Source organism: Acidimicrobiia bacterium, from assembly GCA_009694375.1.
GTDB lineage: Bacteria > Actinomycetota > Acidimicrobiia > Acidimicrobiales > VFJN01 > VFJN01.
Genome location: SHVB01000017.1, coordinates 1 through 57,671, shown reverse-complemented (window position 1 = coordinate 57,671; position 57,671 = coordinate 1). Strand labels below are relative to the sequence as shown.

Genomic DNA, 57,671 nt, shown 5'->3' with positions numbered 1-57,671 from the left:
CTTCACCAATTCGCTCCATCCCTCCGGGGCCCACCCCACTCGAAAGGCCCGCACTTCCTCGCCGCTCAAGCCCCGTTCCCGAAGGTACTTACGGGCCACGGCGGCATCGGGGGCGGAGAGCAAACGCTGGTGGTACCACTCGACTGCTTGTTCCACGGCCGCCACGAGTTGATGGCGGCGTTGGCGCGACTCTCCTTCACTCTGGTCGGAATAGCGCAGGGTGATGCCGGCCCAACCGGCCAGAAGCTCCACCGCCCCCACGAAGTCCAGGTGCTCTACCTCTCGCACAAAAGTGATCACATCGCCTCGCACCTGACAGCCCCAGCAGCGGTAGAGGCCGAGTTCCTGATTTACATTGAACGATGGCGTCTTCTCGCCGTGGAAGGGACAGAGGCCAACCCATCGCTGACCGGAGCGCCGCAACTGGGTGTACTTGGTGATGACCGCCACGATGTCAGTGGCCGCCCGGAGTGCTTGGATGTCGTCATCAACGATGCCCATTGAGCCCGAACGGTAGCGGGGTCGCGTCCGGCGGCATTTGCTCCGGGTCGAATCGCCCCAGGATTTGGGCCATCGTCACGATTTCATCGGGGCCCGCCAAGCCGAGGCTGGCCGCCAAGCGCGACCGGACACGGCCGACACCGATGCCCTCCGCGTCCAGATCGGCCAGCGTGACGGCTCCGTGGCGCTTGGCCAGGCGCTCGCCGTCGGGTCCGCGCACCAGGGGCACATGGGCCCACTGGGGCCGGGGTCGGGCCAGAAGATCGAGGAGCAACGCCTGGCTCGAGGTGGCCGCTAGGAGATCATCGCCGCGCACCACCTCGGCCACCTGCTGATCATCGTCATCCACCACCACGGCGAGGTGATAGGCCGCCACCCCGTCGTTGCGCCGCAGCACGATGTCATCGGCACGTTGAGTCACCACGCCACGCCAACGATCAACGATGGTTATCACCTCTCCTTCGGACCGCAGACGCCAGGCCGCGGGGGTGCCCGCGTGCACCCGGTGGGCCGCTTCGTCGGCGCTGAGGGTGCGGCAGGTGCCGGGGTAGGTGCCCGGCATTCCGTGCGGCGCCACCGTGGCTTCCCTCACCTCGCGGCGACTGCAGAAGCAGGGGTAGGTGAGATCGCGCCGGGCTAGGTCCTGAAGCACCGCCTGGTGCTCACCGGCGCGCTGCGATTGCCGCACCACCGGTCCATCCCAGTCCAGGCCGAGGGCAGCGAGGTCGGCGAGTTGGGTCACCTCATGCTCTCGCCGACTGGTGATCGGGTCGAGATCCTCGATGCGCAGGATGAACTGACTCTGGTCGCTGCGGGCGCACAGCCAAGCCAGCATGGCCGTGCGAAGGTTCCCGAGGTGCAGTGGTCCCGACGGACTCGGGGCAAAGCGACCGGTAGGCACCGAGGGCTAGACCTCAGGGGTGGGTTCGCCACCGACGAGGCCTTGCCCTTCGCCTAGTTGGTCGTCGAGCGCATCGCCGGGCCCGTCCCCGTCGGGGCGGTCGAACGTTATCGACGCAATCATGGACACTGTCAGCACCAACACGATCGCCCCCAACGACACCCCTATGGGCACGTGATACCACGGTGACACCAGCATCTTCATGCCCACCAGAGCCAGGATGACGGCCAAACCGGGCTGGAGGTAGCGGAACTTCTCCCGGGCCCCGGCGAGAACGAAGTACAGCGCCCGCAACCCAAGGATGGCAAAGGCGTTGGAAGAAAAGATGATGAAGGCGCTTTCGCTTACGCCCAACACGGCGGGAATCGAGTCGAGGGCAAAGATCAAATCGGTCGTCTCAATCACGACGAGCACGGAGAAAAGTGGCGTGGCCAACCTCTTCCCGTTGACCACGGTGAACAACGACTGACCGTGATATTCGGTGGTGGAGGGCACTCGGCGCTGAATGAACTTCAACATCGGATTGTTCTCGGGATGTGCCTCTTCCTCGCTGTGTTGCATAAGGCGAACGGCCGTGAAAATAAGGAATCCTCCGAAAAGCAAGAGGACCCACTCGAAGCGCTCTACTAACTCCACGCCCACCAAAATGAAGAAGAAGCGCATCACCAAGGCCCCGAAGACGCCCCAGAACAGCACCCGAAACTGATAAGCGGCCGGCACCGCGAAGTACTGCAGAATCACTGCCCAAACGAACACGTTGTCTACCGAGAGGCTCTTCTCGATGAGGTAGGCCGAGATGTACTCCCCCGCCGCCTCCCCGCCCCAGGCCCCCCACACCACGAACGTGAAAGACACCCCGATGGAGATCCACACGGCCGATTCGATCGCGGCCTCCTTCACGCTGATCACGTGCTCTTCGCGGTGCAGTAGGAGCAGGTCGGCGAGGAGCAACACTGAGATCGTGGCCAGAAAGGCAACCCAGGCCCAGAGCGGCACCGAGAAACTGCTGAAGTCGCTGGTACTGGTCTCGGCGACGAAACGTACGGCGGCGATCATGGGAGGGCTGCGGAATCCTGGCGGCTAGTGGAGTGGGACTGGGCCATAATCGCCTGCGCCACCACCAAACGCACAATTGGCAACCGGAACGGCGAGCACGACACGTAGTCCACCCCTGTCGCTACGAAAAAGTCGATCGATTCCGGATCGCCACCGTGCTCGCCGCACACCCCCACCTGCAGGGCCGGATGGGCCGCTCGCCCCCGTTCGGTGGCCATCGCCACCAACTCGCCCACCCCGTCGACATCGATTGTCTTGAAGGGGTTACCCGGGAGCAGGCCCTGGGCCAGATAGGCCGGCATCAGGCGAGCCTCCACGTCGTCACGACTGAAGCCGAAGGTCATCTGGGTCAAGTCATTGGTGCCGAGTGAGAAGAAATCGCATTGCTCGGCCAGGTCACCAGCGCGCAGCGCGGCTCGGGGCGTTTCGATCATCGTGCCCACGCTGATCTCGGGGGCTGCCCCCTGGGGGCCAACCGACGCCGCGATGGCTTCCCGCACCCAACCCCGGGCCAGGAGCAACTCTTCTACCGTGGCGGTCAGTGGAATCATGATCTCCACCACCGGGGAGAACCCACCGGCCTGTCGCTCCAGGGCCGCCTCCACCAGAGCCCGCACCTGCATGGCATAGAGCCCGGGGTGGAGTACCCCGAGGCGCACCCCCCGGGTGCCCAGCATGGGGTTCTGCTCGTGCCATTCCTCCACCGCCTCGAGCAGATCCGCCTCCTTAGGGGTGAGTCCTTCGGCGGCTTGCTTTACGAGCAGATCAGTCCTCGGGGGGAGGAACTCGTGCAGTGGCGGGTCCAGGAGTCGTACCGTGATCGGGAGCCCATCCATGGCAGTGAGGATCTCCAGAAAGTCGGCCTTCTGGGCCAATCGCAGGCGTTCGAGAGCCTCGAACTCCCCTTCGGGGGACGCCGCCAAAATGATCGCTCTCAGGATCGGCAGACGATCCTCGGCCAGGAACATGTGTTCCGTCCGGCAGAGCCCGATGCCCTCGGCACCAAAGGATCGGGCCAGCGCCGCATCGGTCGCCGTATCAGCATTGGCACGTACGCTCAGCCGACCCCGGCGCAGATCATCGGCCCACCCCAACAGCGTGGCGAAGGCTTCGGGGGGCTCGGTGATCTCGACGGTCATCTCCCCGAGCACAATCTCGCCGCTGGCCCCATCGAGCGAGATGACATCGCCCTCTCCCACAGTGATCGCTCCGACGGTAAAACCGTTCTCCGTGATGGTGAGGGAACTCGCCCCTACCACCGCCGGGATGCCCCACCCCCGCGCCACGACCGCCGCATGGCTCACCATCCCACCACGCGCAGTGAGTACCCCCTCAGCCACCTGCATCCCGTGAACGTCCTCCGGTGAGGTCTCTTTGCGCACCAGAATCACCGGCTCACCCCGATCGGCGGCGTCAACCGCGGCATCAGCACTGAAGTAGGCACGCCCCACCGCGGCGCCCGGCGAGGCCCCGAGACCGGTGGCGATCACCGGCTGATCACACACGGCGAAGTGCGCGTGCAACACCCCATCGAGGTGGTCAGGGGTGATGCGCTTGACCGCCTCGGCCCGCGTGATTGTCCATCCCTTCCCCGCTTGGGTAGTCATCTCCACGGCCATGCGGAGTGCCGCCGCTCCCGTGCGTTTCCCCACCCGAGTTTGGAGGATCCAAAGTTTCCCCTGCTCGATGGTGAACTCCACATCACACATGTCGCGGTAGTGCCCTTCGAGGCGGGCAAACACCTGGCGCAGTTCGGCATAGGCATCGGGAAAGGCGCGCGCCAGCGCCTCGAGATCATCGGTGGTGCGAACCCCGGCCACCACGTCTTCTCCCTGCGCGTTTAGAAGAAAGTCGCCGTAGGGTTCATCGGCTCCCGTAGCGGCGTTGCGGGTGAAACCCACCCCGGTACCGGACCGGTCGCTTCTATTGCCAAACACCATCGCCTGCACGTTTACCGCCGTACCGAGATCATGGGGAATGTGCTCGCGATCGCGGTAGGTCACTGCGCGCGCGCCACCCCAGGAACGAAACACCGCTTCGATCGATTCCCGCAGTTGTCGCTCCGGCTCTTGGGGGAAGGGCCGACCCGTTTTCTCCTCTATCCACCCATGATAACGGGCACACTGGCCCTTTAGCGCCTCCACCCCCGCGCCGGGGGCGTCATCAGCCAAGAGCCCTACCTCGCTCTCTTTCTCCTCAAGATTGAGCACGATGCGCGCGTAGATGGAGAGGAACCGGCGATAGGTGTCATAGGCAAAAACGGCATCGCCGGTGCGGGCCGCGAGACCCTCAACGGCGGCATCGTTGAGACCAAGATTCAGGACCGTGTCCATCATCCCGGGCATGGAAAACTTTCCGCCTGATCGAACACTGACGAGTAGCGGATCGTACGGGTCGCCCAGGCGCTGACCCACCCGCTCCTCGATCTGCGCCACCGCCGCGGTTACCTCGGCGTCAAGGCCGTCGGGCCATCCGTTCTCGAGGTAGTCGGCGCAGGTAGTAGTGGTGATCGTGAACCCCGGTGGCACGGGAAGTTCCAGGACTGATGTCATTTCCGCCAGGTTGGCGCCCTTGCCGCCGAGCAGCTCCTGCATGTGCATCGGTGCCGCAGAATGTGGATGGGCAAACGGGAAGAGAAGCGGCATTTCCTCAGTGTATTTGGCTACGACAAGCCGCCTCAGAACCGGATCGCCTTGTCAATACGCGCAACGATCGCCTCACCCACGGGAGGGCTTCCGGCGATCGCTGCTGGCGAGGGCTGGGCGGGCGGGAACAGCCCTCGTTGACCCAACACTACGAAGGAGAACGGGGCCCCGCAAGGATACTCTGGCTCAGGTCAGCAACCCATGAATCCGTGCCACGAGATCTGCGATCGGCACCCGTGTCTGCAACATCGTGTCACGGTCACGCACAGTAACGGAACGGTCATCGAGGCTTTCGAAATCCACGGTGATGCAGAAGGGGGTGCCCACCTCGTCCTGGCGGCGATAGCGGCGGCCGATGGCCTGGGTCTCGTCGTAGTCACACATGAAATGAGGGGCGAGCAACTGGAACACCTCTCTGGCTACCGGGGTGAGGGTGTCTTTCTTCGATAGCGGGAGCACCGCCACCTGGTACGGGGCGATGCGGTGATGGAGGCGCAACACCGTGCGAGCCTCACCGTTGACCTCCTCCTCGGCGTAGGCGGCCATGAGAAAAGCCATCATGGTGCGGGTGGCCCCCGCCGCCGGCTCGATGACGTGCGGCACGTAATGCTCGTTGGTGGTCTGATCGAAAAACTCCAGCCGCGCCCCGGAGGCCTCGGCATGGGCTTTGAGGTCGAAGTCGCCTCGATGGGCGATGCCCTCGAGTTCGTCGAAACCCCATGGGAAAAGGAACTCCACGTCGGAGGTGGCGGAGCTGTAATGGGAGAGCTCAGTGGCGTCATGGGGACGCAGACGCAACTGCTCGGCGGGGATGCCGTGCTCGAGGTACCAGTCGTAGCGCTGCTGGCACCAATACTCGTACCACTGCTGGCTCTCCGCGGGCGGTACGAAGAACTCCATTTCCATCTGCTCGAACTCCCGCGTGCGGAATACGAAGTTTCCTGGGGTGATCTCGTTTCGGAACGATTTACCCACCTGGGCAATGCCAAAGGGCGGCTTCTTGCGTGATGTTTCGAGCACGTTCTTGAAATTGAGGAACATCCCCTGCGCCGTCTCCGGTCGCAGGAATACCTCATGACCCGCACCCTCCACCGGGCCGGCGTGGGTCTTGAACATCAGGTTGAACTGCCGGGCTTCGGTGAAGGAGTCCTTCGTGCCGCAACTGGGGCAGTTGGAGGGGTCGTCGAGTTTGTCGAGCCGAAACCGTTCCTGGCAGTTCTTACAATCCACCAGGGGATCGGTAAAGTTGGCCAGATGGCCCGACGCTTCCCAAACCGCGGGGGGACTGAGGATGGCAGCATCGAGTCCCACAATGTCGTCGCGCAGTTGTACCATCGACCGCCACCAGGCGTTTTTTACGTTGCGTAACATCAGCACCCCGAGGGGGCCGTAGTCGTAGGTGCTGCGAAACCCGCCGTAGATCTCGGCGCTGGGGAACACGAACCCGCGCCGCTTGCACAGGTTCACAATCTTGTCGAAGAGTTCAGGATCAGGCGCCAAGGACATGAGTGACGACACTACCGGCCCGGCCCGCCGGGTCGTTGAACAGCACCCCATAGCCGCCCAGTGTTAGAACCAACCGGTGACCTTCCCGACCGACGCCCCTGACCCCACCGCTGTGATGGGCCGGCGAGTAGTGGCGGCCCTCATCGACGTAACCCTCGTGGTAGGACTGCTGCTCGTGGTGTGGTTCGGCCAGGCTGTGAACGAACCCCTGCCCGCCGGGGCTGCCTACGGCGCCACCTGCACGGACCTCACGGAAGACCTCCGCGCCAACACCCAATGCGTCGAACTCGGCTCCCGGGTGTATTACGTCAGCGACCCCGACCGCGCCGCCACCATCTCATTGGGGTTTCTCGTCACCACTTTTCTGATCTTTGGGGTGATCCAGGGCCTCACGGGCCGCACCGTGGGCAAAGTCATCATGGGCCTGCGCACAGTGGGCGAGGACGGCCACGTGCCCGGTATCGGTCGGGGAATCCTCCGGGGGCTGTTCTGGCTGGTGGACGGACCCTTTGTCCTCTTCTTGCCGATTGGCATCGTGGGCTTCATCTGCGCTCTCACCACCCCGGGTCACCGTCGAGTGGGCGACATGGCCAGCCACACCTTCGTGATCACCAAGGCGGCCGCCGGAGTCCCGGTTGTGGTGCCTGGTCTGACGGTCCCCTCGCCGGTGGGTGCCTTCGTGCACCAACCGGGGCCGCAGTGGGACGAGGCCCGGGGGGCATACATCCAGTGGGACCCAGACCAACAGGCATGGTTGGTGTGGGAGGAACCGACCCGTCGCTGGGTCGTCATTCCCGAGAGGAAGCAGCCCTAGCCGCGGTCCAAGATAGCCACGGACCGCAATCGACGCTCTAGGTGATGCTCCATCGAACGGGTGGCGAGGTGTTCTACCTCAATGGTGGCGGGCGATGCAGGGGTGTTGAGGGCCTGGCCCAGTCGTCCTCCGAGGATGTCGACGAGTAGTTCGCGCGCCTCGGGCGACACGGCTATGCCGCTGCGGTGCGCTTCGCACCTGGTCCCACCGCTGTCGAGGTCGAAGGCCACGAGGGTTTCGGTCTGCCCGCACTCCACACACTGATCAACGACGGCCCGAAATCCTTCCAGGGCCAGCACCTTCAAGAAGAACGACGGCAGGACCAACGGGCCGCAATGGTCCGCCAGCGCCCGCAGGGCCCCCAGCAGCATCGAATACAGGTTGGGATTGGGTTCGCCCTCCAAGCCGAGTTGATCCGCCGCTTCGAGCATCGAGACCGCCCGAGTCAGGCGATCAAGGTCTTCACGAATCGCCCGAAAGTGATCGATCGTCTCAGCCTGATCCACGATCTGGAGATCGCCGCGTCCCTCGTAAAACTGCAACTGCAGATGGGTAGGCGGCTCGAGACGGGCTCCGAAGCGACTCTTGGTCTTGCGTACCCCTTTGGCCACCGCCCGCACCTTGCCGTGCCGCCGGGTGAGGATGCTTACGATGCGGTCAGCCTCGCCGAGTTTATGGGTACGCAGCACGATGCCTTCGTCCCGGTATAAGCCCACCTGTCCACCGTACCGACTGGAGCGCCTCTACTGGTCGACTCCCCCATAGCGTCGGTCGCGGCGCTGGAACTCTCGTACCGCCTCGAAGAGGTGCTCCCGACGGAAGTCGGGCCAGAGCGTCTCGGTGAAGATCAGTTCGCTGTAGGCCATTTCCCAAAGCAGAAAGTTGGAGATGCGGTGCTCACCGGAGGTGCGCACGACGAGGTCAGGATCAGGCATGTCGGGCGCGTAAAGGCGCCGACGAATGGCCTTCTCCGTGATCTTGTCGGCCGGGGTACCCTCGGCCACCAGTGCCCGCACGGCGTCAACGATCTCGGCCCGGCCGCCGTAGTTGAAGGCGAAGGTGAGGGTCATGCGTCGGTTATGGGCCGTCATGGCTTCGGTGTCATCGATGTGGCCTTGCACCCGTTTAGGCACTCGCCACCCTTTGCGTCCGATGAAGCGCACTCGCACGCCGGCTTCGTTCAACTCGTCTCGCCGGTCGAGCAGTAGCCGCTCGTTGAACTGCATGAGGTAGCGCACCTCGTCGGCTGGTCGGCGCCAGTTTTCCGTGGAGAAGGCGTAGACGGTGAGCCAACCGATACCGAGATCAAGGGCTCCCTCGACCGTGTCGAACAGCGCTTCCTCTCCCGCCGCGTGGCCGTCGGTGCGCTTCAGGCCCTGCCGGGTAGCCCAGCGGCCGTTACCGTCCATCACGCAGGCCACATGAGTCGGGATACGGGTGAGATCGAGATCGGGGGGCGGCACCCCGCTGAATCTAGTGGCGCGTCCCGCGGTTCTCCGGGTTCACACTCGCCCCATCGGCTCGATCATCTCTCCATCGCCCCCACCCCCGGAAAGGGTCAGCCGAGGCGCAGCGTCTCCAGCGGTTCCAGCCGGGCCGCTTTCAGCGCCGGAACGATCCCGGCCAGCATCGACACGATGATGGCCCCCAGCAGTCCGGCCCAGGGCAGCCACGGTTGGAGGACAAACACCCAGTCGGCGAGATTTGTCCCCACCCACATCGCCGCCAACCCGACCACCACGCCGAGCAGTCCGCCGAGAATTCCCACGCCGAGAGCCTCGAGGAGAAATTGCAGTCCCACCGTTGATCGACTGTGACCAAGAGCTCGGCGAATGCCGATCTCCGAGGATCGCTGGATCACCGAGATCGACATGACGTTGGCGATCCCCACGGCTCCGACCACCAGTGCCAGCAACCCCATGCCCGCCACGATGAACTGCAAGGTGGTGTCGGTCTCCGACTGCGCCTCGAGGAGATCGGTGGGAATCTTGGCTGCCACTTCGGTGGATCCACCCAGGGTGATGGCAATGGGCAGGATCGAGGAAGTGTCCCGCTCCGTGCCCGGATCCGCTCGCACATAGAGTTTGTTGGGCTCTTGGTCCTCGTCGTTGAAGTCTTCCTCGGCGGAGCCAAACGTGATGAACACGGCATTGTTCAGGGCCGGGTCGAGCTCTACCCGCTCGAGGATGCCCACCACGGCGTAGGCCTTGCCGCCCACATCGATCGAGCGCGATTCCCCCGCCAGCACATCGATCTCGTCGGCTAGGCCCTCGCCGATGACCGCGCTCCGAACGAGTTCCTGCTGATCGAAGTCATTGAGCCAGCGACCGGTCACCATCGTCACATCGAGTACCGAGGGCAGTTGGGAATCGGCCGCCAGTACCGGGATCGGGACCGTCTCGTACACGCTGGCGGCCTCGGCGTAGGGGGTAACCACCACCCCACTGAGTTCCGACACCGCCGCCACGCGATCCACCGTGGGCACGCTCAACGCCCGGGGCACGGCATCGGCGGGCATCTTGGGGGTATCGGTGCCAAACGATGAGGAGGCCTCCGCCACGATGAGATCCGTGCCGAGTTCGCGCAGTTTCAACTTCAGGTCGCCCTTGGCGGAGTCGGTCAACCCCACCGCTGCGATGATCGCCGCCACCCCCAGGGTGGGACCGAGCATGATCAGCAACGTTCGCGACTTCCGGGCGGCGAGGCCGGCAAAGGCCACGCCGAGCAACTCGCGGTAACGACTCACGCCGGCAGCCTGAGCTCGTCGGCCACGATCTGGCCATCGAGCATCGACACCCGGCGCTCTGCGTGATCCGCCACCGCGAGGTCGTGGGTAACCATCACAATCGCTCGCTCGGTCGACCGCAGCGACTCAAAGATCTCCATCACATTGGCGGCGTTGGTGGTATCGAGGGCGCCGGTGGGTTCATCGGCCAGGATAAGCAACGGGTCGGTGACGATGGCCCGTGCGATGGCCACCCGTTGCTGTTCACCACCCGACATCTGCACCGGCCGGTGATCAGTGCGGGCCCCGAGGCCCACCCGGTCCAGCGCTGATCGAGCCCGATCGGTCCGCTCCTTGCGGGACAGGTTGCGGTAGAGCAACGCCGTCTCGACGTTGCCTTGCGCACTCAGGTGCGGGATGAGGTGAAACTGTTGAAATACAAACCCGATGCTTTCGCCCCGCATTTTGGAGCGTCCGGCATCGTCGAGCTTCCCCACATCCACCCCATCGATGCGGATCACGCCGTCCGAAGGGAGGTCGAGCACCCCGAGCAGCCCGAGCATGGTGGATTTGCCCGAGCCCGATGGTCCGATGATGGCCATAAAGTCCCCGGCCCGAATGGTGAGGGATACCTCGCGCAGGGCGTAGACCACCACCTCTTCCCCGTAGGCCCGTGACACCCGGTCCAGTTCCAACAGCGGCTGACCCTGAACCGGACTCACTCTGGATTGGGTCCCTCGTCGATGCTCACCACAACGATTTCGTCGCCCTTGAGACCGGAGGTGATCTCGATGTACTCGTCGTCAACGAGACCGACCTCGACGGTGACACGGTCGATCTTGCCGGCGTCGTTGATGACCCGCACCTCCCGCTTACCACCTTTTTGGAGTACCGCCGCCACTGGTACCGCTAGCGCGTCCACCCTCTCGGCCAGGATCACATCGATGGTCACACTGGCTCCGTCCACACCCTCGAGGGGGGCGGCAATCTCCACCACCCCGCCGTAAGTTTCCTTACCGGCCTCGTCGGTCGTGGCGGAGGCGTCGAGTTCACTGATTATCCCCTCGGAGGTCTGCCCGCCCGCCGCGATATCTACGGTGACGGCCTGCCCCACCTTGAGTTCGGCACGATCCGCCGCGCTCACCGAGAGATTCACGGTGAACACGGGCTCGGTGAGGGTAAGCACCGGGCTCCCCTGCAAGACGAACTCGCCGTCGTCCACCGCCACCGTGCCCACCTGGGCGGGCCAGTCGGCCACCAGCATGTCACTAGGCAGGAAAATGACGTCGTCATCGATGGTGCGGATCGGCACCAAAACTTCGGTGGATCCCGCCGGCATCACCACCGTTCCGCTCAAGGTCTGGAAGTCGTCGCCCGAGTTGGCGCCTCCGCTAATCTGATAATTCACCGACGTAGCCTGCACGAACGGCTGGTCGGCCACGATTCTAAACGTCGCTTCCCCTCCCTCGGGCACGGTCCCACCGCCCACCAACTGGAGCTCGGGCAGGTCCTCGCTCTCGATCACAAAGGCCCCTGTCGATGGCGATGACCGCACAAAATCTTGACCAGTTCCGATCGTCACGGCGACCCACTCATCACTCTCGACGCGATCGTCTTGGCGCGTGGAGACGGTGACATTGACGGTGGTGGACCCTGCGGTCATCGTCACTGTGTCGTCGACATCGACGTAGTCCGCACCGACTGTGGCCGAGCCAATCACAGCCAGGGGAATTTCGTAGTCCTCGTTGCTCTCTACATCGGCTTCAATGGTGAGGCTGGCCTGATCACCTTCAGCCAGGAGGTCGCTCCCGCTGGTGATGGTGAGCGTAGGGAGCGCTTCGGATCCATTGGCCAGAATGAAGCCCGTGGCTTCGTTGATGGGCCCTCGGGTGTAAAACCCGCTGTCGTTGAACTGCTGCGTAAGGGAAATACCGATGTCTTCATTCGATTCCACCACGTCGTCGCGAAATGTCTGGACCACGATCTGGTGGGTGGTTGTGCCGGCAGCGAATACGAAGGTGGCAGGCGCCTCGGCGTAGTCGGCGTCGTCGCGCTCGAAGCCTCCGGTGGCGTCTCCGGCGATCGTCAAGTCGATCGTGAGATCAGTGGTGGGGGCAGGGTTGGCGGTGAAGGTGAAGGTCATCCTCCCGCCCTCGGTGACATCCTTGGGCGTTACGGCCACGGTGATAACCGGCTTCTGTTCCAGCGTCGCCAGCGACGCCATCCGGGCCGAACCGGCTGATTGGCTTGTGACCGAAGAGGATCCGTTGGGCACGTTGGGGCCGATGATAACGGCGATCGTGTTCTCTGGACCCACCTTGTAGCCGGCGCTGTTGGCGCTCAAAGAGATACCCACCGCCTCGTCCGGCTCGGGCGTAAACCCGCCGTACCCCTCGTCGAATTGGTATTGGGCCAAGCCACGGCGAGTGGCCTCGGTGAAGAGGCGGTCGATAGGGCCCACGGAATAACCCTGGTTGGAGAGAATGCGCTCGAGTTGCTCCACATCGGGCCCATCGCTGCCGGGGCCGAGTTGCCGAAAGAAGGCAAACTCGCCGTCCACTGCCACCGACGAGCGCCCGTCGAGATCAAACAGCGTGTCCCCTACGTCCACTGTGTCGCCGTCGGCCACGAGAATCGAACTGACCTTGCCGTCCACCGCTGAGTTGATCGTCTGAAGTTCGTCGCGCCGCAACTCACCCGAGATGGTGAGAAGGTCCTGGAGTGTGAGGCGTTCCACGGGACGGGGAACGACGACCTGGCCGGCGGCCTGGCCATCGCCACTGGAGTCGGAGTTGCCGAGCATGAACGCGGCCACGAGGGCCACCACGATCACCGCTCCGATCCCCGCCTTCTGGAGCTTCTTCCGGCGCGCCGCTTCCTCAACCGTCGGTTCTGATCCCTCTTCATTCATCGGTTCTGAGCTCACTTCACTCATCGGTTCAGATCCCTCTTCATTCATCGGTTCTGATCTCACTTCACTCATCGGTTCTGATCTCACTTCCACATTGGCGAAGGTCCCGTTCGTTCAGGCTGCCTTCGGAACTCTCGAATACCGATGGAGTAAGCAGCCCTTTCGGATTCGGGGCGGCCTCGACGGTCCATCCCCGTTCCTCCAGACATTTCTGAAACGCCAAGAACTGCTTATTGCGATCCTTTACTTCCTCGGGGGTGAGGCCATCGTTGAACTCTTGGAACGCGGTGAGCGCGCCGATGATGTCGCTGCGCGCCGCGCAACGTTGAATGACCTCCATATAGGCGGTGTCGGCTAGGAGGTCGGGGTTCGAACGCGGGTCGCCTCGAAACGGCTGGCCACCGTCTTTCATACAGCCGCTGAACTCGCTGAAGGCCGAGAACAGGCGCTCGGTCGGGTCCACGTCCTCGAGGGGGATGGTGTCGCCGGTGGCCCCGCCGGCGGCAGTGGCGCGGTCGTTACCGCTCTTCGTGTCGCTGCGAAGATCTTTGATCTCGGCCGGAGTGAGCACCTGGAGATCATCGGGGTCGCGGATCACTACCGCCGCCGCCTTGTCGTTGGCACCGGAACACCCGCTGGCCGCCAGCCCGGCGGTTACGGCCAGGGCCACGATCAGTAGAGGAAACTGCTTGGGTAAGCGCACGTGGATGTCTCAGCCTTCGGGAAAGACCACGGGGGGCCCTGGCGAGAGATGAGTCCAGCAGCCTCAATGGGACTAAGCAAGTCACCATGACCGAACCGGATTGGACTGCGATCACCAGCCGCAACGCCCGATCGGTGCAAACCACCATCGGGTGGATCTTTTGGGATCCAGGCGCACTGGCACGATTTGAAGCCTTGGGGCTTCCCGGACCGTTGGGCTACATCGCCGCTCGCTCCGCTCCCCTCGCCCCCGCCGGACCCGATGCGGTCATCGCTTCCTTCGGTTCCATCTCCCCGACGGGTATCCGGTGGGCCCTGGAGGCGGTAGCGACCTCCACCACTTTGGATGCCGTCTGGCGGGCTCGCGACGATGCTGTCCTCGAGGGTCTTGGGGCGTATGCCCCCGACCTGCGGGCGCCCCTCACCCGCCTCGGTCCGCTCCTGTGGCCGGTGGTGGACGAACTGCCCACCGCCGGGCGTGTTCTGGCCGCGTCCCACCTCCGAATGCCCCGGCCCACCGATCCAGTGCTGTCGGGATGGCACGCCCTGAACTGCCTGCGAGAGTGGCGCGGCGATACCCATTGGGCGCTCGTGGTGGCGGCCGGGCTTACCGGGGTCGAGGTATCGGTGCTCCATAACGCCTGGCTTGGCTACGAGCTCGACTGGCTACCCATCAGTCGAGGCACCACGGGGGCCGACCTGGCGTCGGCATGGGCCACCCTGGAGACCAAAGGACTCGCCGTCGATGGTGCCGTCGCCCCGGCCGGCCTTGCCCTGCGGCAACAACTCGAGGACGACACCGACCACCTCACCACACTGCCGTGGCAGCTGCTCGGGGAGGAGGAATCTGAGCGCTTCGCGAGCGACTTCGAAGGCCCCTGCACGCGGCTGCTGGCGAGGGTTGATCTCACGGCCGGTCCGAACTACCAACCCGCTTCCCGGCTCCGCCCCTAGTCAGACCAGAGGCCTGATGTGATGCGGATGAAGGCGGCGAGGGCCACCATGGCCACCAGCGTTTCACTGCGGGCCCCTCGTGGGACGCCCACCGGCTTGTAGCCTTAGCCATCATGCCTATCGCCGTGTCACCCGCCGACGGAAACGTCCGCCGGCTGGCCACGCTGGCCGCCGGCCTACCGTTGATTTCGGTGGGGGTGGCCTGCACCATCCGGGCCGACATTGGCGTAGCCCCCTACGACGTGCTCCTCACCGGCACGGTGGCCTTCACCGGCATCGGCATCGGGCTAGCCGCCATGCTTCTTCCCCTGCTGTTCATCCTCACCGGGGTAGCCCTCGGTGCCAGCACCCGCCCGGGCACCTACATCAGCGCGTTGACCATCGGCCCGGTGCTGGGTCTTGTGCTCCCCGCGCTGCCCTTCCCCCCGTCAATCTCGGCCCAACTGGCCTACTTCATGGCCGGCTTTTTCAGCGTGGTCGCTGGGATCACCTTGGTGGTGGCGGCCGATATCGGGCCGGGGCCGCTCGAAATCGTCATGCTGGCCCTTGATGCCAAGGGCTACCCGTTGGCCCGCTCCCGTACCGGGATCGAAGTGGTCTGCGTGGTGCTCGGCTGGGCGATGGGCGGCCAGGTGGGGGCGGGCACCATTGTCTTCGCCCTCCTCACGGGAGTGACCCTGCGTCACACCCTGACCCTGGTGGGCTTCCGTGCCGCAGTCGCCGAGAAGGCCAGCAACTTGGCCAGCACTGGCGCGTGAGTGGCACAGACACACCCCGTCAAGGGCGCGTTGTCGGCCCAGGCCTGCTTGTCGCCGTCCTGTTCGCTCTCGGCGCTTGCGGCAGCGATGATGCCCCGCTGGTGCAGGGAGTAGTTGTCAGCGTCACCGCAGTGGACAACACGTTTCGCCCGGCCGACGAGGAGGTAGCCAACGGAACGGTCATCGAATGGAAAAACAGGGGCCGTACCACGCACAACATCCGGCCCGTGGACGGCGGAGGTTGGGGTGTTGAGGAGAGCCAGTTCGGTCCTGGCGCCACCTACCAACACCGTTTCATCACGCCCGGCACGTATGGCTACTACTGCTCGTTGCACGGCACACCCACCAACGGCATGGTAGGCACCATTGTGGTAAATCGCTGAACGCGTCTATTGAGGAGCATCCCATGCACCACGCCACCCGCCTCGCCACCGTGTCATTCACGGCTCTGGCTCTGTTCGGTACGGCCTGCGGTGGTGGCGACACGAGCCCTTCCAACGAGGCCGCCGGCGGCAGCGGCGCAACGATTCAGGTGCCCGAGGATCAGCCCACCATCCAGGCGGCGGTGGATGCCGCCGAGTCGGGAGACCTCATCCTGATCGAGCCCGGCACGTACGCCGAATCGGTGGATGTGGAAACCGAGAACCTCACCATCCGTGGCCGCGACCGCAACGAGGTCATCCTCGACGGCGGATTCACACTGGAGAATGGCATTCGCGTGTTTGCCGATGGCGTCGCCATCGAGAACATGACCGTCCAGAACTACACCACCAACGGGTTCTTCTGGACCGGCGTGAATGGCTACCGGGGCTCGTACCTCACGTCCTACCGCAACGGCGACTACGGCGTGTACGGATTCGATTCCACCAAGGGCCAACTTGAACACATCTGGACTTCCGGCAGCGCCGATGCGGGGGTCTACATCGGCCAGTGCTACCCGTGCGACACCGTCCTCGACGACATCGTCTCGGAGTACAACGGCTTGGGCTACTCGGGCACCAACTCGGGCGGCGACCTCCTCATCGTGAACTCCACGTTCCGTCACAACCGAGCCGGCATCGTTCCCAACAGCGGTTCGTACGAACTCTGCTACCCCGGTCGGGACAACACCATCGTGGGCAACACCGTCTACTCGAACCAGCAGGCCGACACCCCGGCCATCGACGTCGCCCTCTTGGCTATGGGGAACGGAATTCTGGTGGCCGGGAGCAACCGAAACCTGGTGGCCCGCAACCTCGTCTACGACCACGACCGGGCGGGAATCGCCCTCGTTCCCTTCCCCGAGGAAGGGGCCAACGACGTGGCCCCGGCCGAATCCACCTGGGACACCCCCTGTGCCGAGGTGCGGGACCGGCCCCCTACCGTGACCGACCCGGCCCTCCTCGCCGCCGTGCTCTGGGACCCCCAGCAGAACCGAATCGTGGACAACGTCGTGAGCGATTCGCGCATCGCTGATATCGGCTTGGGCAGCCTGCAACCGGACTTGGCGGCCTTGGGCAACTGTTTCTCCGGTAACACCGTCACGTCGACCGCACCGCTCGATCTGCAGAAACTGGCACCCTGCCAAGGCGAACCCAGCGCCACTGATTGGTCGGCCGGAGGCCTGGACCTCATCGCCCTCATCGCCGCCGTGCACCCACCGTCGGTCGACTACGAGACCGCGCCCACCCCGAAACCGCCCCCCCAGCCGACTATGCCCAAGGCCGGCACCGCGGCCGCCCAACCCGCCACCAACGTGCCCTTTGCGGTGGACCTCGATGCCATCGAGTTGCCGGAGCGACCGAGCCCCGAGTGAGTCGCTCGTCTGTTCGACGTGCCCTTCCCGCGTTAGGGATTCTCGGCATCACCGTCGCGCTGGCGGGAGCGCTCACCGGGGGAATGCTCCTGCTCATCCAGAATTCCCCCGCCGTGCCCGAATCCGCGCCCCGTGCCCCCGCCACCAGCGGAGCCACCACGGGCCGAATCGCCGGTGCTGGATCGCAAGGGCGGGAACCGCAGTTCAAGGTGGAGTGCGGGTGGAGCCACGCCGCCGCCAACGACCCGATCGTGTACCCGGGCGACCCTGGTGCCTCTCACCAACACGACTTCTTTGGCAACGTTGCCACCGATGCCCACTCCACTGCCGAGAGCCTGCGCGGCGGTGACACCACCTGTGCGAACAAACTGGACACGGCGGCCTACTGGGCACCGAGGCTCCGCCGGGGTGACACCGCGATCCAACCCATCGGCAGCGTGGCCTACTACCGGCCTGGCCAGAAGGCGCGCCTTGGTTCACTGGTGGCTTACCCCCCGGGGCTGATGATGGTGGCTGGAAATCCGAACGCCACCTCCCCCCAGGCCCTGGAAGTGGCGGCGTGGCATTGCGGGGCATCGCCGTTATTCCATGCCGCACCCCCGACCTGTCCTGAGGCGGCGCCCCTCGCCGCCCGCATCGCCTTCCCCGATTGTTGGGACGGCGAGCACACCGATAGCGACGACCACCGTTCCCATGTGGCCTACAGCACCCAGGGCCGCTGCCCGCCGGGCCGGTGGGTGCCCACACCACAACTGATTTTTGAGGTGCAGTACCCGGTGACGGGCGATCCGTCTGGGCTCAGCCTCACCTCGGGCGATGTAATGGCGATCCACGCCGATTTCCTCAATGCCTGGGACCAGAAGGCACTGGAGCGTGAGGTGCGGGCGTGTCTCAACCGCAACCACATCTGCGGCGTCATCTCCAACCGCGCCACCGGGTGAGGCGAGCGGGTGGCGGCCGGTAACGTCGCGGGATGCCCGATGCCGTCGTCGACACCCTCGCTCGGGTAGTGGCGCACTTGCCGGGCGGCGGCGAGGCGCGGGAGGGGCAGCAGGCCATGGCCGCCGCCATCGCGCACGGCATCGCCGCCCGTCAGCATGTTGCGGTCCAGGCGGGCACCGGCACGGGCAAGACACTGGCGTACCTCATACCGGCGATCCTTTCGGGTCGACGCACCGTGGTGGCCACCGCCACCAAGACGTTGCAGGATCAACTGGCTGGCCACGACCTGCCGTTTCTTGAGCAGCACCTGACCCCGTCGTTTGCCTGGGCCGTCCTCAAGGGCCGCTCGAACTACATCTGTCGTCAGCGCCTCGCCGAGTTGGCCGCTGCCCGCCAGGACGGGGCCGAACAGTTGGCCCTCGATGGCGTGGCTGCTCGCGTGCCCGACGTTGACCTCCTGGGTCTGGCCCACTGGGCCGACACCAGCGCCAGCGGCGATCGCGGCGAACTCCCGGTGGAACCGTCCGACGCGGCCTGGGCGGCGGTGAGCGTCAGTGCTCGCGAGTGCCCCGGCGCCGCCAAATGCCCCAATGGCGGCGCGTGTTTCGCCGAAGCCGCCCGAAACCGGGCCCTGGAGGCCGATGTGGTGGTGGTCAATCTCCATCTCTATGGGTTGGACCTCGCCTCCGACGGCGTCATCCTCCCCGAACATGAGTTGGTGATCATCGACGAGGCCCACCAGCTCGAAGACATCGTCTCGACCACCTGCGGAGTGGAACTCACCGCCCACCGGTTTTCCGATTTGGCCCGCCGCACCCGAGGGTTGATCGCCGACGACCAGATCGCCGCCGCCCTCGACGATGCCGGGAGATTGCTCAGTAGCGCCTTGCGCACCCAGCCCAGTCGCCGGTTCTCGAATGGACTACCCGACGACATCGCCGGGGTGATCACGGTGGCCGGAGGCCGGGTGCAGTTGGTGCTCAACGCGGCCAAGGCCGTGCCGGGTGATGTCCCCGAGGAAAGTCGGGCACGCGCGTTACGCGTGGTGCAGGGGGCCACTGCCCTACTCGAGGATCTCCGCCTCATCGAGGCCGTCAACGACAGCCAGGTGGTGTGGGTGGACGGCGGGGAGGCCAACCCCACTCTCCGGGTGGCACCACTCGATGTGGCTCCGCTGTTGCGGACGGCGCTGTGGGATAAACGAACCGCCGTGCTCACCAGCGCCACCCTCCCCGCCCGGCTGCCCGAGCGCCTCGGGGTAGATGCGGTTCAGATTCATGAGTTGGATGTAGGTAGTCCCTTCGATTACGAGACCAGCGCGCTGCTCTATTGCGCCGCCCATCTTCCCGACCCGCGCCAGCCCGCCTATCTCGCCGCCATGGTGGCCGAGCTCGGGGATCTCATCGAAGCGGCCGGCGGTCGCACCCTCGCCCTGTTCACCAGTTTTCGGGTGCTGGAGGAAGCCGTCGCCGCCCTGCGGACCCGCCTGAGCGTGCCGATTCTGTCGCAACGCGATCTACCCAAGGCCCGACTACTCGAAGCCTTTGCGGCGTCGGAGGAAACCTGCCTCTTCGCCACGATGGGCTTCTGGCAGGGGGTAGACGTGCCCGGGGCGTCGCTCAGCCTGGTGGCGATCGACAAGATCCCCTTCCCCCGTCCCGACGAGCCGCTCCTGCAGGCTCGGCGGGAACGGGCCGGCTCCGCCGCTTTCGGAATGATCGACCTCCCGCGTGCCGCCACCTTGCTGGCCCAAGGCACCGGGCGTCTGATCCGTACCGCCACCGACACGGGGGTGGTGGCCGTGCTCGATTCGCGCCTGGCCAAGGCGGGGTACCGGTGGGCGCTGGTGCAGGCCCTCCCTCCCATGCGGCGCACCAAGGACCCCGCCGAAGCCCGGGCGGCACTTCTAGCAATCCGTGACCGCTCTCGGGGCTAACCCCTCGCCGTTATTGGCGAGTCCAGCCTAGTAGCCGAAGCGCTCCATGGCCTTGGGCCGAGACTGCCAGTCCTTGTCCACCTTCACCAGCAACTCGAGGTAGGTGCCCTCGGGGAGTTGCTGGCGCACGGCGATGCCAACCTCCTTGAGCACCTGGCCTTTATGGCCGATCACGATCCCCTTCTGGCTGTTGCGCTCCACCAGGATCTCGCAGCGAATCAGCGGCCAGTCCCATTCCGTGACACGCGCGGCGATGGAGTGCGGGAGTTCATCGTGGGTGCGACGCAGCAACTGCTCTCGCACCAACTCTGCCACCATGAACGCCTCGGGTACGTCCGTCACCATGTCGTCGGGGAAGTATTGGGGTCCGACGGGAAGCCGGGATATGAGGTGATCCACTAGCGCTGTCACCCCATCGCCGGTCTTGGCCGACAGGGGGAAATATTCACTTAGCTTCAGTCCAGCCGCCGCCACTAGCTGATCGGCCACTTCCTTGGGTTTCGCCTTGTCCGCCTTGTTGACGATGCACACCGAGTTCGGGGGGATGAGGTTCGCTACCCATTGGTCGCCGCGCCCGAAGGGCTGGGTGGCGTCGAGCACGAAGCACACCACGTCCACGTCGTTGATCGTTCCTTGCGCGGTGGCGTTGAGGCGAGTGCCGAGTTGGGTGCGGGGTTTGTGGATGCCCGGGGTGTCCACGAACACCACTTGCGCGTCGGGGCGGTTGAGGACTCCGGTGATGCGGGTACGGGTGGTCTGGGGTTTGTCGGACGTGATGGCCACCTTGGTCTTCAGAATCTTGTTGAGCAGCGTGGACTTCCCGACGTTGGGGCGACCCACCAAGGTCACGAATCCGGTGCGCATCACAACTCCGCGGCGGGCGGGGAGGACGAACCATCGACGGGAAGTCGATGGAGGCGCACGCCCCCAATGCGCCGGCCCTGCATTCCCTGCGCGATCAACTGCCATCCCACGACTTCAACCCACTCCCCCTCGTCGGGCACGTGCCCGAGTTTGGACAGGAACAGTCCTCCGAGGGTGTCCCAGTCGCCTTCCGGGAGATGCGCATGGATCAGTTGGTTCACCTCATCGATGGGCATCCGGGCGTTCACTCGAAAGTCACCGCCGGGCAGCGGTTCACTCATGGCGCGTTCCACGTCGAACTCATCCACGATCTCACCCAGGAGTTCTTCGATGATGTCCTCCAGGGTCACCAGCCCTGCCGTGCCGCCGTACTCATCGATCACAATGGCTAGGTGGTAGCGGTCGCGTTGCATTTCGCGCAACAGATCAGCCACACCCTTGGTCTCGGGCACAAAGCGGGCCGGGCGGGCCAACGTGGAGACGGCATTGTGCTCTTTCCCGGCGCGTTCGGCCCGCATCAGATCCTTGGCGTGGGCCACGCCCACTACGTCGTCGATTCCCTCGCCGCAAACCGGGATGCGGCTGTACCCGTTGAGGATCACCACCTCCATCGCGTCGGCCACTCGTACCTCGGCGCTCACCGTGACCATGTCGGTGCGGGGCAACATCACCTCGCGTACCACGGTGTCTCCCAGTGCGATGACCGACTGGATGAAGTCGCGCTCCTCCGCCGCGATCACCAGGCCCTCCACCGCCAGATCCGCCACCGCCAGCAACTCCTCTTCGGAGGTGTACGGCCCAGCTTTGAGACCCTTGCCGGGGAGCAGCACGTTGGTGGCGCCAATAAGCCCGCGCGATAAGAGCCGGAGCGGGGGCCACCCGGCCAAGGCTTTGATGGGGCGGGCGAAGGACAACGCGGCCCGGTCAGTGTGTTGGATGGCCCACGTCTTGGGGGCAACTTCGGCAATCACGAAGAACAGCGTCACGTTCAAGATGGTGGCCAGCAGCACCCCCCATCCGCCGAAGAGCCGACTGGCCAACACCCCCAGCAGGGTGGACTGCACGAGTTGCGTCGAGAGCACCAGTAGCAATGTGGGGTTGAGCCACTCTTGGTTCTCCACCAACGACAGCAGTACCTCTCCACGACGGCCACTGGTCTCGGCCAGGGCGTGGGCGCGGGCCTTCGAGATACGGGTGAGCGCGGTCTCCGCTACCGCCAGCACAATGGAGAACAGAAACAGGGCCACGATCGTCAAGGCGATTGCGGTGTTAGTGGTGTTCATGATGGCTTTCGCGCCCGGCGGCCAACGGATTCATCAAGCCCCTCATCGTCGGTGGTGGAATCGTTCCAGGAGATCTTGCTCGCGGACCTGCATCACGGTGGCTTCCTCGGGGTCGGCGTGGTCCATTCCCAGCACGTGCAAGACGCCGTGCACCACCAGGAGCGCGATCTCGTCGTCGTAGGTGCTGGCGTGCGACGGTGCCTGTCGAGCCGCCACGGCAGGGCACACGATCACGTCGCCGAGCAGCATGGGTAGTTCGCTGACCGGCGGCGGATCGCGATCGGGGCCGGTGCTGCCGGCGTCGGGCCAGCGGCCGGCATCAGTGGGGTCATCGAGCGGGAAGGCCAATACATCAGTGGGGCCTGCGACGTCCATGAACCGTTTGTTGAGATCCCCCATCACCTCCTCGGAGACAAAGGCGAGAGAGAGTTCGGCCTCGCCCCGCACCCCAGCATCAGCCAACACATCGGCGGCGAGGTCGACCCAGCGGGCGAGTTCCACGGGCTGGTCGGTCTGCTCGTCCACGCCGAATACCTCCACTTCCCCATCTTGGGGCGGGCGGGGTTTGCGGGCCATCAGCGGCAAGGGCGGGAGTTCGTCGGCCTCCACACCATCGGGGAGGTCGCGGGGATCGGGGCGGTCGGGCCCATCGGGGTCAGGGGCAGGCATGTCAGGGCCTCGTCGGCGGAGTGGCGCGCTCGTAGGCGTTCACGATGTCCTGCACGATGCGATGGCGCACCACATCGGCGCTGGTGAGGTGCACCCAACCAAGACCGTCGATGCCGGTGAGTATCTTCTCCAGGCCCCCCAGCCCGCTGCGTCCGCTGTCCACATCAACCTGGGTGGTGTCGCCAGTGATCACGGCTTTCGATCCGAAGCCGATGCGGGTGAGAAACATCTTCATCTGTTCCGGGGTGGTGTTCTGCGCTTCATCCAGGATGATGAAAGATCCGTTGAGGGTGCGGCCGCGCATGAAGGCGAGCGGGGCCACTTCCACCGCACCGCGCTCGAGGAGTTTGCCGGCTGTCTCCAAGCCCACCATGTCGTGCAGGGCATCCCAGAGGGGCCGCAGGTATGGATCGACCTTGGCCATCAAGTCGCCGGGGAGAAAGCCCAGCCGCTCTCCCGCTTCCACGGCCGGCCGGGTGAGAATGATGCGTTCCACTTCCTTTGCCTGCAGTGCTTGCACCGCCATGGCCACGGCCAGCCAACTCTTTCCCGTACCAGCCGGGCCCAGACCGAAGGTGATCACGTTTTGCGCGATGGCGTCTACGTATCGCTTCTGCCCGCTCGACTTCGGCCGCACCGGTCGCCCCCGGGGCGGCCGGAGCACCTCGGTGCTGAGCACCTCGGCGGGGCGTTGGTTTTGCCGCACCATGTCCACGCTACGGCGCACCAGGCCGGGGTCGAGGCGCTGGCCCTGTTCCACCAGCACGATGAGGTCTTCGAGTAGCCGACCCACCTGCTCCACGGTGTCGTCTCCTTCGAGGGCGATCTCGTTTCCCCGCACATGGATGATGACGGCCGGGAAGGCAGCCTCCACCGATCGCAACACTTCGTCGCGCTCTCCAAGCAGAAGGGGCATGAGATGGTTGCTGGGAACGGAGATCTTGATCTGGGTGCTGGACACGACATCTCCCAGGCTAGTGCTCTCGGCGCCATCCGCCTTCGGGGGTGCTTACGATCATGCCGTGGATCAAGACGGCGACGATCTTCCTCCCGGGGGTAACGGGGGGGACAACGGGGTGCCCTTTGCCCAGCGGCTGGAGGCCTGGGTGGCCGATGCCCGCATCGATGGGGCCGCCGAGCAGCGATCCCGGGAACGTTGGTTGCGTTCGGCGGCGGAGCAGGACGCCACGTTCGGGGGCGTGCTGGCTGATCTGGCCGAGCGGGGCGAATCGGTCACGGTGCAGGTGGAAACCGGGCGACGTCATCATGGTGTCATCGGGGTGATTGGGGTCGACTTTTTTGCCCTCCGCACGATGGCGGGGCGCGAGTTGCTCATGGCGCGGCGCGCCGTATCGGGGTTGCGGGCCAACCCCCGCGAGGTGGCGATCGGGGCGCGCCCGTTGACCACCGACCTACGCCTGGCTGATGTGCTGAGCCAGTTGGCCGCCGATCGGGCTCGCGTGGTCATCGTGACCTCCGGGGCCGAGGGCATCACCGCCGGGGAACTGCGAGGCGTCGGTATCGATGTGGCGACCGTGCGCACCGAGGGAGATCCTCCGGGCCTGGTCTATGTGCCGCTCGATTCCATCAGCGAGGTGGGCCTGGGCTGAACCCGGCGGCGGCTTAGGACGATGCGGGACGGGTATCGGGATAGAGGTGATCGAGGGTCCCGGGCTCAATGCGGGATCCGTCGATGAAAGCGTCGACATCGGTGGCTTTGAGGCGGATCACCCGTCCCATGCGATAGGCGGGCAGGTCGCCCTGATCGACGAAGCGGTAGAGGGTTCGGGTGGTGATCCCCAGACGCCGTGCCGCTTCCTGGGTGGATAGCCAGTGGATCTCGCTGGGGGATACCATCTTCCCAGGTTAGCCCCGTCTGCTTCATGTAGTCTGATGGTTCTTCAAGTCGGCCTGGGCGCAGCGTCGATGGGAAGGGCGGAATCATGGAGCAGCAGATTGACCGGCGACGCCGCCTCCCGGGCGGTCGGGCGGTGGTGGGGGGCCTCCTGATGGCGGTAGCGGCCCTGGGGGTGTTCGTGGCCTATTCACACGCCTCCGCACGCCCCACCGAGCCCGTCGTGGTGGCGAGCACCCAACTCCTGGTGGGTGAGACAATCACGGCGGAGGATGTTCACCTCGTGGAGGCCGATCTCCCCGCCGAGGTAGCCACCAGCACCTTCGGTACGGCCGAGGATGTGATCGGACGGATAGCCCTCGGACCCGTCGGCGAGGGCGAAATCGTGCAAGCGGGCCTGGTCACCAACGATGTGAGCGGCGGGGCCCGCCATGAGGTGGCCGTTACCTTGCCGCGGGCCCAGATGGCGGTGGGACGCCTGAAACAGGGCGAACGAGTGGATCTGTTCGTCACCTACAACGACGCCACCGAGTTGGTGGTGCGTTCCGCCGAGGTGGTCCAAATCGGCTCGTCCGCGGATGGGTCGATCACGAGTGACCGGGAGGTGGAACTGGTGGTAGCGGTGCCCTCCGGTGATGCCGTGACGGCCCTGGTGGATGCGCTGCGCACCGGCGATGTGACGGTGGTGCGATCCACCTTTGGGGCCGACGGCCCTAGTGCGAGCGAACCCGCCGGCCCCTGATGAACGCCGAGCGATTCGTGGTCCTCGGGACCGCTCAGGTCCGTAGCCCCTGGTTCCGAGAGGTTGCTCGGTGGGCCAACTCGGCGATGCTCCCGGTGGAGTTCGTGAAGACCATGTCGATCGAGGAGGCCCGGGTTCGCCTTCGATCGGGTCGTGGCTTCTCTGCGTTGCTCATCGACGACTCCCTCGCCGGTCTCGACCGTGATTTGGTACAGATCGCTCGCGACGCCGGTTGCGCGGTCATTGTGATCGACAACGGTCGAGCGGCGCGACAGTGGGCCGAGTTGGGGGTAGCGGCGGTGCTGCCCGCAGGGTTCAGTCGCTCCGACCTCCAGCAGATCCTCACCCAGGTAGCCACTCCTGTCCCGCTCGGCCAGGCCACCGACCTTCCCACCCCGGGGGCGGGGGAAGTACCGGGCTATCGCGGGGCGCTGGTGGCGGTCACCGGGGCGGGCGGGGTGGGGCGTTCCACCGTGGCGATGGCCGTGGCGCAGGGATTGGCGGCCGACCCCCGCTACCTCGACAACGTGTGCCTGGCTGATCTGGCCCTCACCGCCGAGTTGGCCATGCTGCATGGGACCCACGACGTGGTGCCCGGGGTGGTGGAACTGGCCGAAGCCCACCGCAGCGGAACCCCATCGATCGACGCCGTCCGAGCCCTCACCTGGAGGGTGAACGAACGCGGCTATCACCTGCTCCTCGGCCTGCGTCAGCACCGGGATTGGACAGCGGTGCGCCCCCGGGCGTTCTCGGCGGGTCTTGACGGCCTTCGTCGTAGTTTCCGTGTTGTGGTGGCTGATGTGGATGCCGACGTGGAGGGCGAAAGAGCGTCGGGCTCGCTGGATGTGGAGGAACGCAACACCATGGCGCGGACCTCCAGCGCGGCCGCCGGGTTGATCATCGTGGTGGGCCAGCCGGGCATGAAGGGGATGCATGGTCTACTGCGGACCGTCCGGGATCTCCTCGCCTACGGCATCGAGGGAAGCCGGCTGCTCCCCCTGGTGAACCGATCCCCGCGCGGGGGACGGGCCCGGGCTGCCCTCACCGCCACCTTCGGCGAACTGTTGGGCCCTCAGGCCGACCACGGCGTCCCCAGCCCGGTATTTCTCCCCGAGCGCCGCTACCTCGATGATCTCCTGCGCGACGGCGCCCGTCTCCCTGATGGATGGGTGCATCCCCTCGCCACCACGGTGGGCCGGTTGCTCGATGCCCACGACCACGGTGCTCGGATCCCCCTCGAGGTGCCGGAGATGGTCCCGGTCCGCCCGGGTTCGCTCGGCTCCTGGACCCCCGATGAACCCGACGACAACGAGCCCTATCAGTGATGCCTGGGCCCCATGTCAGAGGGCGTCGAGAATGAGGCGCCATGAGGCCAGGCCATGGGCACACCATCCGTGGGGGACGACCTGACATTCGTCGGGGGCTCGGCACATCCCGTCGGCTAGCCATTCCTGCAGGGTGCCCTCGTCGGGGGGTGCCCACCCGCTGTGGTGCTCGAACCATTGGTGGGCATTCGCCACGGCCTCGGCAGGGGTCACAGCCCGATCATGGCCGATTCGGCGTGCTCAGGGCGGGGTGGGCGGCAGGATGAGCACCTGACCGGCGTAGATGAGATCAGCGTTCGAGGGGTCCACGAGGCGAGTGCGGTTCAGCGCCACCAGGCGATCCCAGTAGGCGAGCACTGTCTGATCGCTGGGAGGCGGGCCGTTCACCTCGGTCAGTCGCTGGGCGGCTATCGACCAGAAGCTCTCACCGCGCACCACGGTGTGGGCAACCGGCGATGGGATCGTGGGTTCAGTGCGGGCGGGAACGGCGGAGGCGGAGGGTGCCAACGGAGGGGGGTCCGGGGTCAGCGTGGTGGTCGTCGTTGTTGCCGCCAGTGACGACGGGTGCATCGTGGCGGTTCCGGGGGCATCGCCGGCCCCGGCCAGCATGGGGGTGGTGGCCAGTACGGCCGCCGAGAGCGACACACTAGCGATGCCGCGGAGGACGGCCGGGGTGATGCGATCGGCCAGGGGGCGCAGGCCCGTGGCCCCCGGGAGCGAGGCGATGAGTTGAAGGACGCAGGCCGCCAACAGCCATCCCGCGACCGCCATGGCCACCCAACGCAACGCCGTCACCGTCGCCACGGTGGTGCCCACGGTCTCGTACCAGCGGTCTACGTCGGGCCAAGACCCCGAAGCGGGCAAGGGGCCGGCCGGATCGAGCCACCCCAGCGCCACGAGTGAGCCTGTCGCCACGGGGACGCCCCGGCAGGCCGGGCGCATCATGAGTGGGCCCGCACGATCTCCACCACTGAATCGGCGGTGCGCACCGACAGTCCGCTACACGCCCCCGCCGGAGCATCCGCCACCAACCGCTGCGCACCCACCACCGTGGCGTTGGGCCCGATCACCACATCGGCAGCCAGATTCCACCTAGTAAAGACGAAGACCTCTCCGGTACGTGGTCGCAAGAGGGCGGGGGTGGGTTGACCATCGCAGTCCCAGTCTCGGACCACGATCTCGTCACCGGGCTGGCCCACCTCGAACCGCTCGTCGCCCACCGTGATGATCTGGCCGTTGACCGCCGCCGCTTGTTGGCATCCATCGCCCTTGAGGTCCACGCCACCGACGGCCTCGCAGGGGTTGGAGGCGGTGACGGATGGGGGCAGCGGGGTCGTGGCGGTGATCACCGGCGGGGGGTCGGCCTCCACTCCGGTACGGCTGATGGCGACGGCGAGGGCCACGGCCCCCACCGCTGCGAGTGCGACCGATACCACTCCGGTGGCAGGTCGCCCCTTCGACGGCGGCCGGCGGTGCTGGCCGACGCGCTCGGAACGGGGCCGGTCGGCCCCGAGTGATGCCGATGGGATGGCTTCGCTGATGGCGGCGGCGAGGCGACGGGCACTCGGGCGGCGGGTGGCTGGTTCAGTGCCTGCCTGATCGGCCAGGGTGAGCAGGGCGCGGCGTTCCCAGCCGGTCCAGCGGTGGTCGCGTCCCCATCGTCGGAGAGGAAAGGGCTCTGCCTCGGTTTCCGTGCCCAGCAGCGATGTCATGATGCGGCCGATGGCGGCGACGTCGTCGGCGGCCGGGCCCGGATCCGCGGTTGCATCAGCGGCGAAGCCACAGAGCACCGGTCGGCATTGTGTCCCCACCAGCACATGGGATGCATCGATCCGGCCGTGGGTGATTCCGGCGGCGTGGAGGTCGGCGATGGTGGTAGCCAACCCCACGGCCAATGCGGCCACCTGCCCCACCGAAAGGGCCCCCACCAACTCGAGGGGACGTCCAGCATGAACCGTCTGCTGCTCCCACCCCGTGGGCGTCGGCCGCGATGAGAGCAGTTGCACCACTCCGGGATGGCTGGCCTGTTGGAGTCGGACGCCCTCGGCTCGTAGACGGTCCACCTCGGCGCCCTCGGCTCGTTTCACCACCACCGGGGGGCCGGCCCCACTCACCACTTCCACGGAAATCTGCATCACTTGTAATATAACCAGTTATACTGAAACGTGTCGAAAAACACTGACGGATCGGCGGCACCACCCCCCACCCCACCCCCATCACCCTTGCGTGGGCCCCGAAGGCATGCTTGCATCGGACCCGAGGAGCGCTGGCGGAGCACTCCAAGGCGGCGGCCAACGGTGGAATCTGACCCCGGCCCCCTCGAAGCAATCGAGCGGGCCGTCCAGGAACAAGCCAAAGACATCTCCCTCGAGATGACCACCCCCACTGGCCACACCAAACTCCAAGACCTCATCGATAGCGAAATCACCCGCTGGTCCCTCGACCACCGACGCGGCCTCCGCCCCTACGACCTCAACAACCCCCTCGCCATCGCCGACCGCGCCTTCCGGAATCTCGCTGGCTACGGCCCCCTCGGCCCCCTTCTCGACGACGACGACGTCTGGGAAATCATGGTCAACGCCCCCGATTCAATTTTCGTGAAACGCCACCGAGGCCCCTCCGGCTACCACGACGAGGCGTTCCACGACGACGACCACGTCATCCGCACACTCACCAAAATCCTCGACGACGCCTCCACCTCCCACCGCAAACTCGACCCCGCCGAAGGCCTCCAAGACGCCCAACTCGACGACGGCGCCCGCCTCCACATCGTGCACGGCGACATCAGCCGAGGCGGCCACATCATGGTCAACATCCGCAAATTCACCGGCGTCGCCTACCGCCAACTCCACCAACTCGTCGAACGCTCCATGCTCACCACCCAAGCAGCCAACTTCCTCACCGCCTGCGTAAACGCACAACTCACCATCGTGATCGCCGGCGCCCCCGGATCAGGCAAAACCACCCTCATGTCATGCTGCGCCGCCGAACTAGACCCCTCCCTACGCGTCGTTATCGCCGAAGAAGTCTTCGAAGCCGACGTCCCGCTGCCGAACGTGGCCAGCATGCAAACCCGGGCCGGTCGACCCGACCGACCGGCCGTTGACCTGCGCCGTCTGGTGGCCGGGTTTCTGCGCATGGCCCCCGATGTGGCCATCGTGGGCGAGGTTCGAGACCGCGAAGCGCTGCCGCTTCTGCTCACGTTGTCGTCGGGGGTGAAGGGCTTCACCACCATCCATGCCGGTTCGGCCCGCCAGGCCCTCACCCGGCTCCGATTCATTTGCCAGTTGTCGGACTCCTCCAGCGAACTCCCCCTCACCGCTCTCAACACCCTGGTCAGCGAGAGCATCGATGTTGTCGTGCATTGTGGACGGGGCGCCGACGGACCCCGAGTGACCGAAATCATCGCTGTAGAGGACCTCGCCGGCGGACCGGAAGCGGCCCAGTTCACCGTGACCCAGGTGTTTGATCGGCCCGGCACGGGCCAGGAACTCCACTGGTCAGGCAATGTTCCCGTCCGTATCGCACGGGCCCTGGCCGAAAGCGGCGCCGACCTCCATTCCCTTCTGCAGGGACGCCCCGGAGTGTCCCCATGATCGCGGTGGTGCTGGCTACCGCGGCGGCGGCTGGCACCTATTTCCTCTTCACGGCGGCGGTGCTGGGCTGGCGCGACCTGCGCTGGCCGCGCCCTTCGGCAACCTCCCGGCACCAGGCCCGCCGCCGAGACTGGCTCGTGCAAGCCGGCCTCGCCGACATCCCGATGCGAGAACTGGCGGCGGTGATGGCGACCCTGGGTGCGCTCGGGGCCTTCGGCGCCTTCGTCGTGTTTGGGGGCATTCTCCCGGCCCTGGTAACCGGCGCGTTCGCGGCGTCTTTCCCGATTGCGTCCTACCGGGCGCGCCGCGTGAATCGACGGGCCGCCGCCATGGACGCCTGGCCGCGGCTCCTGGAGGAACTTCGGATCATGACCTCGGCCCTCGGTCGTTCCATCCCGCAATCCCTTTTCGAAGTGGGGCGACGCGCACCCCCGGACATGCAGCCCGCCTTCGCCGCCGCCCAACGCGAATGGCTCCTCTCCACCGACTTCCCCCGCACGCTGGTGGTGCTCAAGGCTGGCCTAGCTGATCCCACCGCCGACGCCGTATGCGAAACCCTCCTGGTGGCCCATGAGGTTGGCGGCACCGACCTCGACCGCCGCCTCGACGCGCTGATCGATGACCGCATCCAGGATTCTCAGGGCCGGAAGGACGCGGCCGCCAAGCAAGCCGGGGCGCGCTTCGCCCGGTTCTTCGTCTTGATCGTGCCGGCCGGAATGGCCCTCGCGGGCATGTCCGTGGGCACCGGCCGCCAGGCGTACGAAACCCCCACCGGGCAAGTCCTCGTGGTCGTGTCCCTGGTTCTCGTGGTGGCGTGTTGGATCTGGGCCGGCCGCATCATGATGCTCCCCCAAGAGGAACGGGTCTTCGATGTCTAGGACCCTGGCCCTCTCGGCGCTCCTCCTAGCTGTCGGCACCACCCTCGTGCTCTCCGAAATTCGGTGGTTCAGCCGCGAACCCCTCGCGGCGAGGCTTCGCCCCTACGGCCCCACCCGAGCCGGTAGTAACAACAGCAGTGGCGGCATCCTTTCGGTGGAGTCCTTCCGAGAGGTGATCGGCCCATTGGCCCGCCATCTCGGGGAGCGGATGGCCCGGCTTTTGGGTATCCGAGAGGAAGTGGCGGTGCGCCTCCAACGCATCCACTCCCCCGTCGACCCAACCGACTTTCGCGTCCATCAACTGGGACGGGCGGCCAGTGGCCTGGCGCTCGGCCTCCTACTCGCCGCCGCCACCCGCCCCCCTTTGGCCGTGGCCATGCTGTTGGTGCTCGGTGGGCCCGCCCTGGGCTTCCTGCTGGTTGAACAGCAACTCGCCCACCAATCCGAACAGTGGAAGCGACGGATCTTCCTCGAGCTGCCCGTGGTGAGCGAACAACTCGGCATGCTGTTGGGGGCCGGATTCTCCCTCACCGCTGCCCTCAACCGGATCGCCCAGCGGGGCACCGGTGCCTGCATGCAAGACCTCGCTATCGCGTGTGGACGGATCCGCCAGGGCCTCTCCGAAGTGGAAGCACTCAAGGAATGGGCGACTCTCGCCGATGTCGACGCCCTCGATCGGCTCGTGGCGGTGCTGGCCCTCAACCGCGAGGCCGGCGACTTGGGCCGCCTGGTCGGCAACGAAGCCCGCGCCATCCGTCGCGATGGGCAACGGGAACTCATGGAGCAGATCGAACGCCGATCACAACAGGTCTGGATCCCCGTCACCGTCGCCACGCTGGTGCCCGGTGCAGTGCTCCTCGCCGTCCCCTTCATCGAGGCGCTGCGCCTCTTTTCAACCACATGACCACTAAGGCATCCAACCAAGGAGATCCATGTCCGTGACCCCGTACGACCGCTATGTCCGCCTCATCACCTGGTGGGCCGACACCGCTCCGCCACCGCGCGACGACCGGGGGGAAGGAGTGATCTCAGCGGCGATCGCCGTGCTGATTATGGCGGGCATCGGCGCGTTGATGTGGGTTGGCTTCAAGACGATTTGGGAAGACACCGAGTCCAATACCCGAGACAAGGTCACTGAGATCGGTCAGTGAGTTGAGTACCCACCGCCCCGGGGACGACGGTGGCGCGGGCCTACTGTCCACCGCCGCCGGCGTGGTGGTGTTCCTGGTCTTCTTGCTCTTCGCGGTGCAGTTGCTCTTCGGCCTCTACGCCTCCTCCACCGTCACAGCGGTGACCAACGACGCCGCTCACCGAGCGGCCGAGGGCGGAGCCCCGTCTTGGTCGCTGATCGAGGCCGATGCCCGTCGCAACCTCGGTGAGATCGGCGATGCCGCCGAGTTCGAATGGAGTGAACACGACAGCGACGGAGACGGTGCGGTCGACACCGTTGTGCTGCTCGTGGTGGCCTCTCCTCCCCGCTTCATTCCCCCCTCCATCGGCGGTGCTCTCGGCCTTGACGAAGTTCGTCGAACCGTCCGCGTGCGCATAGAGGCGTTCCAGCCGTGAGGCCGTCTCCCCTCCGGGGTGATGCCGGCCAGGTGGGGGGCATCGAGGCCCTCTCGTTCGGCCTACTGATCTTCGTGATCGGCACCCTGCTGATCGCCAATGCCTGGGCGGTTGTCGACGCCAAGTTCGCCACCGATGCTGCCGCTCGGGAGGCCACCCGGACCTTCGTGGAATCCGACGACCCTGCCACGGCCACCGGTGCCGCCATCGCCGCTGGAAACGCCGTGATCGAGGGCCACGGACGCGATCCTCACCGGGCCCTCATCGCGCCGGTGGGCCCCGCCCAACTCCAACGATGCGCCCGCGTCGCCTTCGAAGCGGTGTACGAAGTGCCGGCGCTCTCCTTGCCGTTCATCGGCGGGTACGGCAAGGCCCCGTTCCGGGTGCGTTCCACCCACCGGGAACTCGTAGACCCCTTCCGATCCGGGCTCACCGGCGACGCCGAGGACTGTCTGTGAGGCGTCACGACCGCGCGTCGGTGCTCATGCTCATGCCCGCCGGAGTGCTCATCGTGATTCTCCTCGGGGCCATCGCTTTCGACTTGTCCGTGGTCTTTCTCCGTCAACGCCAGACCAGTTCCGCCGCCGGCGACGCCGCTAATGACCTGGCCGCACTGGCGGTGGACGAAGCCGAGTTCCGAGCCACGGGCACCTTTCAACTGAACCCCCGCCGGGCCGAGGAGATCGGCCGTCGCCTACTGGCCGAAAGCGACGTTGCCAAACAGATCATCCGTGTCGATGTGCGAGTCCCCTACCCCGACACCGTGCAAGTAACCGTGGCGGTGCGGGTGGACTACATCTTCGCCAAGGCCATCCCTGGCGCCCACCACCACACCGAGGTGCACGCCACCGCCACCGCGATCACCACCAGTGGCTAAGCACCACGGTTCACACCACCAAACGAAGCGCCACCTCGTTGGCCAACAGGCGCCCCGGCACCGTCAACACCACCCGCTCAGGCTCACTGGGGTGAGGTTCCACTAGGCCCGCGAGTTCTTCTGGCACCAACCCGAGCGCTCCTGCCGGAACGCCGTGGCGCGTCCGCAACGACAACTGCAACGCCTCCAGAGCCCGATCGGGCGGATCCAGGCGCTCATCGGCGGCTTCCACCGTTGCTCCATCGCGCACCGCTTCGAGGTAGCGGTCTGGTGTGCGAAGGTTCCAGAAGCGACGGCCCTGGCGGTGGGAGTGCGAGGCGCACCCGATCCCCTGATACTCGCCCATCGTCCAGTACAACAGGTTGTGGCGACACTCATGCCCCGGCCGGGCCCAGTTACTGATCTCGTACCAATCCAGCCCGGCCGCCCCCAGTTGTTCGGTGGCCGCCAAGTACTTGTCGGCCTGATCGTCGTCGTCGGGGTGCCGGGCCGGATCGGCGGCAAGGGCGGTCCCCGCTTCCACAGTGAGCGCATAGGCGGAAACATGCGGCGGCTCCAGCGCCACCACATCGGCCAAGGTCTGGCACCAGTCGGCCATGGTCTCCCCCGCCCCGCCGTAGATCACATCCAGGTTGAAGGTTTCGAAGCCCGACGCTCGCGCCAAGGCCACTGATCGCTCCACGTTGGCCCGGTCGTGGGTGCGGCCAAGCGCCGCCAGTACGTGCGGCGAAGTGGATTGGACACCAAACGACAGTCGGTTCACCCCACCCGCCCGGTAGGTGTCGAGCAATTCGGCGGTCACCGTGTCGGGATTGCACTCCACGGTCACCTCGGCCTCGGCGGTACGCGGCACACGCTTGAGCACGGCAACGAGGTCGGCGGCGGGAACCATCGACGGTGTGCCACCGCCCACAAAGATAGATGTGGCCGCCGGCATACCCGCCGCCACCAGTTGGTCGGCATCCAAGCGACAGGCCTCCAAGTAGGCCTCGGTGAGGTGGTGTCGGTCGGTCCAGGTGGCAAAAGAGCAGTAGTCGCAGCGTGCCGCGCAAAACGGAATGTGGAGGTACACACCGAACGGCGTCGGAGGGATCGCCGTCACCGGCCCATCATGGCCACTACCGGAATCAGGCCGGTGCAGGGGCGGAGACCACGCCGAGACCCTCGAGGCGAGAGACTACGGCGTCGGGAATCACGTCCAGGATGCAGGCGACGGCGCGAAGATCATCACGGCGCACCGTGATGACCCGACCGTTGTAATCGCCTCGCTGTACCTGGATCATCCGCAGGAATCGAATCAGCATGGCGGCATCGGGCCCCTCGATACCCGCAATGGCGCCGAGATCAATCTTCGCCACCCGTTCCACCGCGGGCACTACCTCGGCGGTGAGATCGATAAAAACAGGCGCATCACCGGGTCGGCTACCGAAGTCGGGGCCGGCATCGCCGGGGAGCAGCTGATCTACCGGCACGTGGTAGTAGCGCGCCAGCCGCTGAAGCCGGATCACCGAAATAGCCCGCTCGCCGCGCTCGTAGGCCCCGAGCACCGAAGCCTTGAATTCATGACCCGATGCCGTGTCCACTTCCTGGAGCGACAGGCTCTTCTGACGCCGGATACTCCGCAGACGCTCCCCCACCAGTGCAGCGTAGGCCCCCGCTTCGGAAGTCTCGCTCAATGCCTCACTCATTTGATCCCTACCTCCCACAAATTCCCGCCACGGAGCACCTCCGCACCCGCCACATTACCACCCAGAGCACTAAGACCAAGCCATGCTCCCCACCCAAGGTGACCTTATCCTACTGGTGGGACGATAACAACACTTAGGGTGAACTCCCCGCTACGGATTGCGGAAAGGGGCGACGGTTCCGTCGCGCAAGGACGCCAGCAGCACCGCCGCGGTCCATGCGGCGGTCTCCGCCCGCAACACATGAGGGCCCAGACCCACTCGATCCCCCGCCACCGCGCCCTCCGACACGGACCATCCCCCCTCGGGGCCCACCAGCACAAAAGGCACCTGCAGGCTCAGTGGCGCCCCGCCGCGCTCGGCCATGGTGGCCCCCGCCGCCACCAATGAAGCCACCTCGGCCACATCGGCAACCTCCGGCAGACGGGGCCGGTGACATTGTCGGGCCGCGGCTCGGGCCACCAGGCGTAGCCGGTCCACCGCCTTGGCGGCTTTGGCCGCATCCCACCGCACCACGGACCGTTCGGCACGAAACGGCACGATCCGGTCGATACCCAACTCGGTGAGCTTCTGCACGATCAGTTCGGGCTTGTCGCCCTTCACCAACGCAAACCCCACCGCCAGCGGCGGGTTGGCCAGCGGCAGTTCACACACCGGACCAAACTCGCGCAGCGCCCCCGCCTCTGCCGGATCAAGCCGCGCCGTTCGCCATCTACCTTCCCCGTCGGCCACCGTCAGCTGATCCCCGGCCCGCTGGCGAAGCACTCGAAGGAGGTGATGGAGGTCTTCCTCGGAGAGCGCCGGCCCGTGGAGATCCGCCACAAAAGCCATCGGCCCAGGGTGATCGGCAGGGTGGCCGATGGCGAGGGTCACCGAAAGGCGGAACGAATGCGCGATAGCAAGCCCGCGTCGGCGGGCGCCACCTCGTCGCCGCGTTGCTCGGCATAGGCACGCAGCAAGTCTTCCTGCTCCGGGGTGAGGTCGGTGGGGACTGACACGCTCGTCTTCACGATGAGATCGCCGCGTTGTCGCCGATCAAGGTGCGGCACACCGCGACCACGCAGGCGAAACTCGCGTCCGTTGGCGGTGCCTCGAGGCACCACGAGATCCTCGGCGCCATCAAGGGTGGCGAACTCGATATGCACACCGAGTGCGGCCTGCGTGAAGGTAATGGGTAGTTCGACGTGAAGATCAAAGCCCTCCCGCTGGAAACGCTCATGGGCGGCGGCGCGCACATGCACATAAAGATCACCAGCACCGCCGCCGCGCTGACCCACCGCACCCCGTCCGGTGAGGCGAAGGGTGCTGCCGGTATCCACCCCGGCCGGAATGTCCACCGTGTAGGTGCGCTCCTCGATGGTGCGCCCCTCACCACGGCACGCGCTGCAGGGGTCGCTGATCACCTGGCCCTGCCCACTGCAACGAGGGCACACCGAGTTGGTAACCATCTGACCGAGAAAACTCTGCCGCACGCGCTGTACCTGCCCCACCCCGGCGCACTCGAGACAGGTGATCGGTGAAGTGCCGGGCTTGGCGCCAGTGGCCCCACACGGCTCGCAGGCGATGGCCGTGCGCACATCAACCGGGTGCTGGGTGCCAAACACCGCTTCGACGAAGGTGAGCTCGGCTACCACCTCGAGGTCGGTACCCCGGGGCGGGCCGCTCGGGCCGCGGGCACGGCCACCCCCACCGAAGGGACTGTTCCCCCCGAAGAACGCATCAAAGATGTCGTTGACACCACCACCCGCGGACCCACCGCCGGGCCCGCTGTCGGGGCCGTACCGGTCGTAGTGCTGGCGCTTCTGCGGGTCCGACAGCACCTCATAGGCCAGGGCCACTTCCTTGAAGCGAGTCTCAGCACTCGGATCGGAGTTGGTGTCGGGGTGGAGTTCACGGGCCCGTCGGCGATAGGCGCGCTTGATCTCCTCGACGCTGGCATCAGCACCTACCCCAAGCAGGGCGTAGTAATCCTCGGCCACGTCAGCCCTCCGTGAGGCGTTGCGATAGACGATGGCTCACCACGGCAACCGCCGCCATGGCCTGGGGATAATCCATACGGGTGGGGCCGAGCACCCCAATAGTGCCGGCCTCTTCGCCATCCATCCGATACGGCGCCACGATCAGTGCACACTCGGCCAACGGCGCCATCCCCGTCTCCGTTCCAATGGCCACCTGCAGGCCGCGGTCGAGCACATCCCGAAGGAGGGTAACCACCACATACTGCTGCTCCAGGATGCCCAGCACTTCCCGCACTGTCTCGATGGCATCAAAAGCATGCGCGACCTGGGAGGTGCCGCCCACAAAGACCTGGTCGAGTTCGTCGCCACTGTCGCGGCGCAGTGAACCCAGGGCCAGTGTGCACAACGCATCGGTGGCGGCATCGCCGGTGGCCGGTGGCGCGCTGAGAGCATGGCGTCCCATACCGGTGAGGTGAGCGGCGAGGTGCACCGTGGCCGCCCCAATCCGCTCCTCCCCGATCGGCTCCGCTAGTTCGACAGTGTGTTTCTCCACCGCCCCGTTCGACATCACCGCCACCACCAGGGCCGTGGTGGTGGTGATGCTCACCACCTGCACCGAACGCACTGTGGTCTCGGTGGGCGTGGGGGCCACCACCACGCCGGCATAGTTCGTAAGATCACTCAGCAGACGCGATGTGTCTTGGAGCATCTGCTCGAGTTCACCGTGGGCGTGGTCGAAGAACGACCGCACCTGCACCGCCTCGGAACCGCGCAGGGGGGCCGGTTGTCCGAGATGGTCCACAAAGAAGCGATAGCCCTTTTCGGTGGGGACCCGCCCGGCGCTGGTGTGTGGCTGACGGAGGTAGCCCTCTTGCTCCAACGTGGCCATGTCGTGGCGAACCGTGGCCGATGACACCTGCACGCCAGAGGACTTCACGACATGCGCGGACCCCACCGGCAGAGCGGTGTCAATGTACTCCTCCACTACGGCCCGGAGGATGGCGGCCTTGCGTTCGTCGAGCATCGGGTTACCTGGCAGTCGATGCTACCGAGTGCCAGCCCCCCTGAGCAGGTCTTGGCCGTGCGCCCGCGTCTGACAGGGTGGTGCCATGCGGTTCATCGTGGTGGGAGCAGGGGCCATCGGGGGTGTGGTCGGTGGGCGGTTGGCTCAGCACGGACACGACGTCGTCCTCGTGGTGCGGGGGGCTCACCACGACGCCATCGCAGCCAACGGCCTCCTGATCCGGTCGCCTGACGATGAGGTGCGGGTGGGGGTACCGGTCGTGGCCCATCCCCACCAGGTCGTCTTCGGTCCGGACGATGTCGTGCTCCTCGCCGTGAAAGGCCAAGACACCGCCGCCGCCCTAGCGTCATTGGACCGCGCCCCCCACGACGTGGCTATCGCCTGCCTGCAGAACGGCGTGGACAACGAGCGCCAGGCCCTCCGGCGCACCGCCAACACCTACGCGGTGCCCGTGATGCTGCCGGCCACCCACCTAGAGCCGGGGGTGGTCGATGCCTCCTCGGCCCCCACCACGGGCATCCTCGATGTGGGCCGCTATCCGTTCGGGGTTGACGATCGGGCCGAGGCCATGGCGAGGGCGTTTGCGGCATCCACCTTCAGTGCCAGGACGAACGAAGCCGTCATGCGCTTCAAGTGGTCGAAGCTACTCATGAACCTGGGCAACGCCATCGAAGCGGCCATCGGTCCGAGCGGCCGGGTGAGCGAGCTCTACACCGCCGCCCGGGCCGAGGCCGAGGCCGTCCTCGCCGCCGCCGGGATCGACTGCGCATCCGGCGAGGAAGACGCGGCCCGGCGCGGGGACCTCCTCCGGATTCGCCCGATTGGGGCACAACGCTGGGGCGGTGGGTCCTCCTGGCAGAGCCTCGCCCGCGGTACGGGGAGCATCGAGGCCAACCAGCTCAACGGTGAGATCGTGCTCCTGGGGCGCCTCCACGGCGTGGCCACACCGGTCAACGCGGGGTTGCAGCGCGTGGCCAACGACCTCGCGGGCGCCATGGCCCCGCCGGGATCGCTCACCGAGGCGGAGCTGCTCGCCCAGTTGGGATGACCCTCAGCGACCCCGCACAACGGCGTAGCGCCGCAGTGCCTCGACGCGCTCCTCGGCGTGATCCACCATCGGCGCTGGATACCCCGGGGGCGCTCCGGCAGGGTCGTCCCAGGGGTGGTGCACATACCGGTCTCCTACCGCCGCCAACTCCGGCACCCAGCGGCGCACGTACACGCCTCTCGGGTCGAAACGTTCGCCCTGGGTCACCGGGTTGAAGATCCGGAAGTAGGGGGAAGCATCGGTGCCGGTGCCCGCCACCCACTGCCATCCGTGCTGGTTCGAAGCCACGTCGCCATCGGCGAGATGTTCCATGAAGAAACGCGCGCCCCTCGTCCAGTCAAGGTGTAGGTCCTTCACCAGGAAACTGGCCACCAGCATCCGCACCCGATTGTGCATGAAACCCTCGGCCACCAATTGCCGCATCCCCGCGTCAACGATGGGGAAGCCCGTACGCCCTTCACACCAGGCCTGAAACAGACCATCGGTATCAGCTACGTCTACCTCCATACCCGCCATCGCCGGGTTGAAGGCGCTACGCACGGTGTCGGGACGGTGGTGGAGCACATCGGCGTAGAACTCCCGCCACCCCAGTTCCGAACGGAACACTGCCTCGGCCCGACTACTGCCCAGTTCCGCCAAGAGTTGCCGCGGGTGCAGGCAGCCCCACTTCAAGTACGGCGCCAACCCGGAGGTAGCCGCCGCGCCAGGGTCGTTGCGCTGCTCGTCATAGGCGGCGAGGTGCTCGCCGTAGAAGCGATTTGCCCTCGCCCAGGCCGCTACCTCCCCCGGCTCGGGCAGGTGACCGGCACTCGCTGCGGCGGCTGGCCACTGCTCACTCGACAACGCCGCCCACTGCAGTGCGCCCGGTGCCGGGAGCGCCCCGGCCCAGCCGTGGATCATCCACGCCTTGAAAAACGGCGTGAACACCTTGTAGGGCAGCCCGGATCCATTCAGTACCGAACCCGGTGCCACGGCGTAGGGCGACCCCACCCGCACGAGGGTTCGGTCGGCCTCCCGCAACACCGCCGCCACGCGCTCGTCGCGGAGAGCACCATAGGGCGCGAAATCACCGGTGACGAAGACCTCGCGGGCGTCAACTTCCGCCGCCACCGCCGCCACCACTGCAGCCGGATCGCCCCACCGCACCACCAAACGGCCACCAATCGACTCGTCCAAAGCCCGCAGACACCCCACCAGAAACGCCCGGCGGTTCGCCCCGGCCGGGCCCCAGAGGCGGTCGTCCATGCAAAACAGGGCCACCACCTCACCGCCCGGTCCCGCCGCCTGCACCGCCTCGGTGAGGGCCGGGTGATCCACGAGGCGCAGGTCTCGGCGGAACCAGATGATGGTGGTGGTCACATGCTGTTCCTAGCGGAACCGCCGCCGGAGCACCCATCGCTCCTAGCGCCCGCCCCCTGCCGCCCGAGTTGACGCGCACCGAACATGGTCACCGCCGATGGAGCATCGAGCGCCACGAAGGCTCTCGTTCAGTCCTCCAGGCGCAGGGCGCTCACAAAGGCCTCTTGGGGCACCTCCACCCGGCCGATGTTCTTCATCCGCTTCTTCCCGGCCTTCTGCTTCTCCAACAGTTTGCGTTTGCGGGTGATGTCGCCGCCGTAACACTTAGCCAGCACATCCTTGCGCTTGGCCTTCACCGTCTCCCGGCTGATGATCTTTCCGCCGATGGCGGCCTGGATCGGCACGTCGAACATCTGTCGGGGAATCAACTCAGCCAGTTTCTCCGACATGCGCTTGCCGTACTCCTGGGCCTTGTCCTTGTGGAGAATGTTGGAGAAAGCATCGGCCGGCACACCGTTGAGGAGCACGTCCACCTTTACGAGATCGGATCGCACATACCCCGCCGGCTCGTAATCCAGTGACGCGTAGCCCTGGGTACGGCTCTTGAGTTGGTCGAAGAAATCCCGCACCACTTCGGCGAGGGGCACCTTGTAGATCAGTTCCATCCGCTCCGGCGAGAGGTACTCGAGTTTCAGCATTTCACCCCGTCGTTGCTGACACAGTTCCATGATCGTCCCCGTGTAGTCCTTCGGAGTGAGGATCGTGCAGGTGAGCATCGGCTCCTCGATGAAGTCGATCTCCACCATGGGCGGCAGGGCTGAAGGGTTCGCCACCTCCAGCACTTCGCCATCGGTCTTGTGTACGAGATAGGCCACCGAGGGTGCCGTGGCGATCAGGTCGAGATTGAACTCGCGCACGAGACGCTCCCGCACAATCTCCATGTGCAACAGCCCCAGGAACCCGCAGCGGAAGCCGAAGCCCAACGCCCCTGATGTCTCCGGCTCGTAGGTGTAGGAGCCGTCGTTCAGGCGCAGTTTCTCCAGGGCATCTCGCAGGTCGGAGAACTGGTCGCCGTCGATGGGGTAGAGGCCGCAGAACACCATCGGCTTCGGCTCGCGATAGCCCTCGAGCGGCGAGGAGGCGGGGTGGATGGCATCGGTGACCGTCTCGCCGGAGCGGGCTTCGCGCACGTCCTTGATGCCGGCGATCAGGTAGCCGGTCTCACCGGGGCCGAGCGACACCACCGGCGTGTGATCCGGACTCCGCACGCCTACCTCGTCGGCGTCGTGCACGGCATTGGCCTGCATAAACTTCACCCGGGCACCGGTCCTGAGCACTCCGGTCATTACCCGCACCGACGACACCACCCCCCGGTAACTGTCGTAGTACGAGTCGAAGATCAGCGCCTGGAGCGGATCATTCGGGTTACCGGTCGGGGCCGGGATCGCTTCGATGACCGCGTCGAGCAGTTCGGGCACTCCGGCGCCGGTCTTGGCGCTGATGCGAAGGATCCCGGCGGCGGGGATCCCCAGCACCTGTTCGATCTCGGCGGCACAGCGGTCGGGGTCGGCGGCGGGAAGATCGAGTTTGTTGAGACACGCCACGATTTCCAGGTCGTTCTCCAGCGCCAGATAACAGTTGGCCAGCGTCTGGGCCTCGATCCCCTGAGCGGCGTCGACGAGCAGGATCACGCCTTCGCAGGCCGCCAGCGACCGCGAGACCTCGTAGCCGAAATCCACATGGCCGGGGGTATCGATCAGGTTGATGACATGGTCCTGATAGTCGAGCCGGACCGACTGGAGTTTGATCGTGATGCCCCGCTCCCGCTCAATGTCCATCGAATCGAGGTACTGGGCTCGCATATCTCGAGGGTCGACGGCTCCGCACAACTCGAGGAGGCGATCGGCGAGCGTGCTCTTCCCGTGGTCGACATGCGCCACGATAGATAGGTTGCGGAGGCGACTGAGGTCCATAGGAGGGAAACCATCACGGTACCGGGACCTCTGGATGTGACGAGAATCCGAGGAGGCGGGTAGAATGGGCGGGTTCGATTCCATCCCAGATCTACTGAGCAGGACACCTCGTGGCCAACATCAAGAGCCAGATCAAGCGCAACCGTCAGACCGTCAAGCGCACCGAGCGAAACAAGGCCGTGCGTAGCGAATTGAAGACGCGCACCAAGGTCGCCTCGGCGGCCGCCACGTCGGGCGCCGACAACGCCATCGAGCTGAACCGATTGGCCCAGAAGCGTCTCGACACCGCAGTGAACAAAGGCGTGATCCATAAGAACGCCGCCGCCCGCCGGAAGTCGCGGCTCGCCAAGAAACTGAACCAGGGCGCCGTCTCCGCCACCTGAGCGGGCCTCACCACGATCGCTGCACTGTGCCGGGCCCAGCGCCCGGCACAGTCGCGTTCGGGCGCTACTTGGATAGCGCCGCCAGCCGGGCCACCAAGACCTCGAGGACAAGACCATCGGGCCAGGCCTTGCCGCCGCGCAGGTCCAGATCGGCCCGCGCCAGCAGATCGATCGCCCGGACGATGCGCTCGTGCCCAAGACGACGGGCCTGCCCCATGGCTTTGCGGGCCGGGAAGGTGGATCCCTTCATCCCCAGCAGGGCCGCCGCATCGCTCTCCGAAGCCACCGCCGCACCGTCAAGTCGCAGCATCCGGCCGAAGTGGGTGTGCAGGGTGCTGAGTACCTGGAAAGGGTGGCGCTCGCCTTGCCCCACCATGCGCTGAAGCAGATCGAGGGCCGTGGCCCGGTCGCCGCGATCAATGGCATCGGTGAGATCCCACGGGGGAACGCTGCCGTCATCACCGAGAAACGGTTCGATCTCCGCCGCCGTGATCTTTCGACCAACCCCAAAGGTGGAGGTGAGCAGGTCGATCAAACCAAGCAGTCGGCCTGGCTCATCGCCTACCCACACCACCAACCTCTTGCGGCCATTGGCATCCACTTTTAGACCCGACTCGGCCAGATGCTCCTCCACCCACTCGGTAACTTTCCGACCCGGACTTGAATCCACCTGGGCCCCGCCGCAGCGCGTTACTGCTTCAAGGAGGGCCTTGGGCACTTTCCCCGTGCCCCATTCCAGCACCAGGCGTGTGCTCGGGAGCGGGTCGAGGAGGTAGTCCACCAGGGGTTGGACGAGGTCATTGCGCTCCCGTTTTTCAGTGACGCGGCCCAACACCACCCGAAATTCAGTGAGGAACGGTGGAGTTTGGGCAGCATCCACGAGTACGAGCAACGGATCGAGCCCATCAGCGTCGACGGCCCCCACGTCGATCTCCTCCACCACGAGCGAACGTTCCTCATCACCCACGAGATCGTCCACAAAGGCGCGCACCGCATCGCGCAGCACCGCGTCGTTGTCGCCCTTCAGGAGCGTGATCGGGACGGCGCTCATCCGCTGGCCGCCCGGGCCTCCAGTACCGCCGCCATCACATCAGCGGTGCGGCGCGCCCCCCGCACATCATGCGCCCGCAGCACGCGACACCCTTGCGAGATACCGAAAGCATGGGCGGCATGGGATACCTCGCGACGGTCGCCCACCTCCTGCCCCACGAGCGCCCCCAGAAACCGCTTGTTCGATGCCGAGAGGAACAGCGGCCAACCGAGTTGCGCGAGTTGGTCATGGGAACGCAGCAAGGCCAGCGACTGCGGCTCGCTCTTTCCGAGGTCGAGTCCGGCATCCACCATGACTCGCTCTCGAGGGATTCCCGCCGCCTCGGCCTGCTCGGCCCGCTGCCGCAAAAAGCGCGCCACCGCCTTGGTTACCGGCTCGTCGTACACCGGATTCGGATCCGGGACCCGTGGGCCGATGCGGATGTGCGTCGCCACCACCGACGCACCACCCGCCGCCGCCACCGTGAGGTAGGCCGGGTCCTCGAATCCGCTGATGTCGTTGCCCACCACCGCCCCGGCGGCGATGGCCTCCTGCAGGACCGACGCCCGCCAGGTATCCACCGACAGGGGAAGATCGAAGCGTTGCTGCAATGCCTCGATCGCCGGAATCACCCGATCCAGTTCCTCCTGCGGCCCCACCTCCGGGCCGGGGCCGGCCTTCACCCCGCCCACGTCGAGAAAATCAGCCCCCTCCCCCACGAGTTGCTCGGCCTTGCCGAGAAAAGCGTCGAAGTCGTAATAGGCACCGCCATCGAAGAACGAATCCGGGGTGCGGTTCAAGATCCCCATGACCAGCGCGCGATACCGGATATCGAAGCGATGGTCGCCGAGAGCCACCACCGGACAAGCCAGGTCATCTACCACGCGCCACGGCATCGACTCCACGAAAGGGGAACCTACCTTGTTGTTTCAACACCTCCTCGACCCGAGGTCATCGGGGACGAGCATCCACCACTAGACGCTCCGGCAAAGCCGTGATCCGCACCGCAAGTCGGCCTACTTCCATCCCGCCCCCCGGCGGGGGTCGGGCCACCGGCACACCCACCGAGCCAAGAGTGCCAGGATCAGCAGTCACCACGCCACCGGTGGGATGCCCCTGGAGCACATCCGCCACCACCTCTCGCGGCACCGACGCATCGGCCACCACCAGCAGCCCGATCCGATCGATGCCCGATCGCCGCAATCCCTCCAACACCCCTGCCGATCCCACCGAGCGTCCGCCCCCCGCATCGCTCAGGACCACCAGTGCGCTTGACCCCTCGCGCCACACCGTCACTCCGGTAGTCACCGATGCCCGCAGCGGCGGCGGGGCCCTCGCCGCCACCACCGCCACGAGCACCGCGGTGCCCGCCAATAACAACCCCGCCTGGCGCACCCACTCGACCCGGCGTGCTCCCACCGCCGCCACCGCCAGACCCACCCCCAGCGCCACCACTTCCCCACCCCCGAGTTCGCCCAAGGAAGCCTGGGCGAGGTGGTGAGCCACCGCCTCCAACCAAGCCAGCCCAGCCCCGGTGGGTAGCTGAAGCAGCCACGCCACCGACGGGCCCGCAACTCCCGCGAGCAGGCCCGCCGTGAGACCCCACACCATGATCGCTCCCGCCACCGGCACCGCCAGGAGGTTGGCGGGCAGCGAAGCCACCGGAATGGGCCCGAAGGTGGCAAGCAATACGGGAGCCACCCCCAGCTGGGCCGCCAGGGTGACCGCCATTGCCTCCCGGAACAGTGCCGGACCCGGCAGGACCTCCAGGAGCCGGGGCGCCAACACCACAATGGCTGCCGACGCCGCCACCGAAAGCCGGAACCCCACCGAATGCACGAGCAATGGGTCGATCATCAGTAGCCCTGCACTGGCCCAACCCAGCACCGTGACCCGGGCCAGGGCATGGCCGGTGGTCGTCACCAGAGTTGCCAGCGCGGCAAGGGCCGACGCCCGCAACACCGATGGTTCAAAACGCGTCATCAACCCGAACATCCCAATCAGCCCGAGGGTAAGAAACCAACGGGGCCACAGCCGCAGGCGCCGCAACACCGGGCTGGCCAACGCCAACACAAACGACACGTTTTGTCCCGAAACAGCCAATAGGTGGGTGAGCCCAGCACCGCGAAAATCGTCGGCCAGCCCAACCGGCTGCGCCCGATCGTCACCGATCACCAGCCCCGTGTAGAGCGCCCGTTGCCGGGGCGACATTGACTCGGCGCCCGCCATCAGGGTGCGCCGCAGAGCGTTGGCCACCTGGCTCGGCCCCGAGCCCAGGTGCCATCGCTCCACCCGGGAGAGGCGCAGGCGACCGCCGATGTGTCGGGGGACGAGCCAGGTGGCCTCAGGGGGCACCGCCGTCACCACGCCTCGAACGGCCATCACCTCGCCAGCGAGTCGCCCTTGGAGAGCCTGGGCGGCGGGCCCTTCGGCGCGAGCCTCCAAGCGACGCCCCCCCACCCGCACATCTACTCGTACCCCTCCGAAGGACGGCACCGGGTCGCTCACCAGTTCCACTTCGCCCGCCCACGAGCCGGGGCGCACCCCCGCCAGACCGTCGAGACTGCGCTGGGCCAACCCGCTCACCATCAGTCCTACCGCCAGGATCAGCAATCCGTTCTGTCGCCCCACCAGCGCGAGGACCACCACCCCGAGCCCCGCCCCCAGGCTCGGCCGGGCCGGGTGGAGCGCGCCGAGGGCCGCCGCCCCCGCCAAGGCCACCGCCACCGGCGGGGAGAAACTCACACCGTCACCAGCGGACGCAGTTGCTCCAGTTTCGCTTCGCCGATGCCAGGCACGTCCAACAACTCATCGACCGATGCGAATCCACCCACTTCTTGGCGATAGTTGATAATGGCCGACGCGGTGGCAGGCCCCACTCCCGGCAAGCCATCCAGTTCCTCCTCGCCGGCGGTATTGAGATTCACGGCGGCCGCGGGGAGATCCGTTCCGCTCGCACTCGTAGGCCCGGTGGCCCCGAGTACCACCGGTGGCGGCGTTTCACCGACCACTGGTACATACAAGCGCGTGCCGTCGCTTAGCGGGGCCGCCAGGTTGATCCCGGTGGCGTCGGCGTCGGGGCGCAAACCGCCGGCGGCGGTAATGGCATCGGCCACTCGCGCCCCCGCCGGCAACTCGTGCAGACCCGGGGTGATCACCGCACCGGCCACGTGCACGACGAAGGGCACGGGAGCCGTGGTGGTGGTGGTGAGGGGGGTGGCCACGGTAGAAGCGGCGAAGGGCAGCGCCACCTCCGGTGGGGCCGCCGTCGGTCGTAGGAGCCAGGCCACCCCCGCTAGGGCTGCCAGAGCCACCCCCGCCCCGAGCGCAATGCGCAGTGGGGAGGTACCCGTGGCATCGGCCACCTGCTCGACGCGCTCGCGCCACGAGCGAGGCGGTAGCGGGCGGAGGGGAATATCGCCCTCGCGGGGCGCACCGTTGGAGATCTCAGACACTGTCCCTCCCAGGGACGCGACCATGCAGCCACAACGGGGGAAGGACGAACGAAGGCTATCGGTGCAGGAGTGTCACCAACAGGGGGCAACTAGGCGAAACCCCTCCCCCCTAGAACAGGCGCGCCGTCAGTTCCTTGCGATACGCCGCGGTACGCGGATCGTCGGGACCCAGCACCTCTAGTAGATCTACGAACCGCTGCCGCGCCGTCTCGTCGTCTTTCACCGAAGCCAGCAGGCGGTCGAGTTCGATACGCACATCTTCCATTTCGTCAGCCGGCCCCACCCGGGCCAACGCCGCGAGGTGCCGCGTCTCCGTCGACGCGGGGATCCGCTCGAGAAGCGCCAGCCCCTCCGCTTTCGCGGTCTCGTCTTGTTGCACCACCAGGAGCGCCGCCAGGGCCAGTACCGCTTCGGCGTGGCCCGGTTCTTGTTCGAGAATCAGGCGGAGCGATGCCTCGTCGCCGGCGGCGAGCAGGGCGGCGAGGGCATCCTCCTGCTCGGTCGGTAGGAGGCGGGTGATGAACTCGCGCACCTTGTCCTCCGAGAGCGCCCCCACGAAGCCATCGATGACTTTGCCGTCGCGCATTGCGTACACCGCCGGGATGCTCTGCACCTTGAAGGCCTCCGGGATCTGGGTATTGGCATCCACGTCGACCTTGACGAGCACCACGGCTCCGGCGGTCTCGTCCACCACCTTCTCCAGGATGGGGCCCAGCGTTTTACAGGGGCCACACCACTCGGCCCACAGGTCCACCACCACGGTGACCTGCTTCGATCGCTCCACGACCTCCGTAGGGAAGGTGGCATCGGTAACGTCAAGGGACATGGGTGTCAATCTACCGGCGGCGGTACCCTCGCCCACCACAACCCCTAGGTCGGAAGGAGGCCACCGACATGACCGAGACCATCAAGGGAATCGACGAGAGTGGCGTCACCGCCTGGTTCGCTGATCACATCCCGCAGGCCGCGGGCCCCCTCACCTTCGCCCTGATCGCCGGCGGGCATTCGAACCTCACCTACCGCGTGACCGACGCAGCCGGACAGGCCTTCGTGCTGCGCCGTCCCCCGCTGGGCCAGGTTCTCGCCACCGCCCACGACATGAGTCGCGAGCACAAGATCATTTCGGCCCTCGGACCCACCGACGTGCCGGTGGCCCCGGCTCTGGGCCTCTGCCTCGACGACCAGGTAAACGGCGCCCCGTTCTATGTCATGGACTTCGTGGATGGTCGTGTCCTACGCGACCAGGTCGCCGCCGCCGCCATCTCTCTCCCCGCCCGCGCCCAGGCCAGCCGGTCGGTGGCCGACACGCTGGCTCGCATTCACGCCATCGACCCCGATGCCGTTGGTCTTGGAGACTTGGGTAAAAAAGCCGACTATCTCCCTCGGCAACTGAAGCGCTGGTACGGGCAGTGGAACCAGTCCAAGACCCGGGAGCTTCCCCTGATCGACGAGCTCCACGATCAGTTCCAAGCCCGCATTCCCGAACAGGGGCCAGCGGCCATCGTCCACGGCGACTACCGCCTCGACAACTGCATGACCGATGACGACGGCAACATCGTGGCCGTGCTGGACTGGGAACTGTGCACTCTCGGAGATCCACTGGCCGATGTGGGCCTCTTGATGGTCTATTGGACAGAGGCCAGCGATGCGGTGCCGATGCTGCTCACGGCCCCCACCGCGCAAGAAGGGTTCCTCACCCGTCAGGGGGTGCTCGAGCGTTACTCACACATGAGCGGACGGGATCTTTCCCAGATCGAGTACTACACGGCGTTCGGCTACTGGAAACTGGCCTGTATCATCGAAGGCGTGTACGCCCGCTATGTGGGCGGTTCCATGGGCAGTAGCGACCCCGCCACCTTCGACGGGTTCAAGGTCCAGGTCGAGCGGTGCGCCGAAGCCGCCAAAGACGCAATGAGCCGACTCGGATGAGGATCGCCCCATGAACCCGCTCTATTCCCTGGTAGATCAACCCGCCCTCGAATCCCCTGTCCTGGTAATGGTCCTCAAAGGCTGGATCGACGCGGGCCTCGGGGCAGCCGAGGCGGGCGAGGTGCTCGCTCAGAACCTCGAACGCCATACCGTGGCCCGCTTCGACGCCGATCAGTTGCTCGACTGGCGCGCTCGCCGCCCCACGATGCGCTTAGTCGATGGCATCAACACCCACCTGGCCTGGGAGGAGACCGAACTCTCTTGGGCCAAGGACAAGAGCGGACGAGACATCCTCTTGTTGTTGGGCAACGAACCCGACCATGCCTGGATGGCGTTCTCGCAACAAGTGGTGGACCTCGCCCTGCAATTTGGCAGCCGGATGGTGCTGGGCCTGGGGGCCTACCCCACTCCCGCACCCCACACCCGACCCCCGCTCGTCGCCGCCGCGGCATCGGAAGTCGCGCTCACCGTGGGCCTGCTGCGCAACACCGTGGAGGTGCCCTCGGGGGTACAGGGCATGATCGAACGACAAGCGGCCCTTCGCGGCTTGCCCACTCTCGGTCTCTGGGCGCAGGTGCCGCACTACGTGGCGACCATGCCCTACCCGGCGGCGTCGTTGGCGCTCATCGAGACCACCAATACGGTGGCCGGGTTGGACCTACCCATTGGCGATCTCGTTGATCGAGCCGCCGTGAGTCAATCGAAAATCGATGAACTCATCGCCCAGAACCCCGAGCACACCGCCATGCTTGATCAGCTGGAGCAAAACGCTGACCAGCAGACCGCCACATCGGAACTTTCGGCAACGACCGGCGACGATCTGGCGGAGGAACTGGAACGCTTCCTTCGCGACCAGTAACCCCTCGGGCCACCCTTGACCTACCGCTCAATGGCAGTGGCTAAGGTCGGAGGAATGAAAGTAGACGGGGGCCTCGGAGGAGATCTGACCAGCGCGGCGCGCTCCGCTGCGGTGCAGGAAAAGCAAGGCTACGACGGCCTCTGGAGCGCCGAAACCGCCCACGATCCGTTCTTCCCGCTCCTGCTGGCGTCGCAGTCGACCCAACGGGTTGAGTTGGGCACCGGGATCGCGGTGGCGTTCGCCCGCAATCCGATGAACCTCGCCCAACTCGGCTGGGACATGCAGGCCGCCTGCGAGGGGCGCTTCATCCTCGGGCTCGGAAGCCAGATCAAGCCCCACATCACCAAACGTTTCTCGATGCCCTGGACCCATCCGGCCCCGCGTATGCGGGAGATGATCCAGGCCATCCGAGCCATCTGGGCGGCCTGGAACGACGGCAGCAAGCTCGATTTCCAGGGCGATTTCTACACCCACACCCTGATGACGCCCTTCTTCGACCCCGGCCCCAACCCCTACGGCGACGCCAAGATCTTCCTGGCGGGCGTGGGCCAAGGGATGACCGAGGTGGCCGGCGAGGTTTCCGACGGATTCCTCTGTCACGGCTTCACCACCGAACGCTATCTACGCGAGGTCACCCTGCCCGCACTCGATCGGGGAGCGGCCAAAGCCGGCCGCACCCGGGCCGACGTGGAGATCTCCGGCCCGGCGTTCGTGGTCACTGGCGGTAACGAGGAGGAGATGGCGGCCTCCCGGACCGGCACGAAGCAGCAGATCGCCTTCTATGGCTCCACTCCGGCGTACCGAGGCGTACTCGAACTCCACGGGTGGGGTGGCCTTCAGGACGACCTCAATAAAATGTCCAAAGAGGGTCGCTGGAAAGAAATGGGCGAGCTCATCACCGACGACATCCTCGACACCTTCGCAGTGATCGGCGAACCGGAGCAGATTGCCGCCGGCCTGCGGGCGCGCTACGGCGGCATCGTGCAGCGAATCAGTTTCTACGCCCCGTACGCCTCGGACCCGGAGCGTTGGCAGCAGGTCATGAAGGACCTTCAGTCCATCTGAGACAACCGGGTTACGCGTGTTGGAGTTCAGACCCGAGGTAGCGAAGTTTGCAGAGCGAGCGCTGGAGTTTTCCCGAACTGGTTTTGGGAAGGGTGCCGGGCGCGACCAAGACAATGTCCCGGGCCGCAAGACCCACCGCCTCCCTCACTCGCTGCGCCACCGAATGCCGAACTTCCAGAAGATCATCAGACTTGGACTCGGCCACCACCACGAGGCCTTCCTTGCCTCCAACGCCGTCCACGCCGAAGGCGATCACGTTGCCGGCGCGCACTCCGTCCACCCCAACGAGCGCCCGCTCAATGTCCTCCGGGAACACGTTGCGACCGCCCACGATGATCATGTCCTTGATGCGACCGCACATCACCATCTCGCCGTCGATCAGGTAGGCCAGATCGCCGGTGCGGAGCCATCCGTCGTGGAACAGATCACGGTTGGCGTCGGGGCGCTTGTAATAGCCAGGGGTCACTGATGTGCCCCGAATCTCCAGTTCGCCCACCTCTCGGTCTTCCAGCACATCCCCGCTGCGCGGATCAACCACCCGTATCTCTAGCCCCTGGACGGGCCGGCCGAGAATGGCGAAGTGCCGGGCCCACTCCGAATCGGTCTCGAGGGGGGCGGCGTACCGCTCGCCCTCCATCGAGCGAAGGTCCACCACATCGGTCCGCAGACCAGCCATCGGCTCGGGGAAGGTACCGGCGATGGCCACCTCGGCCATGCCAAAGGCGGGAAACACGGCCCCGGGACGCAAACCATGCCGCGCCCCGGCATCGATAAACTTCGCCACCGCGTCGGGGTCGACCGGCTCGGCGCCGTTGAGGGCGATCCGGAGACGGGAGAGGTCGAGCGTGTCGCCGCGGCCCAGCGCCCGGGCCGCTAACACATAGGAGAAATTGGGACCGGCCGTGGCGGTGCCTCCGTAGGTGGAGATCCACTCCATCCAGCGGCCGGGCCCGGCCATGAAGTCGGTGGGGGCGGCCAGCACCAGCGGCGTACCGGTGGTGAGCGCCAGACTGAAGATCCCTACGAGCCCCATGTCGTGGTAGAGCGGCAGCCAGGACACCAGCACATCATTGTGAGGGTCGAGGGAGGTAGCGGCCGCGATGCCGTCGAGATTCGCGCCCACGGTGTGGTGCGGCAGCATCACGCCTTTGGGATCAGACGTGGATCCGCTGGTGAACTGCAAGATAGCGAGGCGCTGCGGATCGTCAAGGGGGCGTGCGAAGGCTTCCGGACCCACCCGGCCGGGCCCGGGTTGCACCGCGTCCCAGCCCACCATCGGCGGATCACCGACGACCACGTCGACGAAGGGCGCCAATTCGGGATCAACCAGCACGAGCGAGACGTCGGAGTTGGCGATCCGGACCCGAGTTTGGAGCACGAACTCCTCGATCGAGGAGAGTCGCATCGGCAAGGGCAACACCACCGCCGTAGCCCCGGCGAGCCAGATGGCCTGCAGGGCGGTGACCAGTGGCCGTGACGTAGGGCCGAGCAGCGCCACATGATCGCCCGGCGCCACCCCGAGGCTTTGGAGGTTGGCGGCGAAGCCCCGGGCCTCGTTGTGTAATTGAGCGTAGGAGACCACTGCGGGGTCGCCGCCTACGACGAAGGTGAGGTCGTGGCCGCGGTCTGCGCCGGCCTCGATCCGTTGCGGGAGGGTCAGCACGCAGATGTGACCCGACGGGCGGCCGATGGGTTACAGACCAGAGGGTTTCGAGAAGTTGAGGGCGACCACTACCGTTCGCCCAATGAGCGTTGACAACCCCACGCCAGATGCCCCCGGCCACGACCAGATTCCGGCCCACCGCTACACCGCGGCGCTGGCATCGGAGATCGAAAGGACCTGGCAGGATCGCTGGGAGGCCGAGGGTACGTTCCTGGCTCCCAATCCCGCCGGGGCCCTCGAGGCCGGGTTCGACCGGGTGGCCGACCTTCCCAAACTTTACGTACTGGATATGTTCCCCTACCCCTCGGGCAAGGGGTTACACGTAGGCCACCCGCTCGGATTCATCGGCACCGATGTCTACGCCCGCTACCAGAGGATGAATGGGCACAACGTCATTCATGCCATGGGCTACGACGCCTTCGGACTACCCGCCGAGCAGTACGCAGTGGAGACCGGCCAACACCCGCGCGACACCACCAACGCCAATATCGCCAACATGGCCCGCCAACTCAGGCGACTCGGGCTAGGGCACGATCCTCGCCGCAGCGTCAACACCACCGACCCGGCGTTTTACAAATGGACGCAGTGGATCTTCCTCCAGATATTCGGCGCCTGGTACGACCGCGACGCCGATCGGGCCCGGCCCATCAGCGAACTTGAAACCGAACTCGCCAACGGCACGCGCCCGCCTGATCCCGGAACGAATCCCGGCGAGCAGCCGTGGTCTGAACTCACCGACCGTGAACGCCGCGTGGTGGTGGACGCTCATCGCCTGGCTTACCTTCACGAAGCCCCGGTGAACTGGTGCCCGGGGTTGGGCACGGTGCTGGCCAACGAAGAGGTGACCGCGGATGGTCGCTCGGACCGCGGCAACTTCCCCGTTTTCCGCCGCCCCCTGAAGCAGTGGATGATGCGAATCACCGCCTATGCCGACCGCCTCGCCGGCGACCTCGACCTGCTCGACTGGAGCGAGTCGATCAAGTTGATGCAACGGAACTGGATCGGCAGGAGCGAAGGGGCCGAGGTGCGCTTCGCCGCCGGAGCCTCCGAGATTGCCGTGTTCACCACCCGCCCCGACACCCTCTTCGGAGCTACCTACGTGGTGTTGGCACCGGAGCACCCCCTGGTGGACCGCCTCGTCGCCACCACCTGGGCCGAGGGGGTAGACCCGCGCTGGACCGGAGGGGCATCCACCCCCGGCGAGGCGGTAGAGCACTACCGCTCCCAGACCCTTCGCCGCAGTGATCTCGAACGGCAGACCGTGGACCGGGAGAAGACCGGGGTGTTTATCGGCACCACCGCTACCAACCCCGTCAATGGGGAGCCCGTCCCCATTTTCGTGGCCGACTATGTGCTGATGGGTTACGGCACCGGGGCCATCATGGCCGTGCCCGCCCACGATCAACGCGACTTCGACTTTGCCGGCGCCTTTGGCCTGCCGATGACCGCCGTGGTTTCCCCACCAGAAGGCTGGTCGGATCAGCCCGAGAACTGGGACACGGCCTGGGGCGGCGCCGGCGGCGGCATCAACAGCACCAACGCCGACCTATCCCTCAACGGCCTCTCGGTGCCGGCCGCCAAGGTGGCCATCACCACTTGGCTTGAGCAACACGATGCCGGTCGGGGCACGGTGACCTACAAGTTGCGGGATTGGCTGTTCTCCCGCCAGCGCTACTGGGGCGAGCCCTTTCCGATTGTCTATGACGAGCATGACCTGCCCATCGCCGTCCCCGAGTCCGAACTTCCCGTGCTCCTTCCCGACATCGTGGATTACTCCCCGAAGCAGTTCGAGATCGATGACAACACCTCGGCGCCGGAGCCACCCCTCGGGCGAGCCACCGAGTGGGCCTCGGTCACCCTCGACCTCGGCGATGGCCTGAAGTCCTACCGGCGCGAGGTGAACACGATGCCGCAGTGGGCGGGCTCGTGTTGGTACGAACTGCGTTACCTCGATCCCGCCAACGACGCCATGTTCGTAGACCCCGCCATCGAGCGCTACTGGATGGGTCCGCAATCGGAGTCTGATGGCGGCGGAGTGGACCTCTATGTGGGGGGGGTGGAGCACGCGGTGCTGCACTTGCTCTACTCCCGTTTCTGGCACAAGGTCCTCTTCGACCTCGGTCACCTCAGTTCGAAGGAGCCGTACCGCCGCCTGTTCAACCAGGGCATGGTGCAAGCGGCGGCGTACACCGACGACCGCGGGCGCCATGTGGCGGCGAACGAGATCGACGAGCGCGGTGGACGCTTCTTTCACCGTGATCAGGAGGTCCAACGCCACTACGGGAAGATGGGGAAGTCGCTCAAGAACTCCGTGACCCCCGACGAGGTGTGTGCCGATTTCGGGGCCGACACGCTCCGCCTGTACGAGATGTTCACCGGTCCCCTCGACCAAAGTCGCCCCTGGGAGACGAAGGCCATCGTGGGGGTGTTCCGCTTGTTGCAGCGCATCTGGCGGAGCATCCTCGATGAGGACACAGGGGAGGTGCGGGTGGCCGACATCCCCGCCGACGATGCCACTCGTCGCATCCTGCACAAGTCCATTGCGGCTGTGCGCGAGGGAATGGAGACGCTGCGGTTCAACACTTCGATCGCCCGTATCACCGAACTAAATAACCACCTCACGGCCCGCTTCCCCGACGGCGGCGCACCGCGCGAAGTCGTAGAGCCGCTCGTCTTGTTGCTCGCCCCCCTCGCGCCCCACGCCGCCGAGGAGCTTTGGGCTCGGCTCGGCCATCCCAACTCGCTCGCATGGGAGGCGTTCCCGGAGGTCGATCCGATGCTGTTGATCGATGCCACCATCGAGATTCCGGTCCAGGTCAACGGCAAGGTGAAGGCTCGGCTCACCATGCCCGCCGGAATGTCCCCCGCCGACCTCGAAGCGGCCGCCCGCTCGCACGAGAAGATCACCCCACTGCTGGCCGAGACAACGCTGCGCAAGGTGATCGTTCTTCCCGACAAACTTGTGAACTTCGTGATTGGATGAGGCAACTCGATGACGTCGGCGAGGCCGACGGATGGCGCTGCTGGCTCTGCGATGAGCCCGTAGACCGGTCGATGTCGGTGAACGACCCGCGCGGGCCGAGCCTCGACACCCGTATGACAAAAGCGAAGTCAAAAGCCAAAGGTGCCCTGCCACCGCGCCTCGCCCACCGCGGCTGCAACACCGGTAAGGGCGCCACGGTCCGGCCCGTGCCCTGGCCCGAGGACCTATTCCTCGTGGACCCCTCTCCCATCATCGCCAGCGTCGATCGGCTCGAACGCAAGGGCGGTCGTGAGGTGATGGCCCGTTGCGTGGACCGGGCCGACGCCGATGCGGCCGCCGCCTGGCTCCTCGACCGCATCTCCCGGCTTCAACCCAACCTCGCGGTGACCACCGAGATCGAGTTTGGCGGCGGCCAGTTCCTCCTCATCCTGCGGACGTGACGCGCCCAGGAAGGCCACCCTTGCGTCATTGGCAGGGCAGCGGGGTGATCCCGTAGGCTTACCGATTCCCCGGGGCTATAGCTCAGTTGGTAGAGCGCTTCCATGGCATGGAAGAGGTCAGGAGTTCGATTCTCCTTAGCTCCACCCGGTAACCGCAGCGACCGACGGCCTGGCCCGAAAAAGACTGGGTGCCTTCTTGGGTGCTTACTCCAGGCAACAGGGCTGGCGGGACCAAGGTCGGCGCCGGTCAGGTCGCCTCTGGTCAGGTTGCAACCGTGGAGGTCAACTGCTGGGCCCCGCGCCGTGTAGTCGGATGCATGAGAGGCTGCGGCCTGGGTGGGAGGGGGGACGCTTCGGCTCGTCGATGGGCGCTTTGGCGGTAGCAGCCGGGAACGCATCGGGAAAAACCTGGACATGGGCACACGTACACGACCTCGGCCGAATACTCCCGAAGAGATGTGTTCAACGGCCATCGACCGTCCTGTGTCTCTGTCGGGTCGACGTTTGGTGCAGCCCGCGTTCTGCGGTGGTGGTCAGCCAGTGAATGTGGGGGTGGCAGTGACAGCGACGACAACAGCCGGGGGTGCAGTCGTGGGCGGCGCAACCGTCGTGGTGGTGGTGGTGGTGGTGGTGGGCGGCACAACCGGGACCGACTGCCACGCCGGGGCGGAACTTTCCCCGCCTGCAGTGGTCGTCACCCGGGTTTGATCGGTGCCATCCGCGTTAATCACATAAACCTCGAAATTGCCGTCCCGGTCGCTGCTGAATGCGATGCGGGTGCCATCCGGCGACCACGACGGGTAAGCGTTCGACCCCGACACTCCGAATGTGAGTTGGGTGTCGCCAGTGCCATCAGCGTTGATCACCCAAATGTTCGTGCAGTCACACGAGTCCAAATATTTGGCGTAGGCGATTTTGCCGTTGGTTCCGGGGAACTGACCGGCACCGGCCGGGTTTGAACCCGACAATGCAACGACACCGCTCAACAACGCCAACCCGGCAACAACCACTACCGCACAAAACCGTTTCGATTGAACTCCCCCGGATCGACCACGAAAACTGTCGACCGAACCCTA

At 66.0% G+C, this 57,671-nt stretch carries 56 protein-coding genes and 1 tRNA gene (1 of these 57 running past the window's edge); 24 read left to right on the top strand and 33 right to left on the bottom strand.

Features of this window, described 5'->3' with window-relative positions:
- From EXQ71_10390 to EXQ71_10370, 5 genes are all read right to left on the bottom strand, one after another.
- Positions 1–501, bottom strand: the beginning of a protein-coding gene (locus EXQ71_10390) for a DNA primase (protein MSO87911.1). It extends 1,353 nt beyond the left edge of the window; 501 of the gene's 1,854 nt are visible here — the first part of the coding sequence; its start codon is at positions 499–501; its stop codon lies beyond the left edge, outside the window.
- Positions 488–1,402 carry a tRNA glutamyl-Q(34) synthetase GluQRS gene (locus EXQ71_10385; protein MSO87910.1) on the bottom strand — a complete coding sequence of 305 codons (915 nt, stop codon included), beginning with the start codon at positions 1,400–1,402 and terminating at the stop codon, positions 488–490. Before EXQ71_10385 ends, EXQ71_10390 begins: the two co-directional genes overlap by 14 nt.
- 6 nt (positions 1,403–1,408) lie before the next feature.
- The gene (locus tag EXQ71_10380) at positions 1,409–2,458 is read right to left on the bottom strand and encodes a TerC family protein (protein MSO87909.1); all 1,050 of its coding nucleotides are present in this window, start codon (positions 2,456–2,458) and stop codon (positions 1,409–1,411) included.
- The gene (locus EXQ71_10375) at positions 2,455–5,103 is read right to left on the bottom strand and encodes a pyruvate, phosphate dikinase (GenBank protein MSO87908.1); all 2,649 of its coding nucleotides are present in this window, start codon (positions 5,101–5,103) and stop codon (positions 2,455–2,457) included. The genes EXQ71_10380 and EXQ71_10375 overlap by 4 nt, the downstream gene beginning before the upstream one ends.
- A gap of 186 nt (positions 5,104–5,289) precedes the next feature.
- The gene (locus tag EXQ71_10370) at positions 5,290–6,609 is read right to left on the bottom strand and encodes a glycine--tRNA ligase (protein ID MSO87907.1); all 1,320 of its coding nucleotides are present in this window, start codon (positions 6,607–6,609) and stop codon (positions 5,290–5,292) included.
- A gap of 76 nt (positions 6,610–6,685) precedes the next feature.
- On the opposite strand from EXQ71_10370, the gene EXQ71_10365 reads away from it, so the two are divergent.
- Positions 6,686–7,423: an RDD family protein gene (locus EXQ71_10365; GenBank protein ID MSO87906.1), complete on the top strand. Its 738-nt coding sequence runs from the start codon at positions 6,686–6,688 to the stop codon at positions 7,421–7,423.
- On the opposite strand, the gene recO is transcribed toward EXQ71_10365, so the two are convergent.
- The 6 genes from recO to EXQ71_10335 all read right to left on the bottom strand — a co-directional run bounded on the left by recO (position 7,420) and on the right by EXQ71_10335 (position 13,762).
- A complete protein-coding gene (recO, locus tag EXQ71_10360) occupies positions 7,420–8,139 on the bottom strand; it encodes a DNA repair protein RecO (protein MSO87905.1) in 720 nt (239 codons plus the stop codon). The two genes, EXQ71_10365 and recO, sit on opposite strands and share 4 nt — an antisense overlap.
- 27 nt (positions 8,140–8,166) lie before the next feature.
- Positions 8,167–8,832 carry a di-trans,poly-cis-decaprenylcistransferase gene (gene uppS / locus EXQ71_10355; protein MSO87904.1) on the bottom strand — a complete coding sequence of 222 codons (666 nt, stop codon included), beginning with the start codon at positions 8,830–8,832 and terminating at the stop codon, positions 8,167–8,169.
- Positions 8,833–8,981: 149 nt separating this feature from the next.
- Positions 8,982–10,169: an ABC transporter permease gene (locus EXQ71_10350; GenBank protein ID MSO87903.1), complete on the bottom strand. Its 1,188-nt coding sequence runs from the start codon at positions 10,167–10,169 to the stop codon at positions 8,982–8,984.
- Entirely contained in the window at positions 10,166–10,846 is a 681-nt protein-coding gene (locus tag EXQ71_10345; protein ID MSO87902.1) for an ABC transporter ATP-binding protein, read from the bottom strand. The genes EXQ71_10350 and EXQ71_10345 overlap by 4 nt, the downstream gene beginning before the upstream one ends.
- 20 nt (positions 10,847–10,866) lie before the next feature.
- Complete coding sequence (locus tag EXQ71_10340; protein ID MSO87901.1) at positions 10,867–13,131, bottom strand: HlyD family efflux transporter periplasmic adaptor subunit; 2,265 nt, start codon at positions 13,129–13,131, stop codon at positions 10,867–10,869.
- Positions 13,124–13,762 (bottom strand): hypothetical protein, encoded by a 639-nt coding sequence (locus EXQ71_10335; protein MSO87900.1) that lies wholly within the window; start codon positions 13,760–13,762, stop codon positions 13,124–13,126. The genes EXQ71_10340 and EXQ71_10335 overlap by 8 nt, the downstream gene beginning before the upstream one ends.
- A gap of 86 nt (positions 13,763–13,848) precedes the next feature.
- On the opposite strand from EXQ71_10335, the gene EXQ71_10330 reads away from it, so the two are divergent.
- From EXQ71_10330 to EXQ71_10310, 5 genes are all read left to right on the top strand, one after another.
- A complete protein-coding gene (locus tag EXQ71_10330) occupies positions 13,849–14,715 on the top strand; it encodes a hypothetical protein (protein ID MSO87899.1) in 867 nt (288 codons plus the stop codon).
- Positions 14,716–15,313: 598 nt separating this feature from the next.
- Positions 15,314–15,856, top strand: a complete 543-nt coding sequence (locus tag EXQ71_10325) for a hypothetical protein (GenBank protein ID MSO87898.1) — start codon at positions 15,314–15,316, stop codon at positions 15,854–15,856.
- Positions 15,857–15,879: 23 nt separating this feature from the next.
- Positions 15,880–17,268, top strand: coding sequence for a hypothetical protein (locus tag EXQ71_10320; GenBank protein MSO87897.1), 1,389 nt, complete (start codon positions 15,880–15,882; stop codon positions 17,266–17,268).
- A complete protein-coding gene (locus tag EXQ71_10315) occupies positions 17,265–18,209 on the top strand; it encodes a DUF1996 domain-containing protein (protein ID MSO87896.1) in 945 nt (314 codons plus the stop codon). Before EXQ71_10320 ends, EXQ71_10315 begins: the two co-directional genes overlap by 4 nt.
- Before the next feature lie 32 nt (positions 18,210–18,241).
- Complete coding sequence (locus EXQ71_10310) at positions 18,242–20,146, top strand: ATP-dependent DNA helicase (protein MSO87895.1); 1,905 nt, start codon at positions 18,242–18,244, stop codon at positions 20,144–20,146.
- A 27-nt stretch (positions 20,147–20,173) separates the two neighbouring features.
- Here the strand turns inward: EXQ71_10310 and EXQ71_10305 are convergent, their stop codons facing one another.
- The 4 genes from EXQ71_10305 to EXQ71_10290 all read right to left on the bottom strand — a co-directional run bounded on the left by EXQ71_10305 (position 20,174) and on the right by EXQ71_10290 (position 23,878).
- A complete protein-coding gene (locus EXQ71_10305; GenBank protein MSO87894.1) occupies positions 20,174–21,010 on the bottom strand; it encodes a GTPase Era in 837 nt (278 codons plus the stop codon).
- Positions 21,010–22,293: an HlyC/CorC family transporter gene (locus EXQ71_10300; GenBank protein MSO87893.1), complete on the bottom strand. Its 1,284-nt coding sequence runs from the start codon at positions 22,291–22,293 to the stop codon at positions 21,010–21,012. The genes EXQ71_10305 and EXQ71_10300 overlap by 1 nt, the downstream gene beginning before the upstream one ends.
- Positions 22,294–22,335: 42 nt before the next feature.
- On the bottom strand, positions 22,336–22,869 hold the full coding sequence (gene ybeY, locus EXQ71_10295; GenBank protein MSO87892.1) for an rRNA maturation RNase YbeY: 534 nt from the start codon (positions 22,867–22,869) through the stop codon (positions 22,336–22,338).
- 94 nt (positions 22,870–22,963) lie between these two features.
- Positions 22,964–23,878, bottom strand: coding sequence for a PhoH family protein (locus EXQ71_10290; GenBank protein MSO87891.1), 915 nt, complete (start codon positions 23,876–23,878; stop codon positions 22,964–22,966).
- A gap of 106 nt (positions 23,879–23,984) precedes the next feature.
- Between EXQ71_10290 and EXQ71_10285 the strand changes: the two genes are divergently transcribed.
- Positions 23,985–24,572, top strand: coding sequence for a hypothetical protein (locus EXQ71_10285; GenBank protein MSO87890.1), 588 nt, complete (start codon positions 23,985–23,987; stop codon positions 24,570–24,572).
- 13 nt (positions 24,573–24,585) lie between these two features.
- Here EXQ71_10285 and EXQ71_10280 read toward each other — a convergent pair whose 3' ends face one another.
- Positions 24,586–24,819, bottom strand: a complete 234-nt coding sequence (locus tag EXQ71_10280) for a DNA-binding protein (GenBank protein MSO87889.1) — start codon at positions 24,817–24,819, stop codon at positions 24,586–24,588.
- A gap of 86 nt (positions 24,820–24,905) precedes the next feature.
- Here EXQ71_10280 and EXQ71_10275 point away from each other — a divergent pair, with 86 nt between their 5' ends.
- Together EXQ71_10275 and EXQ71_10270 are read left to right on the top strand one after the other, a co-directional pair.
- Entirely contained in the window at positions 24,906–25,559 is a 654-nt protein-coding gene (locus EXQ71_10275) for a hypothetical protein (protein ID MSO87888.1), read from the top strand.
- On the top strand, positions 25,559–26,884 hold the full coding sequence (locus EXQ71_10270; GenBank protein MSO87887.1) for a hypothetical protein: 1,326 nt from the start codon (positions 25,559–25,561) through the stop codon (positions 26,882–26,884). Before EXQ71_10275 ends, EXQ71_10270 begins: the two co-directional genes overlap by 1 nt.
- Before the next feature lie 15 nt (positions 26,885–26,899).
- Here the strand turns inward: EXQ71_10270 and EXQ71_10265 are convergent, their stop codons facing one another.
- The 3 genes from EXQ71_10265 to EXQ71_10255 are packed head-to-tail and all read right to left on the bottom strand — an operon-like array spanning position 26,900 to position 29,019.
- Positions 26,900–27,097 (bottom strand): hypothetical protein, encoded by a 198-nt coding sequence (locus tag EXQ71_10265; protein MSO87886.1) that lies wholly within the window; start codon positions 27,095–27,097, stop codon positions 26,900–26,902.
- Between the two features lie 27 nt (positions 27,098–27,124).
- Positions 27,125–27,829 (bottom strand): LysM domain-containing protein, encoded by a 705-nt coding sequence (locus tag EXQ71_10260; protein ID MSO87885.1) that lies wholly within the window; start codon positions 27,827–27,829, stop codon positions 27,125–27,127.
- Entirely contained in the window at positions 27,826–29,019 is a 1,194-nt protein-coding gene (locus EXQ71_10255) for a hypothetical protein (GenBank protein MSO87884.1), read from the bottom strand. The genes EXQ71_10260 and EXQ71_10255 overlap by 4 nt, the downstream gene beginning before the upstream one ends.
- A 162-nt stretch (positions 29,020–29,181) precedes the next feature.
- On the opposite strand from EXQ71_10255, the gene EXQ71_10250 reads away from it, so the two are divergent.
- From EXQ71_10250 to EXQ71_10220, 7 genes are read left to right on the top strand one after another with little or no spacing between them, the layout of a single operon-like run.
- The gene (locus EXQ71_10250) at positions 29,182–30,480 is read left to right on the top strand and encodes a CpaF family protein (protein ID MSO87883.1); all 1,299 of its coding nucleotides are present in this window, start codon (positions 29,182–29,184) and stop codon (positions 30,478–30,480) included.
- Complete coding sequence (locus EXQ71_10245) at positions 30,477–31,358, top strand: hypothetical protein (protein ID MSO87882.1); 882 nt, start codon at positions 30,477–30,479, stop codon at positions 31,356–31,358. Before EXQ71_10250 ends, EXQ71_10245 begins: the two co-directional genes overlap by 4 nt.
- Positions 31,351–32,262, top strand: a complete 912-nt coding sequence (locus EXQ71_10240; protein ID MSO87881.1) for a hypothetical protein — start codon at positions 31,351–31,353, stop codon at positions 32,260–32,262. Before EXQ71_10245 ends, EXQ71_10240 begins: the two co-directional genes overlap by 8 nt.
- 28 nt (positions 32,263–32,290) lie before the next feature.
- A complete protein-coding gene (locus EXQ71_10235; GenBank protein ID MSO87880.1) occupies positions 32,291–32,509 on the top strand; it encodes a hypothetical protein in 219 nt (72 codons plus the stop codon).
- Between the two features lies 1 nt (position 32,510).
- Positions 32,511–32,924 (top strand): hypothetical protein, encoded by a 414-nt coding sequence (locus EXQ71_10230; protein ID MSO87879.1) that lies wholly within the window; start codon positions 32,511–32,513, stop codon positions 32,922–32,924.
- Positions 32,921–33,382, top strand: a complete 462-nt coding sequence (locus EXQ71_10225; GenBank protein MSO87878.1) for a hypothetical protein — start codon at positions 32,921–32,923, stop codon at positions 33,380–33,382. Before EXQ71_10230 ends, EXQ71_10225 begins: the two co-directional genes overlap by 4 nt.
- Positions 33,379–33,801 carry a hypothetical protein gene (locus EXQ71_10220; protein ID MSO87877.1) on the top strand — a complete coding sequence of 141 codons (423 nt, stop codon included), beginning with the start codon at positions 33,379–33,381 and terminating at the stop codon, positions 33,799–33,801. Before EXQ71_10225 ends, EXQ71_10220 begins: the two co-directional genes overlap by 4 nt.
- A 10-nt stretch (positions 33,802–33,811) precedes the next feature.
- Here the strand turns inward: EXQ71_10220 and hemW are convergent, their stop codons facing one another.
- The 5 genes from hemW to hrcA all read right to left on the bottom strand — a co-directional run bounded on the left by hemW (position 33,812) and on the right by hrcA (position 38,468).
- Entirely contained in the window at positions 33,812–34,942 is a 1,131-nt protein-coding gene (gene hemW / locus EXQ71_10215) for a radical SAM family heme chaperone HemW (GenBank protein ID MSO87876.1), read from the bottom strand.
- Entirely contained in the window at positions 34,929–35,489 is a 561-nt protein-coding gene (locus tag EXQ71_10210; protein MSO87875.1) for a transcriptional regulator, read from the bottom strand. The genes hemW and EXQ71_10210 overlap by 14 nt, the downstream gene beginning before the upstream one ends.
- Before the next feature lie 150 nt (positions 35,490–35,639).
- Positions 35,640–36,317: a 16S rRNA (uracil(1498)-N(3))-methyltransferase gene (locus tag EXQ71_10205; GenBank protein MSO87874.1), complete on the bottom strand. Its 678-nt coding sequence runs from the start codon at positions 36,315–36,317 to the stop codon at positions 35,640–35,642.
- A 38-nt stretch (positions 36,318–36,355) separates the two neighbouring features.
- Entirely contained in the window at positions 36,356–37,498 is a 1,143-nt protein-coding gene (gene dnaJ, locus EXQ71_10200; GenBank protein MSO87873.1) for a molecular chaperone DnaJ, read from the bottom strand.
- Positions 37,467–38,468, bottom strand: a complete 1,002-nt coding sequence (gene hrcA, locus EXQ71_10195; protein MSO87872.1) for a heat-inducible transcription repressor HrcA — start codon at positions 38,466–38,468, stop codon at positions 37,467–37,469. Before hrcA ends, dnaJ begins: the two co-directional genes overlap by 32 nt.
- An 85-nt stretch (positions 38,469–38,553) precedes the next feature.
- On the opposite strand from hrcA, the gene EXQ71_10190 reads away from it, so the two are divergent.
- Complete coding sequence (locus tag EXQ71_10190; protein ID MSO87871.1) at positions 38,554–39,516, top strand: ketopantoate reductase family protein; 963 nt, start codon at positions 38,554–38,556, stop codon at positions 39,514–39,516.
- A 3-nt stretch (positions 39,517–39,519) separates the two neighbouring features.
- Here EXQ71_10190 and EXQ71_10185 read toward each other — a convergent pair whose 3' ends face one another.
- Entirely contained in the window at positions 39,520–40,875 is a 1,356-nt protein-coding gene (locus tag EXQ71_10185) for a deoxyribodipyrimidine photo-lyase (GenBank protein ID MSO87870.1), read from the bottom strand.
- Between the two features lie 128 nt (positions 40,876–41,003).
- Entirely contained in the window at positions 41,004–42,788 is a 1,785-nt protein-coding gene (locus EXQ71_10180) for an elongation factor 4 (GenBank protein MSO87869.1), read from the bottom strand.
- A gap of 110 nt (positions 42,789–42,898) precedes the next feature.
- Here EXQ71_10180 and EXQ71_10175 point away from each other — a divergent pair, with 110 nt between their 5' ends.
- Positions 42,899–43,171 (top strand): 30S ribosomal protein S20, encoded by a 273-nt coding sequence (locus EXQ71_10175; GenBank protein MSO87868.1) that lies wholly within the window; start codon positions 42,899–42,901, stop codon positions 43,169–43,171.
- Between the two features lie 64 nt (positions 43,172–43,235).
- On the opposite strand, the gene holA is transcribed toward EXQ71_10175, so the two are convergent.
- The 5 genes from holA to EXQ71_10150 all read right to left on the bottom strand — a co-directional run bounded on the left by holA (position 43,236) and on the right by EXQ71_10150 (position 48,482).
- Positions 43,236–44,222: a DNA polymerase III subunit delta gene (holA, locus tag EXQ71_10170; protein ID MSO87867.1), complete on the bottom strand. Its 987-nt coding sequence runs from the start codon at positions 44,220–44,222 to the stop codon at positions 43,236–43,238.
- On the bottom strand, positions 44,219–45,106 hold the full coding sequence (folP, locus tag EXQ71_10165) for a dihydropteroate synthase (GenBank protein MSO87866.1): 888 nt from the start codon (positions 45,104–45,106) through the stop codon (positions 44,219–44,221). Before folP ends, holA begins: the two co-directional genes overlap by 4 nt.
- 46 nt (positions 45,107–45,152) lie before the next feature.
- Complete coding sequence (locus EXQ71_10160; GenBank protein ID MSO87865.1) at positions 45,153–46,946, bottom strand: ComEC/Rec2 family competence protein; 1,794 nt, start codon at positions 46,944–46,946, stop codon at positions 45,153–45,155.
- Positions 46,943–47,680, bottom strand: coding sequence for a ComEA family DNA-binding protein (locus EXQ71_10155; protein MSO87864.1), 738 nt, complete (start codon positions 47,678–47,680; stop codon positions 46,943–46,945). The genes EXQ71_10160 and EXQ71_10155 overlap by 4 nt, the downstream gene beginning before the upstream one ends.
- Positions 47,681–47,765: 85 nt before the next feature.
- A complete protein-coding gene (locus tag EXQ71_10150) occupies positions 47,766–48,482 on the bottom strand; it encodes a tetratricopeptide repeat protein (GenBank protein ID MSO87863.1) in 717 nt (238 codons plus the stop codon).
- Between the two features lie 68 nt (positions 48,483–48,550).
- Here EXQ71_10150 and EXQ71_10145 point away from each other — a divergent pair, with 68 nt between their 5' ends.
- Genes EXQ71_10145 through EXQ71_10135 form a run of 3 tightly spaced genes read left to right on the top strand, consistent with a single transcriptional unit; the run spans position 48,551 to position 51,509 of the window.
- Positions 48,551–49,585, top strand: a complete 1,035-nt coding sequence (locus EXQ71_10145) for a phosphotransferase family protein (protein MSO87862.1) — start codon at positions 48,551–48,553, stop codon at positions 49,583–49,585.
- Between the two features lie 10 nt (positions 49,586–49,595).
- The gene (locus tag EXQ71_10140) at positions 49,596–50,444 is read left to right on the top strand and encodes a PAC2 family protein (protein ID MSO87861.1); all 849 of its coding nucleotides are present in this window, start codon (positions 49,596–49,598) and stop codon (positions 50,442–50,444) included.
- Between the two features lie 54 nt (positions 50,445–50,498).
- A complete protein-coding gene (locus tag EXQ71_10135) occupies positions 50,499–51,509 on the top strand; it encodes an LLM class F420-dependent oxidoreductase (protein MSO87860.1) in 1,011 nt (336 codons plus the stop codon).
- Positions 51,510–51,519: 10 nt separating this feature from the next.
- On the opposite strand, the gene EXQ71_10130 is transcribed toward EXQ71_10135, so the two are convergent.
- Complete coding sequence (locus EXQ71_10130; GenBank protein MSO87859.1) at positions 51,520–53,178, bottom strand: fatty acyl-AMP ligase; 1,659 nt, start codon at positions 53,176–53,178, stop codon at positions 51,520–51,522.
- A 76-nt stretch (positions 53,179–53,254) separates the two neighbouring features.
- On the opposite strand from EXQ71_10130, the gene EXQ71_10125 reads away from it, so the two are divergent.
- The 3 genes from EXQ71_10125 (at position 53,255) to EXQ71_10115 (ending at position 56,742) form a co-directional block, all read left to right on the top strand.
- Positions 53,255–56,155 (top strand): leucine--tRNA ligase, encoded by a 2,901-nt coding sequence (locus EXQ71_10125; protein ID MSO87858.1) that lies wholly within the window; start codon positions 53,255–53,257, stop codon positions 56,153–56,155.
- Complete coding sequence (locus EXQ71_10120; protein MSO87857.1) at positions 56,152–56,595, top strand: hypothetical protein; 444 nt, start codon at positions 56,152–56,154, stop codon at positions 56,593–56,595. Before EXQ71_10125 ends, EXQ71_10120 begins: the two co-directional genes overlap by 4 nt.
- Positions 56,596–56,666: 71 nt before the next feature.
- A tRNA-Ala gene (locus EXQ71_10115) sits at positions 56,667–56,742 on the top strand.
- Positions 56,743–57,128: 386 nt separating this feature from the next.
- Here EXQ71_10115 and EXQ71_10110 read toward each other — a convergent pair.
- Positions 57,129–57,605, bottom strand: a complete 477-nt coding sequence (locus EXQ71_10110) for a hypothetical protein (GenBank protein MSO87856.1) — start codon at positions 57,603–57,605, stop codon at positions 57,129–57,131.
- Between the last annotated feature and the right edge of the window lie 66 nt (positions 57,606–57,671).

Bases quoted from the DNA above. Each gene is read 5' to 3' on its own strand.
- EXQ71_10190 (MSO87871.1), top strand. From the start codon at position 38,554: ATGCGGTTCATCGTGGTGGGAGCAGGGGCCATCGGGGGTGTGGTCGGT.
- EXQ71_10260 (MSO87885.1), bottom strand. From the start codon at position 27,829: ATGATGCGCCCGGCCTGCCGGGGCGTCCCCGTGGCGACAGGCTCACTC.
- EXQ71_10210 (MSO87875.1), bottom strand. From the start codon at position 35,489: ATGAGTGAGGCATTGAGCGAGACTTCCGAAGCGGGGGCCTACGCTGCA.
- EXQ71_10340 (MSO87901.1), bottom strand. From the start codon at position 13,131: ATGAGTGAAGTGAGATCAGAACCGATGAATGAAGAGGGATCTGAACCG.
- EXQ71_10375 (MSO87908.1), bottom strand. From the start codon at position 5,103: ATGCCGCTTCTCTTCCCGTTTGCCCATCCACATTCTGCGGCACCGATG.
- EXQ71_10305 (MSO87894.1), bottom strand. From the start codon at position 21,010: ATGCGCACCGGATTCGTGACCTTGGTGGGTCGCCCCAACGTCGGGAAG.
- hrcA (MSO87872.1), bottom strand. From the start codon at position 38,468: ATGCTCGACGAACGCAAGGCCGCCATCCTCCGGGCCGTAGTGGAGGAG.
- EXQ71_10205 (MSO87874.1), bottom strand. From the start codon at position 36,317: ATGGCTTTTGTGGCGGATCTCCACGGGCCGGCGCTCTCCGAGGAAGAC.
- EXQ71_10275 (MSO87888.1), top strand. From the start codon at position 24,906: ATGGAGCAGCAGATTGACCGGCGACGCCGCCTCCCGGGCGGTCGGGCG.
- EXQ71_10310 (MSO87895.1), top strand. From the start codon at position 18,242: ATGCCCGATGCCGTCGTCGACACCCTCGCTCGGGTAGTGGCGCACTTG.
- EXQ71_10330 (MSO87899.1), top strand. From the start codon at position 13,849: ATGACCGAACCGGATTGGACTGCGATCACCAGCCGCAACGCCCGATCG.
- EXQ71_10370 (MSO87907.1), bottom strand. From the start codon at position 6,609: ATGTCCTTGGCGCCTGATCCTGAACTCTTCGACAAGATTGTGAACCTG.
- EXQ71_10140 (MSO87861.1), top strand. From the start codon at position 49,596: ATGAACCCGCTCTATTCCCTGGTAGATCAACCCGCCCTCGAATCCCCT.
- EXQ71_10180 (MSO87869.1), bottom strand. From the start codon at position 42,788: ATGGACCTCAGTCGCCTCCGCAACCTATCTATCGTGGCGCATGTCGAC.
- EXQ71_10290 (MSO87891.1), bottom strand. From the start codon at position 23,878: ATGCCCCTTCTGCTTGGAGAGCGCGACGAAGTGTTGCGATCGGTGGAG.
- EXQ71_10125 (MSO87858.1), top strand. From the start codon at position 53,255: ATGAGCGTTGACAACCCCACGCCAGATGCCCCCGGCCACGACCAGATT.
- EXQ71_10240 (MSO87881.1), top strand. From the start codon at position 31,351: ATGTCTAGGACCCTGGCCCTCTCGGCGCTCCTCCTAGCTGTCGGCACC.
- EXQ71_10280 (MSO87889.1), bottom strand. From the start codon at position 24,819: ATGGTATCCCCCAGCGAGATCCACTGGCTATCCACCCAGGAAGCGGCA.
- EXQ71_10380 (MSO87909.1), bottom strand. From the start codon at position 2,458: ATGATCGCCGCCGTACGTTTCGTCGCCGAGACCAGTACCAGCGACTTC.
- ybeY (MSO87892.1), bottom strand. From the start codon at position 22,869: ATGGCCCGCAAACCCCGCCCGCCCCAAGATGGGGAAGTGGAGGTATTC.
- EXQ71_10150 (MSO87863.1), bottom strand. From the start codon at position 48,482: ATGTCCCTTGACGTTACCGATGCCACCTTCCCTACGGAGGTCGTGGAG.
- holA (MSO87867.1), bottom strand. From the start codon at position 44,222: ATGAGCGCCGTCCCGATCACGCTCCTGAAGGGCGACAACGACGCGGTG.
- EXQ71_10120 (MSO87857.1), top strand. From the start codon at position 56,152: ATGAGGCAACTCGATGACGTCGGCGAGGCCGACGGATGGCGCTGCTGG.
- EXQ71_10155 (MSO87864.1), bottom strand. From the start codon at position 47,680: ATGGTCGCGTCCCTGGGAGGGACAGTGTCTGAGATCTCCAACGGTGCG.
- EXQ71_10255 (MSO87884.1), bottom strand. From the start codon at position 29,019: ATGCAGATTTCCGTGGAAGTGGTGAGTGGGGCCGGCCCCCCGGTGGTG.
- EXQ71_10270 (MSO87887.1), top strand. From the start codon at position 25,559: ATGAACGCCGAGCGATTCGTGGTCCTCGGGACCGCTCAGGTCCGTAGC.
- uppS (MSO87904.1), bottom strand. From the start codon at position 8,832: ATGGACGGTAACGGCCGCTGGGCTACCCGGCAGGGCCTGAAGCGCACC.
- EXQ71_10135 (MSO87860.1), top strand. From the start codon at position 50,499: ATGAAAGTAGACGGGGGCCTCGGAGGAGATCTGACCAGCGCGGCGCGC.
- EXQ71_10300 (MSO87893.1), bottom strand. From the start codon at position 22,293: ATGAACACCACTAACACCGCAATCGCCTTGACGATCGTGGCCCTGTTT.
- EXQ71_10245 (MSO87882.1), top strand. From the start codon at position 30,477: ATGATCGCGGTGGTGCTGGCTACCGCGGCGGCGGCTGGCACCTATTTC.
- EXQ71_10320 (MSO87897.1), top strand. From the start codon at position 15,880: ATGCACCACGCCACCCGCCTCGCCACCGTGTCATTCACGGCTCTGGCT.
- EXQ71_10235 (MSO87880.1), top strand. From the start codon at position 32,291: ATGTCCGTGACCCCGTACGACCGCTATGTCCGCCTCATCACCTGGTGG.
- EXQ71_10145 (MSO87862.1), top strand. From the start codon at position 48,551: ATGACCGAGACCATCAAGGGAATCGACGAGAGTGGCGTCACCGCCTGG.